General features: G+C 55.6%; 43 protein-coding genes and 1 tRNA gene (2 of these 44 cut by a window edge). 34 read left to right on the top strand and 10 right to left on the bottom strand.

Annotated features, from left to right (window positions below; all coding sequences use genetic code 11):
* The 16 genes from eptB to ACCW76_RS09745 form a co-directional block, all read left to right on the top strand.
* On the top strand, nucleotides 1-34 hold the final stretch of the coding sequence (gene eptB, locus ACCW76_RS09820) for a kdo(2)-lipid A phosphoethanolamine 7''-transferase (protein ID WP_436338433.1). Its footprint begins 1,658 nt before the window's first position; only the last 34 of its 1,692 coding nucleotides appear in the window; the start codon falls outside the window, past its left edge; its stop codon occupies nucleotides 32-34.
* Between the two features lie 125 nt (nucleotides 35-159).
* A tRNA-Pro gene (locus ACCW76_RS09815) sits at nucleotides 160-236 on the top strand.
* Nucleotides 237-1,559: 1,323 nt separating this feature from the next.
* Entirely contained in the window at nucleotides 1,560-3,170 is a 1,611-nt protein-coding gene (gene dppA, locus ACCW76_RS09810) for a dipeptide ABC transporter periplasmic-binding protein DppA (RefSeq protein WP_045815022.1), read from the top strand.
* A 324-nt stretch (nucleotides 3,171-3,494) separates the two neighbouring features.
* The gene (gene dppB / locus ACCW76_RS09805; RefSeq protein WP_045833189.1) at nucleotides 3,495-4,514 is read left to right on the top strand and encodes a dipeptide ABC transporter permease DppB; all 1,020 of its coding nucleotides are present in this window, start codon (nucleotides 3,495-3,497) and stop codon (nucleotides 4,512-4,514) included.
* A gap of 10 nt (nucleotides 4,515-4,524) precedes the next feature.
* The gene (gene dppC, locus ACCW76_RS09800) at nucleotides 4,525-5,427 is read left to right on the top strand and encodes a dipeptide ABC transporter permease DppC (RefSeq protein WP_436338432.1); all 903 of its coding nucleotides are present in this window, start codon (nucleotides 4,525-4,527) and stop codon (nucleotides 5,425-5,427) included.
* Between the two features lie 12 nt (nucleotides 5,428-5,439).
* The gene (gene dppD, locus ACCW76_RS09795) at nucleotides 5,440-6,426 is read left to right on the top strand and encodes a dipeptide ABC transporter ATP-binding protein (protein WP_038643846.1); all 987 of its coding nucleotides are present in this window, start codon (nucleotides 5,440-5,442) and stop codon (nucleotides 6,424-6,426) included.
* On the top strand, nucleotides 6,416-7,423 hold the full coding sequence (gene dppF / locus ACCW76_RS09790; RefSeq protein WP_200538360.1) for a dipeptide ABC transporter ATP-binding subunit DppF: 1,008 nt from the start codon (nucleotides 6,416-6,418) through the stop codon (nucleotides 7,421-7,423). Before dppD ends, dppF begins: the two co-directional genes overlap by 11 nt.
* A 476-nt stretch (nucleotides 7,424-7,899) precedes the next feature.
* Nucleotides 7,900-8,676 carry a cellulose biosynthesis protein BcsO gene (gene bcsO / locus ACCW76_RS09785; RefSeq protein ID WP_436338431.1) on the top strand — a complete coding sequence of 259 codons (777 nt, stop codon included), beginning with the start codon at nucleotides 7,900-7,902 and terminating at the stop codon, nucleotides 8,674-8,676.
* The gene (bcsQ, locus tag ACCW76_RS09780; protein ID WP_034827788.1) at nucleotides 8,667-9,467 is read left to right on the top strand and encodes a cellulose biosynthesis protein BcsQ; all 801 of its coding nucleotides are present in this window, start codon (nucleotides 8,667-8,669) and stop codon (nucleotides 9,465-9,467) included. Before bcsO ends, bcsQ (ACCW76_RS09780) begins: the two co-directional genes overlap by 10 nt.
* 62 nt (nucleotides 9,468-9,529) lie before the next feature.
* Entirely contained in the window at nucleotides 9,530-11,635 is a 2,106-nt protein-coding gene (gene bcsA / locus ACCW76_RS09775) for a UDP-forming cellulose synthase catalytic subunit (protein ID WP_052696614.1), read from the top strand.
* Nucleotides 11,632-14,175, top strand: coding sequence for a cellulose biosynthesis cyclic di-GMP-binding regulatory protein BcsB (gene bcsB / locus ACCW76_RS09770; protein WP_436338430.1), 2,544 nt, complete (start codon nucleotides 11,632-11,634; stop codon nucleotides 14,173-14,175). Before bcsA (ACCW76_RS09775) ends, bcsB (ACCW76_RS09770) begins: the two co-directional genes overlap by 4 nt.
* 11 nt (nucleotides 14,176-14,186) lie before the next feature.
* Entirely contained in the window at nucleotides 14,187-17,990 is a 3,804-nt protein-coding gene (locus ACCW76_RS09765; protein WP_436338429.1) for a cellulose synthase subunit BcsC-related outer membrane protein, read from the top strand.
* The gene (gene bcsD / locus ACCW76_RS09760; RefSeq protein ID WP_034827794.1) at nucleotides 17,991-18,437 is read left to right on the top strand and encodes a cellulose biosynthesis protein BcsD; all 447 of its coding nucleotides are present in this window, start codon (nucleotides 17,991-17,993) and stop codon (nucleotides 18,435-18,437) included. It begins immediately after the preceding gene.
* Between the two features lie 9 nt (nucleotides 18,438-18,446).
* Nucleotides 18,447-19,451: a glycosyl hydrolase family 8 gene (locus ACCW76_RS09755; protein WP_160868682.1), complete on the top strand. Its 1,005-nt coding sequence runs from the start codon at nucleotides 18,447-18,449 to the stop codon at nucleotides 19,449-19,451.
* A gap of 216 nt (nucleotides 19,452-19,667) precedes the next feature.
* Nucleotides 19,668-19,967 carry a BrnT family toxin gene (locus ACCW76_RS09750; protein WP_038643836.1) on the top strand — a complete coding sequence of 100 codons (300 nt, stop codon included), beginning with the start codon at nucleotides 19,668-19,670 and terminating at the stop codon, nucleotides 19,965-19,967.
* Nucleotides 19,948-20,250, top strand: a complete 303-nt coding sequence (locus ACCW76_RS09745) for a BrnA antitoxin family protein (protein ID WP_038643835.1) — start codon at nucleotides 19,948-19,950, stop codon at nucleotides 20,248-20,250. Before ACCW76_RS09750 ends, ACCW76_RS09745 begins: the two co-directional genes overlap by 20 nt.
* Before the next feature lie 100 nt (nucleotides 20,251-20,350).
* Here ACCW76_RS09745 and bcsC read toward each other — a convergent pair whose 3' ends face one another.
* Genes bcsC through bcsR form a run of 5 tightly spaced genes read right to left on the bottom strand, consistent with a single transcriptional unit; the run spans nucleotide 20,351 to nucleotide 29,667 of the window.
* Nucleotides 20,351-23,824, bottom strand: coding sequence for a cellulose synthase complex outer membrane protein BcsC (bcsC, locus tag ACCW76_RS09740; RefSeq protein ID WP_436338428.1), 3,474 nt, complete (start codon nucleotides 23,822-23,824; stop codon nucleotides 20,351-20,353).
* The gene (gene bcsB / locus ACCW76_RS09735) at nucleotides 23,817-26,120 is read right to left on the bottom strand and encodes a cellulose biosynthesis cyclic di-GMP-binding regulatory protein BcsB (protein ID WP_436338427.1); all 2,304 of its coding nucleotides are present in this window, start codon (nucleotides 26,118-26,120) and stop codon (nucleotides 23,817-23,819) included. The genes bcsC and bcsB (ACCW76_RS09735) overlap by 8 nt, the downstream gene beginning before the upstream one ends.
* A 9-nt stretch (nucleotides 26,121-26,129) precedes the next feature.
* Entirely contained in the window at nucleotides 26,130-28,745 is a 2,616-nt protein-coding gene (bcsA, locus tag ACCW76_RS09730; protein WP_436338426.1) for a UDP-forming cellulose synthase catalytic subunit, read from the bottom strand.
* Nucleotides 28,742-29,473: a cellulose biosynthesis protein BcsQ gene (gene bcsQ / locus ACCW76_RS09725; RefSeq protein ID WP_436338425.1), complete on the bottom strand. Its 732-nt coding sequence runs from the start codon at nucleotides 29,471-29,473 to the stop codon at nucleotides 28,742-28,744. The genes bcsA (ACCW76_RS09730) and bcsQ (ACCW76_RS09725) overlap by 4 nt, the downstream gene beginning before the upstream one ends.
* Nucleotides 29,473-29,667, bottom strand: coding sequence for a cellulose biosynthesis protein BcsR (bcsR, locus tag ACCW76_RS09720; protein ID WP_034827811.1), 195 nt, complete (start codon nucleotides 29,665-29,667; stop codon nucleotides 29,473-29,475). Before bcsR ends, bcsQ (ACCW76_RS09725) begins: the two co-directional genes overlap by 1 nt.
* A 193-nt stretch (nucleotides 29,668-29,860) precedes the next feature.
* On the opposite strand from bcsR, the gene bcsE reads away from it, so the two are divergent.
* The 6 genes from bcsE (at nucleotide 29,861) to ACCW76_RS09690 (ending at nucleotide 38,701) form a co-directional block, all read left to right on the top strand.
* A complete protein-coding gene (gene bcsE, locus ACCW76_RS09715; RefSeq protein WP_436338424.1) occupies nucleotides 29,861-31,408 on the top strand; it encodes a cellulose biosynthesis protein BcsE in 1,548 nt (515 codons plus the stop codon).
* On the top strand, nucleotides 31,408-31,596 hold the full coding sequence (gene bcsF, locus ACCW76_RS09710; RefSeq protein WP_436338423.1) for a cellulose biosynthesis protein BcsF: 189 nt from the start codon (nucleotides 31,408-31,410) through the stop codon (nucleotides 31,594-31,596). Before bcsE ends, bcsF begins: the two co-directional genes overlap by 1 nt.
* On the top strand, nucleotides 31,596-33,236 hold the full coding sequence (gene bcsG, locus ACCW76_RS09705) for a cellulose biosynthesis protein BcsG (protein ID WP_436338422.1): 1,641 nt from the start codon (nucleotides 31,596-31,598) through the stop codon (nucleotides 33,234-33,236). The genes bcsF and bcsG overlap by 1 nt, the downstream gene beginning before the upstream one ends.
* 181 nt (nucleotides 33,237-33,417) lie before the next feature.
* Nucleotides 33,418-35,430 carry a biofilm formation regulator HmsP gene (gene hmsP, locus ACCW76_RS09700; protein WP_197080216.1) on the top strand — a complete coding sequence of 671 codons (2,013 nt, stop codon included), beginning with the start codon at nucleotides 33,418-33,420 and terminating at the stop codon, nucleotides 35,428-35,430.
* A 230-nt stretch (nucleotides 35,431-35,660) separates the two neighbouring features.
* Nucleotides 35,661-36,941, top strand: a complete 1,281-nt coding sequence (locus ACCW76_RS09695; protein WP_034827821.1) for a dicarboxylate/amino acid:cation symporter — start codon at nucleotides 35,661-35,663, stop codon at nucleotides 36,939-36,941.
* Nucleotides 36,942-37,186: 245 nt separating this feature from the next.
* Nucleotides 37,187-38,701, top strand: coding sequence for a M16 family metallopeptidase (locus tag ACCW76_RS09690; protein ID WP_038643821.1), 1,515 nt, complete (start codon nucleotides 37,187-37,189; stop codon nucleotides 38,699-38,701).
* Between the two features lie 280 nt (nucleotides 38,702-38,981).
* On the opposite strand, the gene ACCW76_RS09685 is transcribed toward ACCW76_RS09690, so the two are convergent.
* Both ACCW76_RS09685 and ACCW76_RS09680 read right to left on the bottom strand, forming a co-directional pair.
* Entirely contained in the window at nucleotides 38,982-39,854 is an 873-nt protein-coding gene (locus tag ACCW76_RS09685) for an alpha/beta hydrolase (RefSeq protein WP_200539212.1), read from the bottom strand.
* Nucleotides 39,855-40,276: 422 nt separating this feature from the next.
* Nucleotides 40,277-41,209, bottom strand: coding sequence for a sugar kinase (locus tag ACCW76_RS09680; RefSeq protein ID WP_436338421.1), 933 nt, complete (start codon nucleotides 41,207-41,209; stop codon nucleotides 40,277-40,279).
* 284 nt (nucleotides 41,210-41,493) lie between these two features.
* Between ACCW76_RS09680 and pdeH the strand changes: the two genes are divergently transcribed.
* The gene (gene pdeH, locus ACCW76_RS09675; RefSeq protein WP_038643818.1) at nucleotides 41,494-42,267 is read left to right on the top strand and encodes a cyclic-guanylate-specific phosphodiesterase; all 774 of its coding nucleotides are present in this window, start codon (nucleotides 41,494-41,496) and stop codon (nucleotides 42,265-42,267) included.
* Between the two features lie 61 nt (nucleotides 42,268-42,328).
* Nucleotides 42,329-44,389, top strand: coding sequence for an AsmA family protein (locus tag ACCW76_RS09670; protein WP_436338420.1), 2,061 nt, complete (start codon nucleotides 42,329-42,331; stop codon nucleotides 44,387-44,389).
* On the opposite strand, the gene ppiC is transcribed toward ACCW76_RS09670, so the two are convergent.
* Nucleotides 44,390-44,671 carry a peptidylprolyl isomerase PpiC gene (gene ppiC / locus ACCW76_RS09665; RefSeq protein ID WP_436338419.1) on the bottom strand — a complete coding sequence of 94 codons (282 nt, stop codon included), beginning with the start codon at nucleotides 44,669-44,671 and terminating at the stop codon, nucleotides 44,390-44,392.
* Between the two features lie 196 nt (nucleotides 44,672-44,867).
* Between ppiC and rep the strand changes: the two genes are divergently transcribed.
* A complete protein-coding gene (gene rep / locus ACCW76_RS09660; protein ID WP_045815001.1) occupies nucleotides 44,868-46,889 on the top strand; it encodes a DNA helicase Rep in 2,022 nt (673 codons plus the stop codon).
* A 158-nt stretch (nucleotides 46,890-47,047) separates the two neighbouring features.
* Here the strand turns inward: rep and gppA are convergent, their stop codons facing one another.
* A complete protein-coding gene (gene gppA, locus ACCW76_RS09655; RefSeq protein ID WP_038643815.1) occupies nucleotides 47,048-48,532 on the bottom strand; it encodes a guanosine-5'-triphosphate,3'-diphosphate diphosphatase in 1,485 nt (494 codons plus the stop codon).
* Between the two features lie 7 nt (nucleotides 48,533-48,539).
* Complete coding sequence (gene rhlB, locus ACCW76_RS09650; RefSeq protein WP_038643814.1) at nucleotides 48,540-49,835, bottom strand: ATP-dependent RNA helicase RhlB; 1,296 nt, start codon at nucleotides 49,833-49,835, stop codon at nucleotides 48,540-48,542.
* A gap of 116 nt (nucleotides 49,836-49,951) precedes the next feature.
* Between rhlB and trxA the strand changes: the two genes are divergently transcribed.
* The 9 genes from trxA to wzxE all read left to right on the top strand — a co-directional run.
* Nucleotides 49,952-50,284, top strand: a complete 333-nt coding sequence (trxA, locus tag ACCW76_RS09645) for a thioredoxin TrxA (RefSeq protein ID WP_003851963.1) — start codon at nucleotides 49,952-49,954, stop codon at nucleotides 50,282-50,284.
* A 343-nt stretch (nucleotides 50,285-50,627) separates the two neighbouring features.
* Complete coding sequence (rho, locus tag ACCW76_RS09640; RefSeq protein WP_034827837.1) at nucleotides 50,628-51,887, top strand: transcription termination factor Rho; 1,260 nt, start codon at nucleotides 50,628-50,630, stop codon at nucleotides 51,885-51,887.
* Between the two features lie 278 nt (nucleotides 51,888-52,165).
* Nucleotides 52,166-53,242 (top strand): UDP-N-acetylglucosamine--undecaprenyl-phosphate N-acetylglucosaminephosphotransferase, encoded by a 1,077-nt coding sequence (wecA, locus tag ACCW76_RS09635; protein ID WP_436338496.1) that lies wholly within the window; start codon nucleotides 52,166-52,168, stop codon nucleotides 53,240-53,242.
* A gap of 36 nt (nucleotides 53,243-53,278) precedes the next feature.
* Complete coding sequence (gene wzzE, locus ACCW76_RS09630) at nucleotides 53,279-54,328, top strand: ECA polysaccharide chain length modulation protein (RefSeq protein ID WP_436338418.1); 1,050 nt, start codon at nucleotides 53,279-53,281, stop codon at nucleotides 54,326-54,328.
* Nucleotides 54,247-54,555: a UDP-N-acetylglucosamine 2-epimerase gene (locus tag ACCW76_RS09625; protein WP_436338417.1), complete on the top strand. Its 309-nt coding sequence runs from the start codon at nucleotides 54,247-54,249 to the stop codon at nucleotides 54,553-54,555. The genes wzzE and ACCW76_RS09625 overlap by 82 nt, the downstream gene beginning before the upstream one ends.
* 2 nt (nucleotides 54,556-54,557) lie before the next feature.
* On the top strand, nucleotides 54,558-55,817 hold the full coding sequence (gene wecC / locus ACCW76_RS09620; protein ID WP_436338416.1) for a UDP-N-acetyl-D-mannosamine dehydrogenase: 1,260 nt from the start codon (nucleotides 54,558-54,560) through the stop codon (nucleotides 55,815-55,817).
* A 17-nt stretch (nucleotides 55,818-55,834) separates the two neighbouring features.
* Nucleotides 55,835-56,533 (top strand): dTDP-4-amino-4,6-dideoxy-D-galactose acyltransferase, encoded by a 699-nt coding sequence (gene rffC, locus ACCW76_RS09615; RefSeq protein ID WP_436338415.1) that lies wholly within the window; start codon nucleotides 55,835-55,837, stop codon nucleotides 56,531-56,533.
* Nucleotides 56,530-57,660, top strand: coding sequence for a dTDP-4-amino-4,6-dideoxygalactose transaminase (gene rffA, locus ACCW76_RS09610; protein ID WP_436338414.1), 1,131 nt, complete (start codon nucleotides 56,530-56,532; stop codon nucleotides 57,658-57,660). The genes rffC and rffA overlap by 4 nt, the downstream gene beginning before the upstream one ends.
* Nucleotides 57,660-57,671, top strand: the 5' end (the start) of a protein-coding gene (gene wzxE / locus ACCW76_RS09605; RefSeq protein ID WP_436338413.1) for a lipid III flippase WzxE. Its footprint extends 1,242 nt past the window's final position; the window shows 12 of its 1,254 coding nt (coding positions 1-12); its start codon is at nucleotides 57,660-57,662; its stop codon lies beyond the right edge, outside the window. Before rffA ends, wzxE begins: the two co-directional genes overlap by 1 nt.

The raw sequence follows: 57,671 nt of genomic DNA, 5'->3' as shown, positions 1-57,671 counted from the left end.
GGCACCCGCAGCGACGCCGGCTAAAGCGTTGTAAGGGTTTTCTGGAAGGTGTTGAGCGGCAGGGCTTTTTGCGGTGCTGCTTGCTTTCCAGGCGATCGGGCGGATTTTACGGAAAAGGGATTGACGCTCTCCGGGGGGAGCAGTAATATTCGCCCCCATCGGCGAGTAGCGCAGCTTGGTAGCGCAACTGGTTTGGGACCAGTGGGTCGGAGGTTCGAATCCTCTCTCGCCGACCATATTTGAAGAAACCTGCTTGAAAAAGCAGGTTTTTTTTCGTCTGTCGATCGTGGAATCGGTGCTATCAGGATGGAATATGCTCTTGTGCGGGGTTTCAGAAGCGGAACCGGTGCCGTCAGGAGTGAATACGGGGCCGCTGCGTAAAGTCGCTGTCTCGTCCCTGATCGCTCGACACACGCCATCCCTGGCGTGTAACGCTTTACTCCGTGGCCCCGCATTCCCTCCTTCGTTGGATTCTGTGTGTATTTTGGGACGCTGACATTCGGTTTTGTGTTTATTTCTCGTGGCGAAGTTGTTGATTCGGCGCGGGGGTTTAAACGCGGAACCGGTGCCGTCAGGAGTGAATACGGGGCCGCTGCGTAAAGTCGCTGTCTCGTCCCTGATCGCTCGACACACGCCATCCCTGGCGTGTAACGCTTTACTCCGCGGCCCCGTATTCCCTCCTTCATCTGATTCTGTGCGGGCTTTTGGAAGAGAACATTCGGTTCAGTGCGTGCTTTTGAAAGCTAGCATGTGGTTCTGTGCGTGCTGCTAAATGAAAACATGCTGCTGCTTATGAATGTGCTGCTTTTCAAAACAGCGGCACCCTTGCTGATGTGCGATGGGAAGGCGGTTCGGGGAGCAAAGCGTCCGCCGCAGGGACGCGGCGGCCGAGGCTACAGGGATGTATTTACGCCGTCTTTGCGATCGAACCGCCTTCCCTGAGCAACGCACCGTTTAAAAGCGATGATGTTTATACCTAACCTTCTAATTCACCCATCCCATCCAACAAATCATATTTACCCGCCATTATTCCAACTTTACCGACTCGACCCCTCGCGCAATCAACCCTGCACGCTTAATTCGCGACACATTCTTCTTATGACCGATTAATGCTTTTTGCTGATTTCTTATGCCATTACACCAGCATATTTCGCTGCCTGAACGTCATAACGCACGACGAATCGTTCAGTTATTCGACGTTTACCAATAACTTTTGTGTGTTTTTTAGCGGTGATAATCACTGTCATTTGGCTGCATAGCCAGACAATCACGCGGCATTGCGCGCTTTATCACCTTTTTAAATTTTGGCTCAGCGCAATAACCCTGTTTTTTATCGTTGCTTGCACTTACTCACACTCTGTGTAAATAACCCCACCTTGTATTGACGTTCTTTGCAACTGTTGACAAATTGATGCGTCAATAACATGCAGAGTAGGGCGATTCTGAGGAGCCATTGGCTATCGGATGACAAAATAAACCACTCGCATGCTGCCCGAACCGCATAAAAAAATTCAGAGGTCGGGCGACGCACACAACATCACATCACAATGGAGCAAAACATGATCAACTCCCTGGCTAAATCCAGGATGCTGAAGGTCGGTCTTAGCCTGATTGCTATGACTGTTGCCGCGGGTGTCCAGGCGAAAACCCTCGTATATTGTTCAGAAGGTTCGCCGGAGGGCTTCAACCCACAGCTCTTCACATCGGGTACCACTTACGATGCCAGCTCCGTGCCGATCTACAACCGCTTGGTTGAGTTCAAAACCGGTACTACCGAGCTGCAGCCGGGTCTGGCAGAAAAATGGGACGTTAGCGAAGATGGTAAAACCTATACCTTCCATCTGCGTAAAGGCGTGAAATGGCAAACCACCAAAGACTTTAAGCCAACTCGTACCTTCAACGCTGACGACGTCGTGTTCTCCTTCGAGCGCCAGCTCGACAAAAACAACAAGTACCACGGTGTTTCGGGCGGCAGCTACGAATACTTCGAAGGCATGGACATGCCTAAGCTGATCGAGAAAATCGAGAAAGTTGACGACTACACCGTACGCTTCACCCTGAGCCGTCCTGAAGCGCCGTTCATTGCCGACCTCGGCATGGACTTCGCCTCAATCCTGTCAAAAGAGTACGCTGACAACATGCTGAAAGCCGGCACGCCAGAGAAGCTGGATCTGAATCCAGTGGGCACCGGTCCATTCGTGCTGCAGCAATACCAGAAAGACTCGCGCATTCTGTATAAAGCGAACCCAGACTTCTGGGGCACCAAGCCGAAGATTGATCGTCTGGTGTTCTCTATCACCCCTGATGCTTCTGTGCGTTACGCCAAATTGCAGAAAGGTGAGTGCCAGGTGATGCCGTATCCAAACCCGGCTGACATCGCGAGCATGAAAAAAGATGACAAAATCAACCTGATGGAACAGCCTGGTCTGAACGTCGGTTACCTGTCATTCAACACCGAGAAAAAGCCGCTGGATAACGTGAAAGTGCGTCAGGCACTGACCATGGCGGTGAACAAACAAGCCATCATCGACGCTGTGTATCAGGGCGCTGGCCAGGCCGCGAAAAACCTGATCCCACCAACCATGTGGGGCTACAACGATGCGGTGAAAGACTATGCTTACGACCCTGCCAAGGCGAAAGAACTGCTGAAAGAAGCCGGCATGCCGGATGGTTTCTCCATCGACCTGTGGGCGATGCCGGTACAGCGTCCTTACAACCCGAACGCCCGTCGCATGGCGGAAATGGTTCAGGCTGACTGGGCGAAAATTGGCGTGAAAGCCAAGATCGTCACCTTCGAGTGGGGCGAGTACCTGAAACGCGCCAAAGCCGGTGAACACCAGACAGTCATGATGGGCTGGACCGGTGACAATGGGGATCCAGACAACTTCTTCGCCACCCTGTTTAGCTGTGCCGCCGCAAAAGACGGTTCTAACTACTCACGCTGGTGCTACAAGCCGTTTGAAGATCTGATTCAGCCTGCACGTGCTGAAGCCGATCACAACAAACGTATTGAGCTCTACAAACAGGCTCAGGTCGTGATGCATGACCAGGCTCCGGCGCTGATTATTGCTCACTCTACCGTGTATGAGCCGGTGAGCAAGAAAGTGACTGGCTATGTGGTTGATCCATTAGGTAAACATCACTTCGAAAACGTCGATATCCAGGAATAACCTTTCGGATTATCGCGGTCTGGGCCAGCGCTGCTGGCCCTCAGGCGGCACCTTTGCCGCCCGGTCTCCGCACTTTTTTTCCGGTTAATTTCTTATATACCCTCAATAATTCACGCTGGAGCAAGGCGGCAAGTTTGTGAGTCACCTGGAGCTTACTCAAGTAAGTGACTGGGGCGAGCAAATGAAGCCAACGCCGATGCAGCATGAAGTATGACGGGGATTTTGAAGCGCTTCTTGCGTCGCGATCGACTTTGTCGGCTGCGTGCTGTGAGCAATGTAGTCCCTGGCGGCAACGTCACGGGAAAATGACTGAGAATCCGGCTTATGCTGCAATTCATACTCCGACGTCTGGGCCTTGTCATCCCAACGTTTATCGGTATTACCTTACTGACCTTTGCGTTTGTCCATCTGATCCCCGGTGACCCGGTGCTGATCATGGCGGGCGAACGCGGTATCTCTCCTGAACGTCATGCCCAGCTGATGGCCCAATTTGGCCTCGACCAGCCAATGTGGAAACAGTACATCACCTACATCAATGGTGTGCTGCACGGCGATCTCGGCATCTCACTGAAAAGCCGCATTCCAGTCTGGGATGAATTCGTTCCTCGTTTTAAAGCCACGCTGGAACTCGGTATCTGCGCGATGATCTTCGCCATCGCCGTGGGCATTCCGGTGGGCGTGCTGGCGGCAGTTAAACGCGGTTCGGTGTTTGACCACACCGCAGTCGGTATTTCACTGACTGGCTACTCAATGCCGATTTTCTGGTGGGGCATCATGCTGATCATGCTGGTATCGGTGCAGCTCAATCTGACGCCGGTTTCGGGGCGTGTCAGTGACACCATCTTCCTCGACGACAGCCATCCACTCACCGGTTTTATGCTGATTGATACGCTGTTGTGGGGTGAAGAGGGCGATTTCAAAGATGCGGTGATGCACATGATTTTGCCGGCCATCGTGCTGGGGACTATCCCGCTGGCGGTGATCGTGCGTATGACACGCTCTTCAATGCTGGAAGTACTGGGTGAGGATTATATCCGTACCGCGCGCGCTAAAGGCCTGACGCGTATGCGCGTCATCGTGGTGCATGCGCTGCGTAACGCCATGCTGCCAGTGGTTACCGTGATCGGTCTGCAAGTCGGCACTTTGCTGGCGGGCGCGATTCTGACGGAAACCATCTTCTCGTGGCCGGGGCTCGGTCGCTGGCTGATCGAAGCATTGCAGCGTCGTGACTATCCGGTGGTGCAGGGCGGCGTGCTGCTGGTGGCGATTCTGATCATCGTGGTCAACCTGCTGGTTGATCTGTTGTACGGCGTGGTCAATCCGCGCATTCGACATAAGAAATAAGGGGGGCATCATGACAACTGTTGATCCCGCAAGCGTAAGCGCTGCACCTAAGCCGATGACCCCGATTCAGGAATTCTGGCACTACTTCAAACGTAATAAAGGCGCAGTGATTGGCCTGGTTTACATCATTCTGATGCTGCTGATCGCCATCTTCGCCGATGTGCTGGCGCCGCACGCGCCGTCAGAGCAGTTCCGTGATGCGCTGCTGCATCCGCCGGTGTGGCAGGATGGCGGCAGCTGGAAATTTATCTTTGGCACCGATGACGTAGGCCGTGATGTGCTGTCACGCCTGATGTTCGGTGCACGTTTATCGCTGCTGGTCGGCTGTCTGGTGGTGGTGCTGTCGTTGATCCTTGGCGTGGTGTTTGGCCTGATGGCGGGTTACCTCGGCGGCGTCGTCGATGCGGTAATCATGCGTCTGGTCGACATCATGTTGGCGCTGCCGAGTCTGCTGCTGGCATTGGTGCTGGTGGCGATCTTTGGTCCGTCGATTGTCAACGCCTCGCTGGCGATTACTTTCGTCGCGCTGCCGCACTATATCCGTCTGACGCGTGCAGCGGTGCTGGTGGAAGTGAACCGCGACTACGTCACCGCATCAAGCGTGGCGGGTGCCGGCACGCTGCGCCAGATGTTCGTCAATATTCTGCCTAACTGCCTGGCACCGCTGATCGTGCAGGCGTCATTAGGCTTCTCCAATGCCATCCTCGATATGGCGGCGTTGGGCTTTCTCGGAATGGGGGCGCAACCGCCAACGCCGGAGTGGGGCACCATGCTCTCCGACGTGTTGCAGTATGCGCAAAGTGCCTGGTGGGTAGTGACGTTCCCTGGTCTCGTCATCCTGCTCACCGTGCTGGCATTCAACCTCATGGGCGATGGTTTGCGTGATGCACTCGACCCGAAACTCAAGCAGTAAAGAGGCACCGAGATGGCACTATTAAATGTAGAAAAACTGTCGGTGCACTTCGGCGACGAAAAGACACCGTTCCGTGCAGTAGACCGTATCAGCTACCAGGTTGAACAAGGCCAGGTGGTGGGGATTGTGGGTGAATCCGGCTCTGGTAAGTCGGTCAGCTCGCTGGCGATCATGGGACTGATTGATTATCCCGGCCGCGTAATGGCGGAAAAGCTGGAGTTCAACCAGCGCGATTTGCAGAAGATCTCTGAGAAAGAGCGCCGCCAGTTGGTGGGCGCGGAAGTGGCGATGATCTTCCAGGACCCGATGACCAGCCTCAACCCGTGCTACACCGTGGGCTTCCAGATCATGGAAGCGCTGAAGGTGCATCAGGGCGGTAGCAAAAGCACGCGCCGTCAGCGTGCTATCGACTTGCTGGATCAGGTCGGTATTCCCGATCCGGCCTCTCGTCTGGATGTTTATCCGCATCAGCTGTCAGGCGGCATGAGCCAGCGCGTGATGATCGCCATGGCGATTGCCTGCAAACCCAAACTGCTGATTGCCGATGAACCGACGACGGCGCTGGATGTGACCATTCAGGCGCAAATCATCGAACTGCTGCTGGAGTTGCAGAAGCAGGAGAACATGGCGCTGATCCTGATTACCCACGATTTGGCGCTGGTGGCAGAAGCCGCGCAGCACATCATCGTGATGTACGCCGGCCAGGTCGTGGAGAGCGGTAAAGCGGTAGACATCTTTAAAGCGCCGCGTCATCCGTACACTCAGGCGTTGCTGCGTGCGCTGCCGGAGTTTGCCGCAGATAAAGCGCGTCTCGCTTCGCTGCCGGGTGTGGTGCCGGGCAAATATGACCGTCCAACCGGCTGTCTGCTCAATCCGCGCTGTCCGTATGTGACCGAACGCTGCCGTCGTGAAGAACCTGAACTGCGTGACATTCCGGGTCGCCAGTCTAAATGCCATTTCCCACTGGATGATGCCGGGAGACCGACTTATGAGTCTTAATAATACTCAGCAGGATTACCTGCTGCAGGCGATCGACCTGAAAAAACATTACCCGGTGAAGAAAGGGCTGTTTGGTCAGGAACGTCTGGTGAAAGCGCTGGATGGCGTGTCGTTCAACCTCGAACGCGGTAAAACGCTGGCGGTGGTGGGTGAATCGGGCTGTGGGAAATCCACGCTTGGCCGTTTGCTGACCATGATTGAGACGCCAACCGAAGGCCAGCTTTACTGGCACGGTCAGGATTTGCTGAAACACGATCCACAGGCGCAAAAACTGCGTCGTCAGAAAATCCAGATCGTGTTCCAGAACCCGTATGGCTCGCTTAACCCGCGCAAAAAAATCAGCCAGATTCTCGAAGAACCGCTGGTGATTAATACCTCACTGACTAAAGCGGAACGTCGCGAGAAAACACTGGAGATGATGGCGAAGGTGGGCCTGAAAACCGAGCATTACGATCGCTATCCACATATGTTTTCTGGTGGTCAGCGCCAACGTATCGCCATCGCGCGCGGTTTGATGCTCGATCCGGACGTGCTGATCGCCGATGAACCGGTTTCTGCGCTCGACGTTTCCGTGCGTGCGCAGGTGCTCAACCTGATGATGGATTTGCAGCAGGATTTGGGTTTGTCCTATGTGTTCATTTCTCATGATTTGTCGGTGGTGGAGCATATCGCTGACGAAGTGATGGTGATGTATTTAGGTCGCTGCGTTGAACGAGGCAGCAAAGAGGCCATTTTCAGTAATCCGCGTCATCCTTATACGCAGGCATTGCTGTCAGCCACGCCACGTTTGAATCCAGATGAGCGTCGTGAAAGGATTAAATTGACCGGTGAACTGCCCAGTCCACTTAATCCGCCGCCGGGCTGTGCGTTTAACGCGCGCTGCCGCCGCCGTTTTGGTACCTGCGTCCAGTTGCAGCCCAAACTGAAGCAATATGGCGAACAGCAAATTGCCTGTTTCGCGGTGGATCAGGACGAGAATCAGCCAGTGGGCGTGTAATTAACAACGCCAAAAATGAATAAAGGCTCCTGCGGGAGCCTTTATTTTTTCCTGCGTTATACTTCAGGGATGCTAACGCGAAAAATGTTTCTGCCGGAAGCGCCTGAAAATGTATTACTCCAGTGCATCAGTAATCGATTGGTCCTGATTAGGGGTTAAATCGTTAAGGCAAATTCTGAATAGCGTCAGGATTATGTGAGCATAATCACGCACCTGTTAAATCCGCAACTTGAACCACTTCTGCTTCATATCAGTAGCTTAGGTGAATGTTTTTGTCGTTATTATTTCAGTTAATCGATATTAATAAATCTCCGGCCTTAAATATCTGCACGCTTTTTGCATTGCCAGATTTTCAATCATATTGATAAAAGTCTTTTGTTGAATACGCCGTTTTTGTAATCAGAATTCCCTCACTCTCTTTTAATGTGTGTGATATATTCGCGGAAAATTCCCTCCCGCTTTTACAGGCTCTGATCATGAAGAATTACGACGATCTGCAGCGTTTTAAAGAAAAGACCAAAACGCTTGATATCGCTTTTAAGGATATGTCTGGGCAATCGCAGGAAGCGGATCACAGCCAGTGGGCGATCATCCGCCAATTAGCGACCGATAATGAGCCTGAGTTAGGCAGCGGCCAGCGTATTGACCTGCCACAGCCGCAGCCGATTCGCGGTGATGAGTTCAGCGCACCCGCTGCTGCACCGGCGGCAATTTCACCTGCGGCCAGCACTTCACGCGGTTCGATTCTCGACAGCCTGGCGGCCACTGCGCCTGCAGAACCTGCGCCAGCCACGCCGCCTGCGGGAGTCTCGTCTCTCTTCCCGCCTGCACCAGCGGCTAAACCGGCGCCCTCTGTGATCTCACAGGCACCGAAAGCGACCCACGTTGAGCGTCAGGCCACGACGTCGCTGTTTCCACCGCCGCCAGCGAAACCGGCTGCTGCACCTTTATCTGCATCCGCACCTATCGCTGCGGTACCTGCAGCGACGCCGGTTCCCGCACCTGTAGCAAACCCTGCTCCAGCGCCTTTAGCCGCACCGATTGCCGCGACATCGGCTGAAGCGCCGCAGGCTGCAACAACGTTCAGTGCACCCGCGTCTACCTTTGCCGCTCCGGTTGAACCGGCGCGTCCGGCAGCTTCTGCACCCTCTCGTTTTGGTGCCCTGTTCCGCTCGCGTGCGACGGAACCTGCTAATCTATCGAAAGAAACACCCTTAAAACCGCTATTGGAGAAGATTGCGCTATGCCGTTAGTTTGTGTGTGCTCGCCAAAAGGGGGAGTAGGGAAAACCACCATGGCGGCCAACCTTGCATGGAGCCTGGCTCGCGCTGGCAGCAAGGTGTTGGCAATCGATTTCGATGTCCAGAACGCATTGCGCCTGCATTTTGGTGTGCCGCTGCACGATGGTCGCGGCTTTGTTGCGCGCTCTGAAGAGCAGGCCGACTGGAGCCAATCCATCCTCACCACCGGCGGTAATATTTTCGTCATGCCTTATGGCGATGTGACCGAAGATCAGCGTGAGCGTTTTGAAGAGAACCTGATTAAAGATCCGCATTTCCTGCGTCGCGGTTTGGACACGGTTTTAAATTATCCGGGACTGGTCATTATTGCCGATTTCCCGCCAGGCCCAGGTCCGGCACTTAAAGCCATGGCCGCTTTGGCCGATATGCATTTAGTGGTGATGCTGGCAGATACCGCCTCGGTCTCTTTACTACCGCAAATTGAAAATGACCGCATGATAGGTCAGCCACTCAATAATAAGCGTGGTCATTATTTCGTACTTAACCAAAGTGACAATCGCCGCAATATTAGCCGTGAAGTCACAGGATTTATGCAGCAGCGTTTGGGCGAGAATTTATTAGGCGTGGTGCATCGTGATGAAAGCGTCGCGGAAGCCAATGCTTCACAACAATCAGTTTATGATTTCAGCCCGGCATCAGCCGCAGCCTTTGATATCGAACTGGTGGCGAAGCGCGTAGCCAATATCCTGAATATTACCGTGGGTAACGGTGAAGTTCAGGCACCTATCCGCAGCCATTATTAATCGCCAGGCATTTGCCTGGCGGTATTAGCAATAATAACAACACAGCTTCTTTAGGGTGAATCATGAGTAAACTCGGGTTTTACCTGCTGCTGCTGGTGCTTGCACCTGTGGCTGCGGTAATCGTCATCACGCCTATGGACAGCCAAAAACAATATATTTTTGGCTTAATCAGCATCGGGATGATGTTTTTACTGGGCTTCAGCAAAAGCCGCAAAATAACCGTCATCATGGTTATCCTTTCTGCGCTGATGTCGACCCGATATATCTGGTGGCGCACCACGGAGACGCTACAGTTTAATTCCGAGATTGAAGCGATTCTCGGTATCGGCTTATATCTGGCCGAACTGTATGTCTGGCTGATTCTGATTCTCGGCTTCCTGCAGACTACCTGGCCATTAAAACGCACCATTGAACCGTTGCCGGACGATACCAGCCTGTGGCCCACTGTCGACGTCTATGTCCCGACTTATAACGAAAGCCTCGACGTTGTCCGTGATACCGTTTTGGCGGCCCAGTGTATTGATTATCCGCGTGACAAACTCAAGGTCTATTTGCTGGATGATGGCAAGCGCAGTGAGTTTGCGGTTTTTGCCGCCGATGTGGGCGTGGGCTATATCACCCGTGACGACAACAGCCATGCGAAAGCCGGTAACCTCAACCATGCGATGAAAATCACCAAGGGTGAGCTGATCTGCATCTTTGACTGTGACCACGTGGCCACGCGTACTTTCCTGCAGGCGACCGTCGGTCCGTTCCTGAACGATCCCAAGCTGGCGCTGTTGCAGACGCCACACTATTTCTATTCACCGGACCCGTTTGAACGTAACTTGCGTGCGGCGCGGACGATCCCGAACGAAGGGGCTTTGTTCTACGGCCCGGTTCAGCAGGGTAACGACAACTGGAACGCGACCTTCTTCTGCGGTTCCTGTGCGGTGATTCGTCGCAGCGCGCTGGAAGAGATTGGTGGATTTGCGGTGGAAACCGTGACCGAAGATGCGCACACCGCATTGAAAATGCAGCGTCTGGGCTGGGGGTCTGCCTTCCTGGCGATTCCGCTGGCTGCGGGTCTGGCAACTGAGCGTCTCGGTCTGCACGTGGTTCAGCGTAACCGCTGGGCACGTGGCATGACGCAGATCTTCCGAGTGGATAATCCGCTGTTTGGCCGTGGTCTGAAATGGCAGCAGCGCCTCTGCTACCTCAACGCCATGCTGCACTTCCAGTTCGGTCTGCCGCGCGTAGCATTCCTGACCGCGCCGCTGGCCTACCTGCTGTTCAACCTGAACATCATTCACTCGTCGGCGTCGCTGATCTTCGCCTACGTATTGCCGCATTTGGTGATGTCGCTGTACGTCAACTCCCGCATGAACGGCAAGTTCCGTTACACCTTCTGGGGTGAAATCTACGAAACCGTAATGTGCTTCCACCTCGTGATCCCGACGTTGCTGACCATGCTGGCACCTAAGCGCGGTAAATTTAACGTAACGGATAAAGGGGGCTTGCTGGATCAGGGCTTCTTCGATTTCCATATCGTCCGCCCCCATGTGATTGTCGCGGTACTGCTGACCATTGGTATCGTCGCGGGTGTGGTACGTGCAACGGCACATGATTACTTCGGTGTTGACCCTTATGTTATCGCCCTCAACGTCGGCTGGGCGGTGTTCAGCCTGATCATCCTGATGGCGGCGATTGCCGTGGCGCGCGAAACCAAGCAGGTACGTAAAACCATTCGTATCGAAGTGCAGATTCCGGCGGTGATTCACTACGCCAGCGGTATCTCATCACGCACCCAAACCAGCGACCTGTCGATGGGCGGCGCGCAACTGGATGCGCCGGACAATCGTCATGAGCATGATGAAATTGAAGAGATTGACCTGCTGCTGAAATCCGGTGCCATCACTATTCCGGTGAGCAAAATCTCCGGCGATGAAGAGACCATTCGTCTGCGCTTTGGGGATATGCCGCTATCGCGTCGTCGTGAGCTGGTGCGTGTGGTACTGGCGCGCGCCGATGCGTGGATCCAGCCCGAGTATAAGCAGGACAACCCGCTGGTATCGCTGGGCACCATTATTCGTACCGTATTTGAGCTGTTCTGGCTGACCTGGAAAGATCGCCGTGAGAAGCGTAAGCGTGACAACCAGTCGGCAGTGAAAGAGGACAGCGCAGTATGAAGAATTTGACGCAAACGTTGCTGGCAAGCTCGCTGGCGACGGCGCTGATGCTCGCCCCGGCCTGGGCAGAAACCCCTTCGGTAACGCAGGATAGTTCGGCCTTGTCCAATGTGCCGCCACCGCAAGGCATCCAGAGTGAAGCGGATGCCCAGTTGCAGCAGGCGGCGGGTGCGACACCGTATGTGCCCACTGAAAATGCACCAGCGACTGAAAATAGTGCCCCGGCTGCGACGGATATGCCAGCAGCCAACGCCACAAACCCGGCTGCACCAGAGGCGGAGCTGCCTGCTACCACGCCAGCGCCAGAGATGGTGCTGCCTGAGGTGGCACCTGCGGCATCAGTCGCCGCACCCGTGGTTTCCGCTTCTGCGATGCTCAATCAACCTATCAGCAGCACCATTTCCGTGGCGCAGATGGGCCAGCCGCAGGGCATCACCTTAACGGGCGGTCAGCTGCAATCGGGTATCTTGTTTACTCTGCCGAGCGATGAAGTGATCACCAACGCGCGCCTGAATTTGTCACTGCGCGTTTCAGCAGCACTGGCAGCGCGTAATACCTCGTTGCAGCTGATGCTGAACGGTCAGCCGCTGGGCACCTTGCCACTGGGATCGAGCGACAGTGATGTCAGCGACTATCAGCTGGATATTCCGGCGGCGATGGTGGTTTCAAGCAACAACCTCAGCTTCAAAATTAACGATGCCGACAAGCTGCTGTGCGAAAAAGAGAGTGCGCAGCAGTATCAGGTCTCCATCCTGCCGAAAACCACGCTGAGCCTCGAAGGCCAGCAGTTGAATATCGGCACCAGCCTGCGCAACTTCCCGCGTCCGTTTATGGATGCGCAGCGTATGACGCCAGCCAGCGTGACCTTTGGCTTTGCCGCCAATGCCACGCCGGACAGCATCAGCGCGGCGGCGTTAGTGGCATCATGGATGGGTATTCAATCGGACTATCGCGGCATTCGTTTCCCGGTGGTGCGTGGCGATCTGCCTGAGCACAACGGCATTTTGATTGGCCATCCCGGTGAGAAGATCGGTTCTGTGACTTTGCCTGCCGCCAACGGGCCGCTGTTGCAGGTGATTGATAACCCGAACAACCCGGTTTACAAACTGCTGTTAGTGGTCGGCGCGGATGATGCTCAGCTGCGTCAGGCGGCCAACCGTTTGACCACGCAACCGCTGGCGACCGATGCCAGCAGTCTGAATGTGCAGCCGCAGCCGATTGGCCTGCGTAAGCCGTATGACGCGCCGCGCTGGATCAACACCAGCCGCCCGGTGCGCTTGAGCGAGCTGCTGCGTAAAGATCAGAGTCTGACCACCACCGGCATCTGGCACGATGCGCTGAGCGTGAACTTCCGCGCGGCACCCGATTTGTTCATGTGGGATGGCGACACCATTCCGGTCGAGCTGCACTACCGCTTCCCGTCGGAAAGCTGGATTGATGAGAACAAATCGTTCCTCAACGTGATGCTTAACGGCACCTTCCTGCGCAACCTGACCGTAAACAAAGTCGGCTTGCTGGAGAGCGCCTGGCATCGTCTGGGCGGCGACGCCCGTCAGGAGCACTACACCCTGAAGCTGGAGCCGTATCTGATTTACGGTGATAACCAGCTGGCGCTGTACTTCAACATCAAACCGAAAGCGGACGCGCCCTGTGGTGTGTTGCTCAATAACAACATCAAGAGCCGCATCGAAGATGATTCGTGGATCGATCTGAGCCACACGCGTCACTTCACCATGCTGCCGAACCTGTCGTACTTCGTTGGCGCATCGTTCCCGTTCTCGCGTCTGGCGGACTTCTCGCAGACCACCTTGCTGCTGCCAGAAAAACCGACCGATGCGGAGATCTCCACGCTGCTGGATATGTCTTCACGTGCGGGTAACGCGACCGGTGTACCGCTGGTGCAGAACCAGGTGCTGTTTGGCTTGCCAAATGGTGGCACTAACCTGACACGCCTGCAGGACAGCGATCTGCTGGCGGTGAGCACCACACAGAACAGTGAATTCAATCAGCAGATGCTGGCTAACACGCCTTATCAGACCAGCGGTAATACGTTGGGCGTGAAAGATCCGACGACCTGGGACAAGCTGCGTGGCTGGCTGACCGGCGACTGGAATCTTCAGCAGTTGGATGCCGATCGTTACTTCTCCTCCAACGAAGCGTGGCGTGGCTTTGTCAGCTACCGCTCGCCGTGGAATGCCGATCGTCTGGTGGTGATGACGGTGGCAACCAGCGATCAACAGCTGCTGCGTTTGCATGAAGATCTCAACTCGGCGCGCATTAACGCGGGCATTCGTGGCGATACCGCCATCATCACCGATGAAAACGGTATCCGCAGTTTCCGCGTCGGCCCACAGTTCCCGAGTGGCGAAATGCCGTGGTACATGATGGTGGTGTGGTATGCCAACCAGCACTCGGTGCTGATGGCGCTGGCGGCTCTGTTGCTGGCAACGCTGGTCGGCGGTAGCGCATGGGCGATGCTGAAGCGTCATGCATGGCGACGCCTCAACCCGAAAGCTGATAGCAAGTCCGGCAAGAAGTAAGGATAAAAACAATGAAAAAAAATCTGTTGAGTGCCGGTATTCGTCATGCCCTGATTCTGGGTGGGGCACTGGCGTTCTCTCAGCCGCTGCTGGCGGTGGAGAGCACCAATCCTGCGTTACAAGCGTTGTTTGATCAGGCGGCTTACTGGCATCAGAAAGCGCATGACGATTTGGCCAAATCTTCGCTGCAAAAAGTGTTGATGGTGGAACCCAATAACACTCAGGCGCTTTATTTGCTGGCGCTCTATTCCCAGCAAAGCGGCAGCAGCGCGGAAGCGGCGCAGTGGCGCGCGCGCCTGAGTGCCGCATCGCCGAACGATCCGCACCTCACCGAACTGGATAATGCGCGTCAGCTGCAAACTATTCCTCAGGCGCAGCTGTCGTTAGCGCGCCAGCAGGCTCGCAGCGGCAATATTGCGGCTTCGCTGCAGACCTGGCGCAATACCTTTAATGGTAATGAGCCACCACCGAGCGTGGCGGCGGAATATTACCTGACCATGGCCGGAGACCGCTCGCTGCTGCCGCAGGCGGTCGAAGCGCTGCGCCAATTCGCGGCCGATCATCCACAAGATACCGGCGCGAAGCTGGCACTCGGCAAAGCACTGACCTATCAGGAATCAACCCGTCGTCAGGGTATTGATCTGCTGGGCACGCTGGCGGATGGCAATAAAGACGCTGACCGTTCACTGCGCCAGGCGCTGCTGTGGCTCGGGCCGCAGGCGTCCGATGCTTCCCTGTACCAGACCTGGCAGCAGCGTCATCCGCAGGACAATGCGGTGATGGATTACTACCGTAAAAATGTCGGTGGTGCTGAGAAAGGGGCGGGCTTTACCGCACTGAACAGCGGTGACGTCAGCAACGCACAGAACAACTTTGAGAAAGTGCTGCAGGCAAACCCTCAGGATGCCGATGCACTGGCAGGGATGGGCTATGTGGCCCAGCGTGCCGGACGCTATGCAGAAGCGGCGGATTATCTGACGCGCGCCGCGCAGATGGGCGGCGATCAAAGCGAGACGCGCCAGAAGCAGGCAGCCGATGCGCGCTTCTATGCCCAGTTGGCCACCGCGCAGCAGGCGCTGAAAAACGGTGACAGCGCGCAGGCATTAGCCTTGAGTGAACCCCTGGCGCAGGCCGATGGCGAGAAAGGCGTTTCAGCTAAGCTGTTCCGCGCGGACGTGCAGCGTCGCAGCAATCAACTCGACCAGGCGGAACAAACCTATCGTTCTATCCTGCAAGGCGACCCGAATAACCGTAACGCCAAAGAAGGCCTGTTCTACGTGCTGCGTCAGCAGAACCGCAGCGCCGAAGCGAACACGCTGCTGGCATCACTGCCGGACAGCGTACGCCAGAGCGTGGCACCGCGCGGCAGCAGCACCGATCCAATCCGTGCACAGGCCAAGCGTGAGCTGGCGGCAGGCAACAACAGCGCGGCGATTGCCACGTTGAACAGCGGGATTCAGCGTTATCCCAACGATGGCTGGCTGCGACTCGACCTGGCGCGTATTTATCGTGCTCAGGGCGATAGCATGATGGCCGCCAATATCATGCAGCCGTCAATGCGCAGCGGCGCCAGCACGGCAGAGCTGTATGCCGGCGCATTAAACGCCAGCGAAAGCGGCGCCTGGCAGCAGGCGAGTTTGCTGTTGTCACGCATACCGAACGGCAGCAAGAGCAGCGATATGCGCGAACTGGCGCAGCGTGTGAACTTCAACCTGCAGATGACCACCGCCGATCAGTATCTGGCGCAGGGTTCCAATGCTGCAGCGGCGAATACCCTGCGTGCGCTGGCCTCGTCACCTCCGTCCAACCCGGTGGATGCCGGTAATCTGGCACAGAAGCTGGCGAAAGCGGGCGATCTCACCACCGCTGTCTCTGTGGTACGCAGCAATATGCAGCGCGGTATTCAGGGGAACGCCGGTGATTACGCTGCACAGGTCGCGGTGCTCAACCAGGCGGGTCTGAATACCGAAGCGCAGAGCTTCCTCAGCAGCCCGGAGTTGCAGGCGCGCAGTACGCCCACGCAGCTGGCGGGTATTCGCAACGGTTACGTGATCAACGAAGTGGATCGTCTGCGTGAGCAGAAGCAGTACGCCGCGGCTTACGACAAGCTGGTGGGTGCACTGCAGCACGATCCACAGAACCGCGATCTGATGTTCGCCATGGCGCGACTGTATCAGTCCGGCAAGATGAACAAAGAAGCGGGTGTGGTGTATGACTACCTGATGACCCAGGATACGCCAACGCAAGATGCGCGTACCGGTGCCATCAACGTGGCACTGGCCAACAATGACGTCAATAAAGCCAATACCCTGACACGCGGCCTGAACAATGAGCAGTCACCGGATCGCCAGCTGTTACTGGCGCGCGTGGCTGAAGCCAACGGCAATCACAGCCAGGCCATGAGCTATCTGCGCAGCGCACGCGGCCAGTTGATTGGTCTGCAGGGCGCCACCAATGGTGATACGCCAAGCGTGGGTGGACTGGCATTGGCGGATAACCCGTTCATCAACCGTGGTACTTCGCCGGTGGGACGTTCTCCGTCTGCCTATGGCGCGGTGATGCCATGGCAATCGTCACCGGATGTCACCAGCAGCGCAACGGGGACCACGCTGGCCAGCAACACGCCAGCAATCCAGCAGAGCCAGACGCTGCGCCAGATCGACAGTATGATGGACGATCTTCAAGAGAAAACCGGCACCTGGATTCAGGGCGGCATGCAGGTACGTGGTCGTGACGGCGAATCGGGTCTGAGCAAACTGACCGAAGCTAAAGCGCCACTGACGTTCTCCACCGTCCCGTTTGGCGAATCGCGTTTTGACTTTACTATGACACCTGTCTCGCTCACGGCGGGCAGTGCGGCGGGCGATGCGTGGCGTCGCTTCGGCACCAATGCCCTGGTGCAGGGTAATGTGGTGGCGTCAGGCGATGCCAAAATTGACGATGTCCCGTCTTCATCCACTGATTCGCAGAAAGCCACGGGTGTTGAGCTGAACCTGGCATTGAAAGGCGACAGCTACAAGATTGACCTCGGCAGTACGCCACTGGGGCAGGATTTGAGTACCCTGGTGGGAGGCGTGCAGTGGTCACCGAAACTCACTGACTTCCTGACGCTGATCCTCACCGGTGAACGTCGCGCGATGACCGACAGCCTGCTCTCCTATGTGGGCGTGGAAGATAAAACCAGCGGTAAGCGCTGGGGTCGCGTGACCAAAAACGGCGGTAATGCCTTGCTGAGCTACGATAACGGCGATGCTGGTTTCTATGTCGGCGGCGGCGCGTACAGCTACATCGGCGAAAACGTGGCGAGTAACAACAGCGTGCAGGCGACTGCCGGTGCGTATGTGCGTCCGTTCCACTACGACGACCGCGAGCTGAAAGTGGGCATGAGCCTGTCGTGGATGGATTACTCGAAAAACCTGAGTTACTTCAGCTACGGTCAGGGCGGTTACTTCAGCCCGCAGAACTATGCATCGGTCTCGTTCCCGATCGAGTTCTCCCGCAAGTTCGACGATCTGAAAGTGAACGTGGGTGGTTCGGTGGGTTATCAATCCTACAGCCAGGATAAGAGCGCTTACTTCCCGAACGATCCGACTTACCAGGCACAAATGCAGAGCCTGGCCAATCAGGGTTACGTGAAGAGCGCGTTTTACAGCGGCGAGAGCAAGAATGGCATTGGCTATAACTTGCACGCCGGTGCGGATTATAAGATCAACAAAGATGTCACTGTGGGTGGGCAATTAGGCTACGACACCTTTGGCGATTACAACGAAAGCACAGCGAATCTGTACTTCCGTTATCTGTTCGGAGACAACTAAATGAGTGAGCAGGCAACCGCGCGCGTCAGCCATCCGCATCAGCCGGGTTGGTTTGATCTGGTCAGCGTGATGATTGAAGGGATGCTGGACAACGCGGGCGAGGAAGCCGAAGGCTTTCTCAACAATGTGGGCGCATCGCTGGCAGCGCGCTATCCTTTAGCGGAAGCGCGCACCGTGCAGGATCTGGAACGCGAGATGAATCTGCAACTGGCGCGCTTTAGCTGGGGTTTCACCCAGCTTCAGCCGCTGGAAAATGCCATTCTGATTCAGCATCATGCGCTGCCGCAGGGCGACAGCAAGGTGGGGGCAGAGCGCTGGCAGCTGGCGATGAGCGCCGTGCTGGCCGGTGTTTATTCACAGTGGCTGCAGGCACAGGGCGGCAGCGCTGCGGTGCCGGTCACCTTCGAGAAGAATGACGGCAACACGCTGCATTACCGATATCAATAGGATTGTTTGATGAGAGTCATGCGCTTCTGGCGTCAATGGATGCTGTGTTTCATGGTGATGTTTTTCAGCGCCCAGGCTGCTGCAGATGGCTGGAGCACCTTCAAAGGCCGCTTTATGAGCGGCGATGGACGTATCAGTGATACGGCCAACAACAATGTCAGTCATACCGAAGGTCAGGGTTATGGCATGCTGTTGGCGGTCGCGAACGACGACCGCACCACGTTTGATCTGCTGTGGAAGTGGACGCGCACCCATCTTCGTAATCCGCAAAACGATCTGTTCTACTGGCGTTACACGCCGGGTGCTTCAGACCCGATTGCCGACAAGAACAATGCCTCTGATGGCGATGTGCTGATTGCGTGGGCACTGCAGCGCGCAGGCCAAAAGTGGGGCGGTGATTATCAGTCAACTTCTGACCGTATTCAGCGCGCCATCGTCAAACAAAACGTCATCACGTTTGGCGGCCACACGGTGATGCTGCCTGGGGCACAGGGCTTCAATAAAAACAGCTATGTGGTGCTGAATCCCTCTTATTTCCTGTTTGCCGCCTGGCAGGAGTTTGCCGAGCGTAGCCATCTGCGCGTATGGAATAACCTGATCGATGACGGCATGGAACTGCTCGGTGATATGCACTTCGGCAAAACCGGCCTGCCGCTCGATTGGGTGGCGTTGAATGCCGATGGTTCGGTGGCACCGGCGGTGGGTTATTCCAATCGCTTTAGCTACGATGCGATTCGTATTCCGCTTAATATCTGGTGGTATGACCCGCAAAGCCTGCGTCTGGTGCCATTCCAGCGCGTCTGGCAGGGCTATGGTCGCCAGACGACACCGGCCTGGTTTGATGTACTCGCTAACACCCCTGCGCCATACAATATGGATGGCGGCTTGCTGGCGATTCGCGATCTGACCCTGAATCAAACCGGTTATCTCAGCGATCGACTAGCGCCGGATCAGAACTACTTCTCCGCCAGCTTGCAGTTACTGACCTGGCTGGCGTATCAGGAAAAGCGTTAGTCAATTTCGGGTTGCGTCGCGACGACGCACATTTTAAAAGCTGTACTTCATCGATGGAGTGCGGCTTTTTTTATGTCTAAATTTCACGTAGCAGCTCACATTGTTTATCTTTTTCACGACAATAACCTGAAGCGCGTTGATCTTGATCAATGCTGAGCCATAAACAAACATGTGAATTTGTCATGCTAAAATGTATAGACAAAAGTGTATGCTAAAATGCAAACGGAATTGGAGTTTGAATGGGATACCATCAAAGCGGAAACCAACATCCGCAAGCATGGCATCAGCTTTGAAATTGCAGCCAGAGTCTTTGATGACCCGTATCACATCGCTAGTCAGGATCGCGTTGAAAACGGCGAATATCGCTGGCAGACGTTGGGTAGTGTGTCGGGTTACCTCATCGTATTGGTTGCCCATACGGTCAGATTTGAACAGGGTACCGAGATTGTCAGGATCATCAGTGCTCGTTCTGCAACGCGAAATGAGAGGAGGCGATATGAGCAAAATCAGAGTTAAACGCAGTGAACTGCCGCCGCTTACAGATAAACAGCAGTTGGAACTGGAAGCGTTGAGTCAAAAAGCGGATGGAGACATTGATTTTGAGGACATTGCGCCGTTAGACGACGCCTTCTGGAGCACAGCTACGCGCGGCCGCTTCTATCGTCCGGTAAAAACGCAAGCCTCGGTGAGGATTGATGCCGATGTTCTGGAATGGCTGAAAGCGCCAGGGAAAGGTTACCAGACGCGCTTGAATGCGATTTTGCGCGCCGCCATGATGCGAGAGCTTCAAAGCAAATAGCCACGCGATGGATTCGGCACATCATGGTGGTGAACTTTAGTCACCCCCATGATGGCTACCGAACCGGGTGCATCATTCAGTCAACATTGAGTCGGGTCAACTATTTAAAATCCGCATACGGCTCAAGCGGTTGTGGTGGCATATCCATATCGCCATTCCAGCCTCCCATTGAATAACGCATATAGATCAAGCCGTGGCTTGGGGTGTAATCCTTGGCTTGCTGAATATCCATGGCGAGACCGACTGACCAGTGCGGCGTGATGCGGCGTTCTACCACGGCTTGCAGGGTGTAACCGAAACCGTTGCCGGAGCTGCTGTCGGAGGTCGGGTTGGAAGCCGGCGTAAAGCCAGGATTGGCCGGATAACGCTGTTGCCCGTCGGTTTGCGATTGTGACCAGGAGACCGAGCCGCCCAGATCAAACGACCAGTTCTCGGTGCGCTGGCGATAAGTGACCGGCACCGCCAGCGAGAAATACTGCTGCGGACTGTAATAGCCACCCTGGCCGAAGGTGTAGTCGCTAAGATCTTTTTGGTAATGCCACAGCATGCTGTTCAGGCCGACGGTAGCGCGGCGATTATCTTCGTTGATCAGTTTGTAGTAATAGCCGGCCATCAGGCGTTCACGGCTGTTGTCTGCGACATTTTCCCCGGTAATTTGGTGGGCGCTGATATCGGCCCATACGCCATTCGCGCCGCCCTGATCGTAACTCAGCCCCACCGAACCACCGGTTGCCACTACGCCGCCCCAGGTTTTGCCGCCTCCTGCAGAAGGGTCGCGAGCGCCAGCGTAGGCCAGTAACGAACTGGAAATTGGTCGGCGGGAAGCGGTAAATGTTACGCCAAGATCTTTGACATCGGTATTCCAGCTAATGCCTCCCACCCAGTTGGTGACTTCAAAGCCCAGTGGTGTGGTGCCAATATCACCTGACCAACGTTCATTGTGCCAGCCCACCCCAATGGCAGTGCCTTCGTCTCGTTGTTTAAGATCCTGGCTACAGCCATTGGTGAGGTTATCAGCACAGCTACCAAATAATTCTTTATGAACGTTATTACTGGTGGAGAAGGTGCCCGCTGATACCAGCACATGATCGACGCGCACAAAGCTGCGCCCGTCGGCCAGCGGTGTCTCCGCCTGCATCATGGTGGTATGCGCGGTGAAATCGGAGATACCTCCGGTGCCTTTATCGCGCGAATAATCCTGTTCGAGCGTGAAGGTGGTGTCCTGCTGGCGATAGAGATCGGCGGCATCGCTGCGAATACCGCGCTTCAGCCAGTCATCGCTGGCGTCGTTACGCGTCAAACGGGTGTAGCTGTCATTATCCTGCGGCGCGTCGGCGCTGATACCGCTGGCCGTCATTGCCAGACGATAGTCCTGCTGCGCCGCATCAGGCTGTTGCTGCTGAGTTTCCAGACGTGCCGCATCGCGATAGACCAACGCTTTGCTTTGCGAGGGGGCTTCTTTGGCGGCGCGCGTTTTTAAATCATTGAAAAGCTGCTGCGCATGCGCCGTGTCGCCGCTGTTTTGCCATGCCAGCGCCACGCGGCGTCCGCTGTTGATATTTTGCTGCGCCACACTGGAGGGTAAAGCCTGCAGCGCCTGACGAGCTTCGTCTGGGCGTTTCAGGGCGATCAGTGCTTCGATACGGCCCAGTGCTGCATCATTGTTGGTCGCATCCTGCTGCAGTACACGTTGGTAACTCGCCAGCGCCGCTTTCGCGTCGCCGCGTTCCAGTGCCCAATCCGCCAGGGTGATATCACGTCGCGTCGAGGCCGGTTGCTGTTGCAACAGTACCAGCGCGGCAGATTCATTGCCGTTGGCGCGCAGCTCGCTGGCACGGGCGTACACTTTGTCCTGCGTTAAGCGGTCCGCCAGCTCATGCATATTGCTGTCCCAACGCGTTTCCGGCAGGCGATGCAGTGCCGCCAGCGCAGCATCATCCTGATCGCCGGACGAGAGCCACAGCGCCCAGGCATAGAGCGCGGCGGGTTCCTGCGCGTGCTGACGCACCATAGCATCCATCACCTGAGCGCCTTGTGCTTCTTCGCCGCTGCTGCGTAGCGCGCCGGCTAAACGGTAAGAGAGCCAGATATCGTTGGGGTTGTCCTGAGTGGCCTGGCGGTATTTCACCACCGCCTGATGCCATTGACCTTGCTGCGCCAGCGCATCTGCTTCAGCACGCAGGCTGTCGCTGCGCAGCGATCGCAACGTCTCGGCCAGTGACCGCTGTTGCGCGGCGGGCAGGGCATTGATAAACGCCATGGCGCGGGCAGGGGACTGCTGCTGATACAGCGCAGCCAGTCGGCGCACGGCGGTGGTATTGCTGCGATCAAGGCGCAGTGCCTGTTGCCAGTACTGTTCTGCCTGCGCATCATTTTTTCGCGCCTGAGCGACGTCACCGAGGCCAATCAACGCCCAACTGTCCCGATTATCAATGGCCTGCGCGCTACGATACTGGCGTTCCGCGCTCGCCAAATCGCCCTTTTTCAGCGCATCGTCGCCGTTATTGATCGCCAGCCAGTAACGATTGGTTTGCAACAGCGACTGCCATTTACCCACTTGTGTACTGGCCTGCCCGGCCTGAATCGCTTTCTGCAGCCAGCTGATCGCCGCTGCGCGGTTATTCGCTCGCGCCTGCGCCTGACCCATCGCGCCCATCAGCTCGGCATCATTCGGGTTGGCTTTTAGCGCGGCGTTGAGTGACGCAATGGCACCCGCGCCACCGCCGGCATCCACCAGCGCTAGCCCGCGCATGCGCTGACGATAGGCGGGATCGGCCAGCAGCTTCTGCTGTCTTGCCAGCTCTTCCTCGCCGCGCTGTTGCGCATCACCGGAAGTAAACACCTGCAAATACTGCTTCAGACTGGCCACCGTGCCCTCTGACACCGGCTGATTTTGAATCTGCTGCAGCCAGAGTTCGGAGGCGGCATCACGTCCGCCGTCACGATTGGCCAGACGGCGCAGCTGCACCAGCGCCTCGCCGGGCTGATTGTTATCAAACGCCATGCGCGCCAGCTGCAGTTCTACACCGATGTTGCCGGGATAACGTGCTTCCAGCGCCTGCAGCTGGCGATAAGCGGTGGGCTGCTGACCGGGTAAACGCGCCACCAGCCGCCAGTATTCCAGTTCGGTATTCACGTCCGGGAACACGCCGTGGAAGAGGTCATCCCAGGCCGTTTTGGCTTCTTCTACGCGGCCTGCCGTGGCCAGTAAACGCGCCTGCTGCAGCTGCTGGCGCCCTTCAGCGCTCATCAGCCGCAGGCCGGTTTCCGATTCACGCGTCGCCACGTCATTGGGCGCCACTTTCTTCAGTTCATCGAGCAGCGTCTGCGCTTTAGCCTGATCGCCCTGACGCAGCGCCATGCGGATTTGCGCGGCCAGCACCTGCGGGTTATCAGGGTCGATTTTTTCCAGACGATAAAGCGACTGCTGCACCAAATCATACTTGTTGGTGGATTCACCGGTGCGAATCTGCATCAGCAGCCATGCCACCGGTGACACCTGCGGACCCTCGGCAGCCATGCCGGAGCCCGCCAGGATACTGGCAATCAGCAGCCCGAGTGGCAGTTTATTCATCGTCTTCCAGCTCGGCCAGGCGGCGACGGCTCACCATGCGCATCAGGCGCCATGCCATCAGAGCAAACAGAATCACCACCACGACGGCACAAATCGCCAGCCATACCGGGTGGGTCGCCAGCAGGTTCCACAAACGTTCCCACCATGGCAGATGGCCGACGAAGTAGGTATCGCCGACGCGCACGCTGGTGACGCCCGATTCACGCACGATGGTGGCAGACCCGAACACAGCGGCGCGCTTGCCACTGTCGAGCAGGGCATTGTTCAGCAAATCCCAGCCGCGCGGGCTGTCGGCTAACAGTGCGACCACGCTGCGCTGATCGTTAAACGGCGACTGGAAGCCAACTATCGCCCCCATCGGCCCGCGTGAGCTGATGCCGGTCTGGCTTTCAACTGCGCGATCGCTGGCGGACACCGGCACGTTCTGCGCGGTAATCGGGCGCGATGGCATGTTGATCCAACTGCGCGCCGCATTCACCAGCAGATTGATCTTCTTATCGTCCTGCAGATCCTGCGGAATGCTGCCGATCATCAGCAGGTCAGCGTCTTTGTCTTTTGCCTGTTTCCAGTCATCGCTCATCTGCACGCGCAGCGCCGGATAGCCGGTCTGGGCACCGATGGCGCCCAGCGCATTCAGCATGGTGCTGACTTCACCGTTCGCAGGTTTCGGCTGCACTAACACCAGCGTCTGCGCCAGATCGGCGTAGCGGCTGTAAGGGAAACCGGCGTTGGCGTAAGCACCCAGCGAAGGCATTTCGATGTAGTGGCGATAGCCGGAGAAGTCGATGCTGGAGTGGTCATCGATCACCACATGATGGCCTACGGCGGTGACGGTTTCGCAGCGGCCGTCGGAGGTGCCACCGATAAAGGTGTTAGCGTAATCAAAGCTGAAGCGCAGTTGGTTGACCACGCCGAGACGCAGCGCCGGGATGGTCAGCTGGCGGTTGCTGTCCTGCAGACCTTGCATCAGGGGAATGCGCATGATCTGCTGACCTGCCGTGTCTTTCGGCGTCAGCGGGTAATCCTGCATGAACTGATTGTTCAGATGCACCGCCAGGCGCGATCCATCTTGCTGGATCGGTGAGGTGTAGCGGTAAATCAGATCCATGTCGATGCCGCGCGCGCGCACCAGGAACAGGTCGGGCGGCAGGTTCAGCGTCAGGCTGATGGGATTCGGTTGTAAACCATCGGCCTGCAGCTGGTTCTGATACTGCGTCAGCTCGGCAAATGTGGTGCGGCGATCGGTGCGCACCCAGTTAGGCGCATCATAGGCCTGACGCGGTGCCAGCATTTTCACGCTGTCGATGGTCGAGGTATCACCACGCAGCAGCAGTTCGCCCTGGGCAATGCCTTCGACGGCGGTCAGCAGATCGTTGTCATCCCGGCCGAGGATCAGCAGCATTTTTTCGTAGGGATTGTCCGGCTGGCTCACCATTTCCACCGTGGGTTTCTCCACCGGTGGCAGATCTTTCAGGAAGTCAGGGCGATGATCGTTGGTGGCAAACACCACCGCATGTTGCTCTTTCGGCAGCTGGTTATACAGTACCGGGAAGGATTGACCACGCCACTGCGCTTTGCTGCCGAACCACGAAGCCAAAATCCCTGCGGCACGCTGCTGCACCAGGTCAGGCTGATTGCTGAACACCATCGGTAACTGCAACGGGCGGCTGTCACGCGCATCAAAGAACGGTTCCGGGAAGTGCGACAGGTCGTTCTTCAGCGGCAGTTTTTGCAGCGTCAGATCGAGCTTGCTCTCTTTACCGATATCCATCCAGATGGTGCTGTTGGCCGGGTTCTCACACACGTTGGCGTAGTGGCCCACCAGTTCGAGGCGCACGCGGTTAAAATCGCCAATAAAACGCGGATCGATCGGCAACTGGGTTTGATTCTCTTTGCCCAGCTGATCGGCGGTGACGGTGACCAGTCCCACCAGTTCATCGTTGAGATAGACCTTGAGCTGCGACAGCATCGGGATCAGCGCGGGTGAAGGGCGATAGCTGAGCGTCAGCAAGGCGCGAGTCACCACTTCATCACTGCGCACGCCGAACTCAATCTGGCTGGTGGGCTCCGTGCCGCGCAGTGTCATGCTGCCTGGCGGAGGCGCGACCTGATTAAACAGCAGTTGGCTGTCGCGCAGCGGGGCGTTGGCATCCAGCGGCTGGCTGACTTTTGGCAGCGGTATCTGTGCACTGGTGCGCGGCGCTTCAGGAGCGGAAGGCTGCAGCGCGGCCTGCGCCAGCGTTGCGGTGCCCAGCAGCAGGGCAGTAAACCAGCTCAGTTTTCTCGTCATGGTCATATCATCAACTTATGAAAAATCGGTTTTGATTGCCGCAGGTGCGCGGCTAATGCCCTGTGGCAGCAGTGTCGCCAGCCAGCTCACCAGGGAAGTCAGTGCCCGGAAAAGACGGCGCAATGGAACAGGGCCATACTCCGCCAGACGCAGGTAACCTTTGAAACCCAGCACCATAATATCGGCCAGGCTTTGCACCGGTTTATCTTCCGGGAAGCCGTCCTGCCACAGCGCCCAGGTATCGGCGCGGGCGAAGGTACACTGGATAAATTCAATATGCTGGCGAGTGGAGAGCTGATGCAGGCGAATACCGGCGCGACGGCCAAATACACGCTGTACCTGGCACGGGAAGCTGAATTCCTGCTGGCCACGGCGCAGCAGCAGCCACACGGGCTCATCCTCTTTCAGCGCATCCGCTTCACGCAGTTCGACACCCACACCGCCATCTGAATAGTCGCGCAGGGTGCACGGCACCATGTGGCCATCTTCACGTGCAATGGCGGCGGGCATGGCGATCTCGACGCGATGGGCTTCGCGAATCTGGCGCGCTTCCACTGAAACCGCCACGGCGCCGCCGAGAATAATCATGTTGTACACCACCCACACCAGGCTCACCCAGATGGTGAGCATCTCGTTGGCCGGGCCATACGCCATGCGCCAGAACGCCATGCCGATACCCGCAATATTCAACAGCACCAGCATCATGTAAGGCTTGGTGATCACCCAATCGAGATGACGCTCTTCGACCAGGCCGCCTTTCGCCGTGACGTTGAACTTGCCTTTGTGCGGGTTAAACAGCGCGACGGTGGTGGGACGCGCGATATACCACGCCAGCACCGTTTCATACACTTCACTCCAGAATGAGTGACGCCAGCGTCCCTGAATGCGTGAGTTAGTCAGGCTGGTGTGCACCATGTGCGGCAGCACATAGATCGCAATCGCCAGCGCGGGCGCGTAGATGATGTAGGCGTGGCACAGCAGAAACGCCAGCGGCGCCAGCAGAAAGATCAGGCGCGGAATCCCGGCAAGGAAGTGCAGCATGGCGTTGGCGTAGCACAGGCGCTGCACCAGCTTTAAGCCTTTGCCCATCAACGGGTTATCGAGGCGGAAAATCTGCACCATGCCGCGTGCCCAGCGAATACGCTGGCCGATGTGCGCGGACAAACTCTCGGTGGCAAGGCCCGCCGCCTGTGGAATACGGATATAGGCGGAGGTGTAACCCTGACGATGCAGACGCAGCGAGGTGTGCGCATCTTCGGTCACGGTTTCAACCGCAATGCCGCCAATCTCATCCAGCGCGGTGCGGCGCAATACGGCACAGGAACCACAGAAGAACGCCGCATCCCAGGTGTCATTACCGTCCTGCACCAGGCCGTAGAACAGCGAGCCTTCATTCGGCGTCTGGCGGAAGCGACCGAGGTTACGCTCAAACGGATCGGGCGAGAAGAAGTGGTGCGGCGTTTGCAGCATCGCCAGGCGGTGGTCTTTCAGGAACCAGCCCATGGTCATCTGCAGGAATGAGCGTGTCGGTACGTGGTCACAGTCAAAAATCGCCACGTAATCGCTGCGGCAGGCCACTTTCAATGCGTGATTGATGTTGCCCGCTTTGGCATGCTCATGGGTAGGGCGCACCACATAATTGATGCCCACGCTGGCGGCAAATTCGCGAAACTCCTCGCGGCTGCCGTCATCCAGAAGGTAGATGTTGAGCTTGTCCTGCGGCCAGTCGATGCCCATCGCGGCATAAATGGTCGGTTTCACCACGCTCAGCGGTTCGTTGTAGGTGGGCACCAGGATATCGACGCTGGGCCAGGAAGTGATCTCGGGTGGCATGGAGACTGGCTGGCGATTGAGTGGCCACAGCGTCTGGAAATAGCCCAGCACCAGCACCGTCCACGAATAGGTTTCAGCGCCAATCAGCAGCAGACCGAATGTCAGACTCAGCGGATCGTCCCAGTTCAGGGTCTCAGTGTAGCGCCACCACAAATAGCGGCAGGATATGGTGAGTGACAGCACAATCAGCATGATGGTGGAGAGGCGGCCCGGCACGCGGCGCACCATCATCGCCAGGCCCCACAGCAGCAGCACGAAGACAAATTGCGTGGTGATGCCAAACGGCTGTGAAATACACAACAGCGCCAGCAGGCTGGCGACAATCGCCGCGACAATAAACAGCAGCTGGCGTACACGCGGTGGCAGTTTCTGCAACTGCTGTTCGGTTCGCAGATGAATGCCCGTTTTCGCCATGCGCGCGGGAAGCGCTCCCAGCCATTGATAACACTGCTGACGCCAGCGGAACAGTGGGCCAAACGCGTTAAACCGTTTGCGCTCGCTGCGTGCGCTATTGTCGAGCGGTAACACCAGCATCAGCCACAGGCTCTGCATGGCGTAACGCAGAACGTCTAACGGGCGAGGACGCAGCGGTGAGATTTGTGGATAGTATCGCTGACGCTGTTGCAGCAAGCGCTGCCAGCCGGGCGTTTCCAGCCTCAGCAGCGACCAGGCGAGCACGCACCAGAGCAGATGCAACATCACGGTTAAGCGGCCCGCGCCGTGCTGGCGAGCCACGCGGGCACGGCTTTGCAGCGCCTGCCAGGCCTGAGGAACCAGCAGCCAGCGCAACGGATTCACGCCGCACCGCCCGCAACGTTCAGTATTAGCCAGTTCGCCAGCGTATTGATTTCTTCGCTCGCCAGCGCATGAGGACGATATTCGCCCACCGGTTGTTTCATCATCAGGGCTTCTGCCAGTGCTTCATCGCGGTGAATCACCTGCGGAATCAGATTCTTCAGCGTGCGCAGCCACAGTTGATGCAGATCCTGTTGCAGCTGACTGTTGGCGTTGAATTGATTAATCAAAAACAGCGTATGCGGCAAAAAACGCGGATGGTGCAATCGCAACTGGCAGTTGGCATCCAGCGATAGTACTTGCAACAGACGATCGGCGTGAATGGCGAAGGATCGTTGCCACGGCAGCAGATCCGCTGGAAGGTCGAAGATCACCCAGCGATAGTGTGATTTCAGGGCCGGCAGTGCCTTCAGCAACGGCGCAGCAAGCTGTTCGTCGGCGTTTTGCAGATTTAAGTACTGCTGAGGGGTTAGCGCGCCGAACGGCAGGAAATCGAGACCGGTTTGATAGCGCTGCGCGCACTGCTGCCACGGCTGCTGTTCCAGCAGTGCGGGAACCCAGCCCTGGGTGTGATTGAGCGCTAGATTAAAATGGGCGGCCAGTTGATTCGAGGCGGAAAAATCAATGACCAGCACCGACTCCTGTAAGGCATTGAGCGCCCAGCCAAGCGCCGCACTGAGTGATGTTGCGCCGCAACCGCCGCGCAAACCTTGTAAGGCAATAACCGGCATTAGCGTTCCGGCTCCTGATCGGCAGATAATTCACGCAGCAGCGGCCAGCGTGTCAGCAGACTATTCAGTCGCTCTTCGCGGGCAATATCAATGTAACGAAATGCCTTAAGGGAAAAGGCTTCGCTCAGGGTATTAATGTCATCCTGATCTTCAGTAGTTGACGCGATCAGCGAAAAGGCATTCTCTGTTTTCATTACTTTTTGCCACCAAAAAACAGCAATGGATGAATTGTGGTTCTATTTTTTGTAAAGTTTAAACCCGGAAAAATGCGCAGACTATGCAAAAATCGATATCATTTGAGATAGCGCAGGTTTTAATTATTTCAGCAGTTCCAATCGTTGCCGTCTATATTAAACTAGCCTGGATTGTTCTGATCGCGAAACAAATATGAAAAATCGCTATGCGCTTGGCCTACAACAGGTTCAGCAGGAATTAGTTACCCTGCAAAATCCGGGGTTTTATTGGATTACCAGTCAGCGTCAGGAAGACGCGCGGGTACTGCTGCGTCAGGTGGTGAGCCATCAACAGGCGGCAACCCTGGTCAGTTCAGATGAGAAGCCTCAGTCACTACTTACGCCGGACCCACTGACAGGCCCGGCGCGCATTCCCTTATTTTCGCTGCCGGCCAATAAAGCCAGCTTGCAGCATCTGGAGAATGATTTCGCGCGTGTACTGAATGGCCGCAGTGGTTTAGTGCTGTTTTACAGCAACGCTGCGCAGTGGAGTAAATTATCCGAGGATGAGCTGACGCTCTGGGTGAAACGCATGCGGCGGTTGTTGATCAAAAAACAAATCACGCTGTTACTGATCACCTCGGGGGCGTCAATTATTCATCTGCGTAACCATCTACAGCGTTATTTTCGCCAACTTGATGGTGTCGCACATTTAGAATTTCAACAGGATAGTTGGCAATATCGAATTAACTGGTGGTACTCCGCAGACAAATTACTGGCTGACCGTGCGATTCGCTTGAGTTGTAATGAGAATCAATTCATTGCCATTAATGACGTTGAACAAACCACTCCGCTTAGCCTTAATGATGAAAATCAGTTTCTGGCACAAGAAGGGGTGCTGGAAGGCGCACCGCCGCTCTCCAGCCAGTGGCAACTGTTTAGCGATAATGAAAGCGTATTCTCGCGTGCACAACAGGCCAACGCCGCCACGGTCATTTTTAGTCTGGCCCATAACCAGGACATTAATGCCCTGGCAAAAATGGTCCACAGTTTGCGCCGTTCGCGCGGCAACGCATTAAAGATCGTGGTGCGCGAAATCAGTACCAGTCTTAGGTATAGCGATGAGCGATTGTTGCTGGCGTGTGGCGTGAATGCCATCGTGCCCGGCGCTCAAACGCTGTCACGCTTTCTCACCACGCTGGAAGGGATTCAGGGCCAGCAGTTTACGCGTCATGTTCCGGCCAACTTGCCCGCGCTGATGCAGGCACTCCAGCCGCTGCAGCAAAAAGGGTATCTGCAGTTGGAGTCTTTCTGCGCGGCGGTGCAGCAGCTGATGAGCAATACGCTGTTGCCGGAAAACGACAAAGGGCTGATGGTGGCATTGCGTCCGGTGCCACAGCTGAAACCCGAGCAAATTTTGACGCTGTGCAAACCGCGTCGTTTCGGTGATTTGGTGACGCTGATTAACGATCGCATCTATCTGTTCCTGTCATCTTGTCGCTTCAACGATTTGGATATTGCGCTGAAATCGATTTTCTCGCTGCCGCACGATGAGCTGTTCAGTAATCGCGTGGTGTGGTTTGAGGACAACCAGATTTTGTCGGAAGTGCACAAGATTCGTCAGCTGACGCCCGTGGCGCAGCGTGAAGTGCCGATGGCGCCCATTGAAACCCCTCAGGCGAATAAGGTGTCCGCTGCTGACCTGCGTGGGGCGCAAACCCCGCAGCCCATTATTCTCAACCTCGATGGAGATCGCCGCTAATGACACTGATGGATTGGGTGCAGGTGGCGATCCTGCTGTTATTAATTTTACTGTTCCTGAAATCGTTGTTCGTGCGCTGGTTACCGCGCAGTAGCACCAGCCTGCTGATGCGTCTGCTGCCACCGCGTGCGCTGAAGTCGGAAGGGCAGTGGCAACGCAAATCTGCGAAAACGGATATCAAACCGTAATGAGTGATAACAAACCTTCGACGCTGCACGCTTCGTGGTGGCGCGGTCTCGGCGGCTGGAATTTCTACTTCCTGATCAAATTTGGTCTGTTGTGGTACGGCTACCTGAATTTTCATGCGCTGAGCAATCTGGTGTTCCTGGCCTGGCTGCTGTTCCCGCTGCCGTCACGTCGTTTGCACCGTGTGCGCCATTGGATTTCGCTGCCGATTGGCTTCGCGCTGTTCTGGCATGACACCTGGCTGCCGGGGCTGGAATCGATCATGAGCCAGGGCAGCCAGGTTGCGGGCTTCTCCTCTGCTTATCTGCTCGATCTACTGGAGCGCTTTATCAACTGGCAGATGATCGGTGCAGGCTTTGTCTTGCTGGTGCTGTACCTGTTTGTCGCCCAGTGGATTCGCATCACAGTGCTGGTGTCACTGATGTTGATCTGGCTTAACGTGCTGACCATTGCCGGACCGGCGATGAATCTGCTGCCAACCAAAGCGGCGACACCGGAAGTGGCACTGAGCAACCCACCTGCGGCAACCAAAGCACCGGATGGCCTGGACCAGTCAGCACCGCCGACCAGCGCCAATCTGACGTCCTGGCTCAATCGCTTCTACGACAGTGAGCGCCAGCGCGCGACCCATTTCCCGGATGCGCTGCCCGCGGACTCTCAGCCGTTTGATATTTTAGTGATCAACATCTGTTCGCTGTCCTGGTCGGATATGGATGTGGCCCAGCTGCGTGATCATCCCTTGTGGAAACACTTCGATATTCTGCTGAACAACTACAACTCTGCCACCGGCTACAGCGGTCCGGCGGGGATCCGTTTATTGCGTGCCAGCTGTGGCCAGACTTCACACTCCAATCTGTATAAGGCCACCGACCAGCGCTGCTATCTGTTTGATAATCTGGCGAAGCTGGGCTTTAAGCAGGAACTGATGATGGATCATACCGGCGTGTTTGGTAACTATCTCAAAGAGTTACGTGAAGAGGGCAATTTGCAGGCACCGCTGATGTCACAAGCGGGAATAGCACCAGAATTGACTTCGTTTGATGGTTCGCCGGTGTTTAATGACGGTCAATTGATGCAGCGCTGGCTCGACGATCGCACCAAAAGCAGCGATGCGCGCAGTGCCACCTTCTACAACCTGATTCCGTTGCATGACGGCACGCGCGAGCTCGGCAGCACGCGTACCGCTGACTGGCAGCCGCGCGCTAAAGTACTGTTTGATCAGCTGGATACGTTCCTGACCAATCTGGAGAAATCGGGTCGCCGCGTGATGGTGTTGGTGGTACCGGAACACGGTGCTGCACTGCAGGGCGATAAAATGCAGATGTCCGGTCTGCGTGATATTCCCAGCCCAAGTATTACGCATGTACCGGTGGGCATTAAATTTGTCGGGATGAAAGCGCCGCATCAGGGGCAGCCGTTGAGCATTGATACGCCAACCAGCCTGCTGGCGATTTCCGAAATCATTTCCCGTGTGGTGGATGGTCAGGTGTTTAACGCCCCGAACGTCAATATGTCGGTGTTAGCGGATAATTTGCCGCAATCACCGGTGGTGTCCGAGAATGATAATGCGGTGGTGATGATGTATCAGGGTAGACCCTGGATTCGTCTGAACGGCGGCGATTGGGTGCCTTATCCGCAATAGCTGGGGTCGCGGCGCAAACTTTGCGCCGCGACTTTAACGTGCACAATTCCTAATCACCACTTTATCTCGCCCTTACTGCCTTTTTTCGACTTTATCCCGGCGCATAAAAATGCTCACCTGCGATATACTCGCTGCGCATTTCATCTAAATACACGGCTTTAGCCGCCGGGAGAGGGTTTTGTTGCGCGTTAGTCGCTCGTTAACGATAAAACAGATGGCAACGGTGTCCGCCGTGGCAATGGTGACCATCAGCATTTTTATCGTCATCCAGTTATTCCACTTTGTGCAGCAGCGCAGGATTGACTACGCCCAGCAGATGGAAAATATCGCGCACACGGTGCGCCAACCGCTGTCAGAAGCCGTTCTGAAAGGCGATATTCCGCAAGCCGAACGTATCCTTAATACCCTGAAACCGGCGGGCATTCTGTCTCGTGCCGATGTGGTATTGCCGAATGCGTTTCAGGCGCTGCACGCCGATTTTGTGCCGGAAAAACCGGTGCCGCGTTTTGTGGCGCGTCTGTTTGAGCTGCCGGTGCAAATTACCCTACCGCTCTATTCAGTTGAACGCACCGGGCTGCCCAAACCGATTGCCTATCTGGTGCTGCAGGCTGACTCGTCGCGCGTTTATCAGTTTCTGCTGAGCACGTTATCGACGATGATCACCACCTATTTGCTGCTGGCGCTGATCCTCTCGGTGTCGATTAGCTGGTGTATCAATCGCTTGATTGTTCATCCGTTACGTAATCTGTCGCGTGATTTGCAGGAGTTGCCGCCGCAGGCCATCCTCACGCACAAGCTCGATTTGCCGAATAATCATCGCGACGATGAAATCGGTATGCTGATTCGCAGTTACAATCGCAATCAGCAGGTGCTGGAGTCGATTCATGATGAAATGAGTCGCATGACCACCCATTTTGCTGTGACCGACCTGCCCAACCGTGCCCTGTTCCTGGCGTTACTGGATCAGCACGCCAGCCATCGCCATAGTCGTCAGCCGTGGGGATTGATGGTGATTCGTATCGAAACGCTGCAGGAAGCCAACGGTGTACTGAGTGATGAACAGCGCGATACCCTGATGCTGACGCTGGTGGAGAAGATTCGCAGCACCGTTGACGATCACACTCTGCTGGCGCAAACCGGACCCAGTGATTTCGCGCTGCTGATGAAGCGTGCGCACAACCCGTTCCGCGCCATGCGCCTGGCGCGTAACCTGATGATTCGAATCAACCAGCCGGTGAATTTACATCAGTTACAACTGCGCCCAAACGCCAGTATTGGTCTGGCGCTGCATGATGACAGTGTTGTCAGCGCCAGCGAGCAACTCGACCGCGCGACCTCGGCAATGATGTCGGCGCGTCATCAGGGCAAAAACCAGATTCTGTTCTTTGATCCGGCGCTGACTGAGCGGGCGCAAAAACGCCTGACGCAGGAGCACGATATCCTGCAGGGGTTGCAGGATGGTCAATTTGCACTTTACCTGCAACCGCAAATCAATATGCAAACCGGTGAGCTGGCGGGTGCGGAAGCGCTATTGCGTATGCGTATGCCGGATGGCAGCTATGGTTTGTCAGAAGAGTTTATCGCCAGCGCGGAAGAGATTGGGGTGATTTCCGCGATTGGGCGCTGGGTGTTTGAAGAAGCCTGCCGCATCCTTGCCGCGTGGCAGAAGCTGGGTATCAATATTCCGCTGAGCGTCAATATATCGGCAGTGCAGTTGCGTGACCCCAGCATGGTGAGCCATTTGCAGGGCTTGCTGGAGCGCCATCGTATTGCACCCGGCAATTTCGTGCTGGAAATTACCGAAACCGCGCAGATTGGCGATGCCGAGCAAGCGATTTCGCTGCTGCGTTCACTGCAGCAAACCGGCGTGGCCGTGGCGCTGGATGATTTTGGCATGGGTTACTCCAATCTCAATTACCTGCATCAGTTTAAAGCGCTGCCGGTGAACAAGCTGAAGATGGACCGCAGTTTTGTTGCGGCGCTACCGGATGATGACACCATGGTGCGTATTGTCGCGGCGATTGCGGACATCATTCATCTTGATGTTATTGCTGAAGGCGTGGAAACCGATGAGCAGCGAGACTGGCTGCTGGCACGCGGAATTACGATAGGGCAAGGCTACTTATACGCTGAAGCGCTCCCTCTCAACGTCTTCAACCAACGCTGGCTTGACAGCTCGTCACATCCTGAATAATCACATTGTTTATTGATTTTACTCACGAAATTGCAATGAAGCGGTTTGCTGAAGCGTTTCAGTTCATAGTTAGAGTTTTGTAACTTTTGTAAGGAATGTAAGGGTATATTAATCCTGTTAATGGAGTGTTATTTTCCCGCAATCGGTAAGGTTTTTCGCTTCCAGGCGGCTTGCCGCATGCGTTCTCCATAATAACGGCGGTGAATTCCGTCTATACCTGGACACCTGTTATGAAACTGTTCAAAAGCCTCTACTTTCAGGTGCTGGTTGCCATCGGCATCGGCGTTCTGTTGGGCCATTACTATCCTGAGTTAGGCGCGCAAATGAAGCCGCTTGGCGATGGTTTCGTTAAGCTGATCAAGATGATCATCGCCCCCGTGATTTTCTGTACGGTGGTGACCGGTATTGCCGGCATGGAGAGCATGAAAGCAGTTGGACGGACTGGCGCAGTCGCGCTGCTCTACTTTGAAATTGTCAGCACCATCGCGCTGATTATTGGCCTGGTCGTGGTTAATGTGGTGCAGCCGGGCGCGGGGATGAACGTTGATCCCGCGACGTTGGATGCCAAAGCCGTGGCGGTTTACGCCCAACAGGCGCAAGAACAGGGTGTTGTTGCCTTCCTGCTTGATATTATCCCGGGTAGCGTGATTGGCGCCTTTGCCAGCGGCAATATCCTGCAAGTGCTGCTGTTCGCGATTCTGTTTGGTTTTGCTCTGCATCGCTTGGGTAACGCCGGTACCGTGATGTTCAACGTCATTGAGAGCTTCTCGAAAGTGATCTTCGGCGTTATCAATATGATTATGCGCCTTGCGCCCATCGGTGCTTTCGGTGCCATGGCGTTTACCATCGGTAAATACGGCGTGGGCTCACTGGTGCAGCTCGGTCAGCTGATCATCTGCTTCTACATCACCTGCGTGCTGTTTGTGGTGGTGGTGTTAGGTTTGATTGCACGCTGGGCCGGCTTCAACATCTTCAAATTTGTTGCCTACATCAAAGAAGAGCTGCTGATCGTGCTGGGTACCTCTTCATCTGAATCTGCGCTGCCGCGTATGCTCGACAAGATGGAGAAGCTGGGTTGTAAGAAGTCGGTGGTGGGTCTCGTTATACCAACGGGATATTCATTTAACCTTGATGGCACCTCGATTTACCTGACCATGGCGGCGGTATTTATTGCCCAGGCCACCAATGCGCACATGGATATCTTCCACCAGATCACGTTGTTAGTGGTGCTGCTGCTCTCCTCAAAAGGTGCAGCGGGCGTGACCGGCAGTGGCTTTATCGTGCTGGCGGCCACCTTGTCTGCAGTCGGACATTTGCCGGTAGCAGGTCTGGCGCTGATTCTGGGTATCGACCGCTTTATGTCTGAAGCGCGTGCATTGACCAACCTGGTGGGTAACGGTGTGGCGACGGTTGTCGTGGCGAAGTGGGTCGGTCAGCTGGATGAGAAGCAGATGAAAGCGACGCTTTCTTCAGCGAAAAAGGTCAATAACGCCTCACAAACCAGCGTCTGATCGCCTATTTGCGTTAATTTCCCGAGAAATGCCCGCTGTCGCTTGCCCTGACAGCGGGCATTTGCATAATAAACCCCATTGATTTTTTTCCCGATTTTTTACCTCGTTGCGCGACATCCTGACCTTCCTGTGGTCAAAGAGTCTGTTCTTCATTAAACGTGGCGGCTAATGGCCGCGCCGGTCACCAAAGATGTGACCGCACATGTCGCGATAACGAGCGTTGATCTGTTTATGTAGGGGTTCACATGCAGGGCACCAGAATTCGACTTTTGGTTGGCGGATTAATCCTTGCGGCATCCGGCTTTGGCGCGCACGCCGAGACACTCCAGCCCGATCCCGCGTGGCAGGAAGGCAAACTGGACAATGGTTTTAGCTGGCAGTTACTCACCACGCCACAACGTCCAAGCGATCGTATTGAATTACGTCTGATTGTTAACACCGGTTCACTGGTGGAGAGCGCTCAGCAAACCGGTTTCAGCCATCTGATACCGCGTCTGGCAATGGTGCACAACACCGCGCTGGATACCAATCAGCAGCGTGCACTGTGGCAGCAAGCCATGGATCCGCAACGCCCGTTGCCGCCAGCGATCTCGTCGTACGATTACACCCAATACAACCTGAGCTTGCCCAACAACCGCCCGGAGCTGCTGAAAGAAGCGCTGAACTGGCTGGCGGCAACCGCAGGGAAAATGACCATCAATGAGCAGGTGGTATCAACCGCGCTGACCGCGACCGATCCTATCGCCACCTGGCCGCCAAATACCCAGGATGTCTGGTGGCGTTACCGTCTCAAGGGTTCCGCGATGCTGGCACACGATCCGGGCGAACAGCCGCGCGCGCCAGTCGATATTGCACAGCTCAATAGCTTCTATCAGCAGTGGTACACGCCGGATGGCATGACCCTGTATGTGGTGGGCAACGTTGACAGTCGCAGCATGGCAGAACAAATCAACAAAACCTTCTCCGTGCTGAAGGGGAAACGGGTGGCGCCCGCAGCGCTGCCTACGCTGTCTCCTTTGCCACATCAGCCCGTCAACCTGGTCAATGGCGGGATGAGTCAGGATCGCCTGTCGCTGGTGTGGGATACGCCGTGGCAACCGATTCGTGACTCGCAAAACTTACAGCACTATTGGCAGAGTGATTTGGCGCGTGAAGCGCTGTTCTGGCATGTGCAACGCGCACTGGCGGACAGCAAAGCACAGAGCGTGCAGGTGGGCTTTGATTGCCGCGTGCTTTACCAGCGTGCGCAGTGTTCCATCAACATGGACAGCCCGAACGCATCGCTGGCGCAGAACATGAACCAGGTGGCGAAAGAACTGGCGGCAGTGCGAGATAAAGGCTTACCGCAGGATGAGTTCGATGCGCTGATGGCGCAGAAGCTGCTGGAACTGAATAAGCTGTTCGCCACCTATGCGCGCACGGATACCGATATCTTGATGGGGCAGCGTCTGCGCTCGCAGCAGAACGCGGTGGTGGATATCGCGCCGGAGCAGTATCAAAAGCTGCGTCAGGCGTTTCTCAGTGGGTTGACACGTGACCAGCTGAATCAGGAATTGCGCCAGCAGCTGACGCAGGAACTGACGATGGTGCTGATTCAACCACAAGGTGAAGCTGAGACCAACGTGAAGATGCTGCAGGACGGCTGGGATAAAGTGATGAAGGTACCGGATGCTCCTGCAGCACCGGCGGCTTCTGATGAAGCTAAACCGGAAAGTAACGGCAGCGCGAGCGCGACCGACCCGGCGCAACCATCGTCATGACACAGGTTTTATCATTCATGGCCGAGTTATCGAGTCTTATGATTCATGGCACATGAGATCGCCAAAATAATTTGAGTAGCAGCACAAAAGCGTCCTGGGGCGCTTTTGAACGGCGCATCCATGCAGCTAACGCCGCTGCGGTTCAGGGCGTGAAATATCCCCGAAATAATTTGAGCTGCAGCAGGGCGGCAAGTGTGTTCATCCCCAGGCGCTGACTTAAGCCAGTGACTGGGGTGAACGCGTGCAGCCAACGCCGCTGCAGTGCAAAGTATGAAGTGGATTAGGTCTTAGCGCGTAGCCATTCGGTGACCAGCATCGGCCAACTGGCGAGGGGCAGATCGGCGACGCCACGAATGCCAAATCCATGGCCGCCTTTCTGATAAAAGTGAATTTCCACCGGCACCTTGTGTTCACGCAGGGCGCTGAAAAACACCATGCTGTTGTTCACCGAGACCGCTTCATCATCGGTAGCGTGAATCAGCAGCGTTGGCGGTGTCTGCGCATGTACGCGCGTTTCCATTGAATACGCATCAATCAACCTCTGGTCCGGCCATGCGCCGAGCAGGCGAGTGCGCGAACTTTCGTGTGCCAAACCCTCGCGCATGCTGATCACCGGGTAGAGTAGCACCATGGCATCCGGGCGCGGCGAGAAGCTGTCGGCCTGATCTTGCACCGGATAAATTTTCTCACCAAAGCGCGTCCCCAGGCTGGCAGCCACATGCCCACCCGCTGAGAAGCCCATCATCACAATATATTTACCGTTCATGCCGCGCTGCGCACGATCGCGCAACACGCGCACCGCACGTTGTGCATCGGCCAGCGGGGCATCGGGACCTTCGTGATGGCCATCGTAGGGCAGGCGGTAAGTCATCACTGCCAGCGTATAACCCATCGATGTGAAGAACGTGGCGAGGGCACTGCCTTCACGGTCAATCAGCACTCGCTGATAGCCGCCGCCGGGCGCGACCAGCAGCGTAATGCCGTTGGAGGTTTCCGGGTGCCAGATCGCCATTTCAGGGCAACGCACGCCGGTCGCGGCGCGGTCATAGGGTTCGTACTCTTTGGCGAGATCGACGATTTGCGGCTGAGCGCGCGAATCACTCGCGCCTGGCGCATCACCGTGTGGCCAGATATTAATGATTTCTGTGTGCATAAATCAGTCCTGAGCGAGTCGTGTTGTCATTATTTTGTTCGCGGCCGGATTAACAGCGTCCTGCTGTTATTGATTAAAACATGGTCTGTTTTCGCGCTGGCGTCCAGCCGAAAACCCACCATTTCTGCAGTTTCGGACTATGCCTGGCGGCCCGATTTCTGTCCGTAATCTATTGAATTTAAATTGATATGGTAAGGGTTGCTAAACTGGCGTGGGCGGATATGAGCCAAAGATGGATCGCTGGCGAGGTTAGTTAAAATTCGCAGTGTAATGTCGGGGTTTAAGGCAAATTATCCTGTGCTTTGTGTAAGTCGTGATTATCAAATCAACAGCGGCAAAGTGAACGCCTGGCGCCAACAGATATCCAGCGGCGCCAGGCGTCGTGCCTGAAATAGCGCCGCAGGAAAATGCTGACAGGAGGGTTACTGCGGCATAGCGCTTAAAGGGATAATGGCTCCACGATGTTGGATCACCGTGCTGGCGGTGAGATGACCGCGCGCGGCCGCATCTTCTGCACTCCCTCCGGCTAAACGCAAGGCCAGATAACCGGCGCTGAAAGAGTCGCCTGCGGCCGTGGTGTCGATCACCTTCTCTTTAGCCAGCTTGATGGCGGGCACTTCACGCAGCGGCTCATCGCCTATCGCCACTAAACAGGAATCGGCACCGCGTTTGATGGCAATCTCCTGCACACCGGCTTCGCGCGTGCGTGCAATCACTGCATCCAGCGGCTGCTCACCCCACAGCAGGTGCTCATCATCCAGCGTCAGGAAGGCGATATCGGTATGATGCAGCATCTCGGCATAAGCCTGTTGCGCGCTAGATTTGTCTGCCCACAGACGTGGACGGTAATTGTTATCGAAAATGACCTTGCCACCGTTCTGGCGACAGGTGCTGAGCAGTGCCATCAGCTTCTCTCGGCTGGCAGCTGGCAGAATCGCCAGGCTTATACCGCTGAGATAGAGGTAATCGTAGTGGGCCAGCTGGGCGCAAATCGCGTCAGACTCTGGGCCATCCAGCCAGAAGCGTGCCGCGGCATCATTGCGCCAATACCAGAAGGTGCGCTCGCCGTGTTCGTCGGTTTCAATGAAGTAGAGGCCCGGCATTTTATTGTCGAGGCGCTGAATGAGCTGGGTGTGAACCTGCTCCTGCTGCCAGGCAGCGATCATCTGGTCACTGAAATTGTCGGTGCCCAGCGCGGTGACATAGTCCACCCGCAGCTGCTGGCTATCTGACTGGCGTGCCAGATAAACCGCTGTGTTTAGCGTGTCACCGCCAAAGCCACGTTTAATGTTCTCACCTTTTTCGGATAGCTCAATCATGCATTCGCCAATGATGGCAATGTTCTTCTGCGTCATGGTCTTCGGCCTGTAGTGAATTCTGCCCTCGAGTCTCGCGTCTGGTATGGCAGCTGTCAATGGTTTTTAAAACGATGTTTTAATTTAACTTAAGGTGCCTGAACCCTCTCTCCACGGCGATTTAACGGACAAAGCGCCGCTTGTTTTGCCGATTAAGCCTGAAACGCGCTGATACACTCAACTGCTCGTGAGGTGGCTGAGACCAATAAAGTTATCGTGTTACTCGCCGATACTTGCCGCTGAGAAGCAATTTGCAGGCACCCACCACCTACCAGGAAAAAACCATGGTGATGAACAATTTAAGTCATCGGCTGCCTATTTCAATTGAACTGGAGCAACAACAGGAAACGCGTTTCTTCTGGCAGCAGTGCCAACGATTCTATACTTTCCAGCCGATTTACCAGGTCTCCGGCCGTTTACTGGCTATTGAATTACTGACTGCGGTGACACACCCCTCCGCACCAGAGAAAAGGTTGTCGCCCGAAACCTATTTTGATGCGCTGACTATCGCGCAGCGCCTTGATGTCGTCGAGGAACAGCTTGAGCTGTTATTACAGTGGTCACACTTTTTCAGCCAGCGTCAGCTGGTGGCCTCGGTGAATATTGATGGTCCGACGCTATTAGCCATTGAGCAGCATGACGATATCCGCCAGTTGATTACGCAGCTCCCTTGGGTGCGTTTTGAACTCACGGAGCACCATGCATTGCCGCAGGAAGAGATGGTGGCGAAGATGCCTGAGCTGGGGCCGCTGTGGCTCGATGACTTTGGATCAGGCATGGCAAACTTCTCTGCGCTGACTGAGCTGCGCTATGACTACATTAAACTGTCGCGCGAACTGTTCATGCTGCTGCGCTCTACCGATGAAGGTCGCTCTCTGTTCTCCATGCTGCTGGCGTTGATCAATCGCTATTGCAACGGCGTTATTGTTGAAGGCGTGGAGACCGAAGAGGAGTGGCAGCAGGTGCGTAATTCGCCTGCGATGGCGGCACAAGGCTATTTCTTCTCGCGCCCTGTTCCTTTCAGCACGCTGGAATCCCTGGCGCTCGAGCTTCCCTGATCCCGATCCGCAACGTCTCGACTACAGTTATGTGAGACGTTGAGGGCAAGGAGGAAGCAGAATGTCACGTACGGGAAAAGTCCTGAGTTGGGTGTTCGGGATTTTATTGTTGTTGGTTGTGGTGGTGGTGGTGATTATCGCCACGTTTGACTGGAACCGCCTGAAGCCAACCATCAACCAAAAAGTCTCCACTGAGTTAAACCGGCCTTTCGCCATTCGTGGCGATCTGGGTGTTGCCTGGGTGCGCAATCGAGAAGAACCCGGTTGGCGCAGTTGGGTGCCCTGGCCGCAGGTGCATGCCGACGACATTATGCTGGGCAATCCGCCGAATATTCCCGATGTCACCATGGTGCATTTGCAGCGCGTTGAAGCCACGCTTGCGCCGCTGGCGCTCCTGCATAAACAGGTTTATCTGCCATGGATTAAAATGCAGCTGCCCGATGCGCGGCTGGTGCAGACGGCGGATAAAAAGAATAACTGGACCTTCAACTTAGCCAGCAGCGAGAACAGCGATGCCAATGCGCCGCCTTCTGCCTGGTCTTTCCGCCTCGATAATATCCTGTTCGATAAAGGCCAGATTCGTTATCGCGATGCCATCAATAAAGCCGATGTGACCGTCACCATTAATCCACTGGGCAAACCGGTGCCTTACGCGCAGGTAGCGGGCGGTAATGACCAGCAGAAAGGCGCAGGCGATTTTGTCTTTGGCTGGCAGGCGGATGGAACCTACAACAATCAGAAACTGACTGGCGACGGTAAGATCGGCGGCATGCTCTCGTTGCGCAGCAAAACCACACCGTTCCCACTGCAGGTGGATGTGCGCAACGGCACCACGCGCGTGCGCGTTGACGGGACGTTGCAGGATCCTTTAAATCTCGGCGGGCTGGATGTGCGTCTGCGCTTTGCTGGCGATACGCTGGCGAATCTGTACGGTTTAACTGGCGTGCTGCTGCCTGATACGCCGCCGTACGAAACTGACGGCCATTTGATCGCGCGCTTCAATGAAGAGAAAGGGCCGCTGTTCCGCTACGAAAACTTCAATGGTCATATTGGCGATAGCGATATTCATGGTTCGCTGGCTTATCACCAGGTGAAACCGCGCCCAACGTTGACCGGAGAATTAACCTCGAACCAGTTGCGCATGGCGGATTTAGGCCCGTTGATTGGTGTGAATTCAGGCAAGGGCAGTGAGAAAACCCAGCAGGCTAAAGCCCAGCGTGGTGACGCTTCGACTCAACCGGCCGATCGCGTGCTGCCCCATGACAAGTTTGATACCAAAAGCTGGGACGTGATGGATGCGGATGTGAAATTCAGCGGAAAACGCATCGAACACAGCAGCAAGCTGCCGCTTAGCGACCTTTATACCCATCTGCAGTTGAAAAACGGTGACTTGCTGCTCGATCCGCTGCGCTTCGGCATGGCGGGCGGCAGTATCAACTCCACCATTCATCTGGAAGGGGATAAAAGCCCGATGCGCGGTCGCGCGGATTTGCATGCGCGTAAGCTGCAACTGCGTCAACTGTTCCCGAATGTCACGGCGATGCAGCGCAGCCTGGGTCAGTTAAACGGCGATGCCAGCCTGAGCGGTACCGGCAACTCGGTAGCGGATATTCTGGGGACCAGCAACGGTGAACTGAAACTGCTGATGAATGATGGATTGATCAGCCGTAGTCTGATGGAAATTGCCGGCCTGAATGTCGGTAACTATGTGGTCGGCAAACTGTTTGGTGATGATGAGGTGCGCATCAACTGTGCCGCCACCGACCTCAATATCCGTCAGGGTCTCGCCACGCCGAAAGTGTTTGTGCTGGATACGGAGAATGCGGTGATTAATGTCACCGGCAACGTTAACTTTGCCAATGAAGGGCTGGATTTATCTATTAATCCAGAGAGCAAAGGCATTCGTATCATCACCTTGCGTTCGCCGCTGTATGTGCGTGGCACATTCAAAAATCCGGATGCCGGAGTGAAAGCCGGGCCGCTGATCGCACGTGGCGCCGCCGCAGTAGCGCTGGGCGCGGTGGTGGCACCGGCCGCAGCACTGCTGGCACTGATTTCACCCAGTGATACTGATGCCAATCAGTGCAGTAATGTGCTGCAGCAGATGAAAAGTAAAAAGTGATCAGTTACGCCACAGCACTTTGATGATGTGATACCCAAAGGCGGTTTTCACCGGCCCGTAAGGCTGCAGCAGCGGGCAGGAGAACACCGCCTTATCAAAGGCGGGCACCATCTGGCCTTTGCGGAATTCGCCCAGATCGCCACCGTTACGCCCTGATGGGCAGGTGGAGTGCTTTTTTGCCAGCTGCTGGAAGTTTGCGCCCTTTTCCAGCTGGGCCAGCAGGGATTTGGCCTGCGTTTCATCCTTGACGAGGATGTGCAAAGCTGCCGCGGTTTTCGCCATGTTGGTGTCTCTGTATGTATGTATAATGTTCGGCGCATTATATCCCCGTCCTACTTCAAATTGCAGGTGCGTTGGCTGCGTATGCTTGATACGGTGACTGATTGAGTCAGTTTCCGGGAGTCGCTCACCTGTCCATATTCCTGCCATGCGAAATCGTCAGGGGATCTCCTTTTCATTAGTTGAGTGATATTCCGTTATGCGTTTAAACCCCGGCCAACAACGTGCTGTCGAATTTGTCACCGGTCCCTGCCTGGTGCTGGCCGGTGCAGGCTCGGGTAAGACCCGCGTCATCACCAATAAAATCGCCCACCTGATCCGCGAGTGTGGCTATCAGGCGCGCCATATCGCTGCAGTCACCTTCACCAATAAAGCCTCGCGCGAGATGAAAGAGCGTGTCGCGCAAACGCTCGGACGCAAAGAGGCGCGAGGCCTGATGATCTCCACCTTCCACACATTGGGACTGGAGATCATTAAACGTGAATACAAAGCGTTAGGGATGAAAGCGAGCTTCTCATTGTTCGACGATCAGGATCAGCTGGCGCTGTTGAAAGACCTCACGAAACAGTGGCTGGAGGAAGACAAGACGCTGTTGCAGCAGCTGATTTCCACCATTTCCAACTGGAAGAATGATCTGGTCGATCCGCAGGGTGCGGCTGGCCTGGCCAAATCCCAGCGCGACCAGATTTTTGCCCACTGCTATCAGCTGTATGACCAGCATCTGAAATCCTGCAACGTACTGGACTTCGACGATTTGATTGCGCTGCCGACGCTGTTGCTGCAACGCAATCAGGAAGTGCGCGAGCGTTGGCAGCAGCGTATTCGCTATTTATTGGTGGATGAGTATCAGGATACCAACACCAGCCAGTATGAGCTGGTGAAACTGCTGGTGGGCGCGCGGGCGCGTTTCACCGTGGTAGGCGACGATGACCAGTCAATTTACTCCTGGCGTGGCGCGCGGCCGCAAAACCTGGTGTTGCTGAAAGAGGACTTTCCGGCGCTGGAAGTGGTGAAACTGGAGCAGAACTATCGCTCAACCCAGCGCATTTTGAAGTCAGCTAACATCCTGATTGCCAATAATCCGCATGTGTTTGAGAAGCGCCTGTTCTCCGAGCTGGGCGAGGGCAGCGAGCTGAAGGTGCTGAGTGCCAACAATGAAGATCATGAGGCCGAGAGGGTGGCCGGTGAGTTAATTGCCCACCACTTCGTCAACAAAACCGCCTACAAAGATTATGCGATTCTCTATCGCGGCAACCACCAGTCGCGCGTCTTTGAAAAGCAGTTGATGCAAAACCGTATCCCCTATCGTATTTCTGGCGGCACCTCGTTTTTCTCGCGCCCGGAAATCAAAGATTTGCTGGCCTATCTGCGCGTGCTGACCAATCAGGAAGACGACAGTGCCTTCCTGCGTATCGTCAATACCCCGCGCCGTGAGATTGGCCCCGCCACGCTGCAGAAGCTGGGTGAATGGGCCAACCTGCGCAATAAAAGTCTGTTCAATGCCAGCTTCGATATGGGACTGGAACAGACGCTGAGCGGACGTGGACTGGAGCATCTGCAGCGTTTTACTCAATGGCTGAATGAGATTATTCAGCTGACAGAACGCGAACCGGTGAATGCGGTACGCGATCTGATTCGCGGTGTCGATTATGAAAGCTGGTTGTTTGAGACCTCGCCAAGCCCCAAAGCCGCCGAGATGCGCATGAAAAACGTCAACACGCTGTTCCAGTGGATGACGGAGATGCTGGAGGGCGATGAGCTGAATGAGCCGATGACGTTGGCGCAGGTGGTGACGCGCTTCACGCTGCGCGACATGATGGAACGCGGTGAGAGCGATGAGGAGAGCGATCAGGTACAGCTGATGACCTTGCACGCCTCCAAAGGGTTGGAGTTTCCGTATGTTTATCTGGTCGGTATGGAAGAGGGGTTGTTACCGCATCAGAGCAGCATTGATGAGAACAACATCGAAGAGGAACGCCGTCTGGCCTATGTAGGCATTACCCGCGCGCAAAAAGAGCTGACCTTTACCTTGTGCCGTGAACGTCGTCAGTATGGCGAACTGGTCCGCCCGGAACCGAGCCGCTTCCTGATGGAGCTACCTCAGGATGATGTGGTGTGGGAGCGCGAGAAAAAAGTGATCAGCGCCGAGGAGCGGGTGAAAACCGGGCAGACGCGCGTCGCGGGTTTACGTGCGATGCTGGAGAATGCGAAGAAGGGGTAAATCCCCCGCCGTTCGTTCAGGCCAGGCCTCTGGCGAGAACCGTGGCGAGCGAAGCGGAGGCAAGGCGAAAAGTTCCCGGCAAAGCGGAGTTTACATGCCGTCAATGAGCATTTGACGGGAGCTTTTCAACGCAGCATCAGCAAGCGCAGCAGGTTTGATTAAGAGATAGTCAGCAACCAGTGCACATAAGACTGGTAATGACTCTCTTGCTCCAGCAACTCGGCACGCAGCGGATGCGCGTCCAGCCAGCCTGCGGGGAGTGTCAGGTGCAACGCATCATCATCCGCCTGTAAACGTACCGCAGGCAGCGTGTCATCACGACGTCGGCTAGAGAAGATTAGCGCCAGGCGCAGTAAACGGCTTAAGCGTTCCGCCATACGCGGTGGCACAGCGTTCTGTTGCGTCAGTAAAGCGAGATCGATACTGCCACTCTGATTCTGCAGCAGGCAGGCGAGCATTTTTTTCTGTGCAGGTGTAAAGCCGGGAAGATCGAGATGGCGAATCAGGTAAGCGGCGTGCTGCGGTGCCTGGCGGAAATCAACGCTCAGGCCAATTTCGTGAATCGAACAGGCGCTCAGTAGCAGATCGCGACATCGGTTATCCAGCTTCCAGGCAGTGCTCACCTGGCGGAAAAAGCTTTCAGCCAGCTGACGCACGCGGCTTGCCTGCTCCACATCGATAGAGAAGCGGCGCTGGACGTTTTGCAACGTGCGGCTACGAATGTCGCGGTCAATTGGCAGATGCAGCATGCCGTACACCAACCCCTCACGCAGTGCGCCACCGGCCAGCGTCATGCTGTCGATGCTAAGTTCATGGAAGATAGCGATCAGAATCGACAGGCCGCTGGGAAACACCAGCGCGCGCTCGAGTGTCAATCCTTCGATTTCCAGCTCTTCCAGCTTGCCGCACTGAATCGCCCGCTGTTTTAGCTGCTGCAGCTTGCTCAGGGTGATGCGTTCATCCATGCCCTGTGCAACCATAATTTCCTGCAATGCCTGCACGGTGCCTGAAGCGCCGACGCAGATCTGCCAGCCTTTTTCGCGCAGTGCAGCCGCGACCGGACGAATCATGTCGCGGGCCGCTAATTCAGCCTGCTCGAAATTTTCTTTCGCCAGGTGACGATCGCCAAAGTAGCGTTCCAGCCAGGTGACGCAACCCATCGACAAACTAAACAACGTGGTCGCGTGCGAACCCTCGCCGGTGACCAGCTCGGTACTGCCGCCGCCGATATCCACCACCAGGCGTTGATCGGACCCCCCAGTGGTATGAGCAACACCTTGATAAATCAGGCGTGCTTCTTCCTCGCCGCTGATGACATTCACCGGGCAGCCAAGGATTTCTTCGGCGTGAGTCAGGAAGTCCTGGGCATTTTCAGCAATACGCAGCGTAGCCGTGGCGACCACGCGGATTTGCTCGGGGGGAATATCTTGCAGCTGTTCAGAGAAGAGCTTCAGACATTGCCAGCCACGCTGCATCGCCTCGGCGGAGAGGTGATTGGCTTTGTCCAGACCGGCAGCCAGACGTACCTTGCGCTTTATACGCGCAATGGTCTGAATACTGCCGGACACTTCGCGCACCACCAACATATGAAAGCTGTTAGAGCCTAAATCAATCGCAGCATAAAGTGACGATGCGCTCAGCATGGTGTGCTTAACTCGAACGTTTACGGTTGTTATTGCGCGGCGCACCGCTACGACGGTTGCTGTTGTTCCCGCCACGGCGTGGGCCGTTTCCAGAACGGCTGCGCTGCAGACGTTTCGGCGGAGGCAGCTCACTCATCAGTGCTTCGCTGCTGTACTTACTTACCGGAATACCGTGACCAATGTACTCTTCAATCGCTGGCAGGTTGAGTGCGTACTCTTCGCACGCCAGGCTGATGGAGTGTCCGCTGGCACCCGCGCGGCCGGTACGACCGATGCGATGCACGTAGTCTTCACGGTCGTCAGGCAGATCGTAGTTGAACACGTGGGTCACGGCAGGAATGTGCAGACCTCGCGCCGCAACGTCGGTCGCGACCAGAATATCCACATCACCTTTGGTGAAGTCATCCAGAATACGCAGACGTTTTTTCTGTGCCACATCGCCCGTCAGCAGACCTACACGGTGACCGTCCGCGGCCAGATGGCCCCAGATATCTTCACAGCGGTGTTTGGTGTTGGCGAAGATGATGGCGCGGTCGGGCCACTCTTCTTCGATCAAGGTTTGCAGCAGACGCATCTTCTCTTCATTCGAAGGGTAGAAAAGTTCTTCTTTGATGCGATGGCCGGTTTTCTGCTCCGGTTCCACTTCCACGTATTCAGCGTTGTTCATATGTTCAAACGCCAGTTCACGTACGCGGTAAGAGAGGGTAGCCGAGAACAACATGCTCAGACGCTGGGTGGCCGGCGGCATGCGGCGGAACAACCAACGGATATCTTTAATAAAGCCAAGATCGAACATGCGATCGGCTTCATCCAGAACCACGACCTGAATGGCGCCGAGGTTGATGTGATTTTGTTTCGCATAGTCGATGAGGCGACCGGTGGTGCCCACCAGGATATCGACGCCATCGGCCAACACTTTCAGCTGTTTGTCGTAGCCGTCACCGCCATAAGCCAGACCCAGTTTCAGACCCGTGACTTTCGACAGCGGCTCTGCATCGGCATGGATCTGCACAGCAAGTTCACGCGTCGGTGCCATGATCAGCGCACGTGGCTGATTAATCTGGCGGCCTTCAGCGGCTGGATGAGAAAGAAGATGATGAAACGTTGACGTCAGGAACGCCATCGTTTTGCCGGTACCGGTTTGCGCCTGACCCGCAACATCACGCCCTGAAAGCGCAAAAGGCAGTGCCAACGCCTGAATAGGCGTGCAGTTAGAAAAGCCTTTGGTATCAAGGGCTTCAACCACCTGTGGGTGCAGGGCGAAGTCGGAAAACTTCTGTTCAGTTAAGTGTGTTTTGCTCATAGTGTGGTAGAATATCAGCTTACTAGCGCTTTACGAAAGCGTATCCGATGAAATAAAGTCAACCTACGTTGGTATATTTTACGCCAATTCGCCAGGCACAATCTTTGGAGTTAAACATGAGCAGCGATAAAATCGTTCACTTGACCGATGACAGTTTCGACACTGACGTGCTGAAAGCCGACGGTGTCACTCTGGTAGATTTCTGGGCTGAATGGTGTGGTCCTTGCAAAATGATCGCCCCAATTCTCGACGAAGTCGCAGAAGAGTACGACGGTAAGCTTACCATCGCCAAGTTGAACATTGATGACAACCCGGGCACTGCGCCTAAATATGGCATTCGTGGTATCCCGACACTGCTGCTGTTCAAGAACGGTGAAGTGGCTGCGACCAAAGTAGGCGCCTTGTCTAAAGGTCAGCTGAAAGAGTTCCTGAACGCTAACCTGGCCTAAGCCCGGCGCGGTGTTGTTCCGCAGTGGTGAATTTTTTCGCCACTGCTGGACGTCTCCATTCAGGCGTGTTAAGTTGACCTCACTGCATTACGCACTTACCTTGTAGTTTGCATCTAAAGTTTTCCCTTGTCAGACCCTGCTCGCATTGAACGTTATCGTGGTTTGGCAATCTGATGACTAGCACATTCGGCATCACCTTTCGACCATCTCTTCGTTTCCTATCGCCACATCAGACGATAATCGTCGAGCAGAGTTGAAAAAGAGCCATTAACGGCATGGAATTTTTGCCATACCACCCACGACAATCATTTCGAGAATTACCCCGAGTTTAAGAACCCTCACTATGAATCTTACCGAATTAAAGAACACGCCGGTTTCTGAGCTGATTACCCTCGGCGAAAATATGGGTCTGGAAAACCAGGCACGTATGCGTAAACAGGATATTATTTTCTCTATCCTTAAACAGCATGCGAAAAGTGGCGAAGACATCTTTGGTGATGGTGTGCTGGAGATATTGCAGGACGGATTTGGTTTCCTCCGCTCTGGAGACAGCTCCTACCTCGCCGGTCCCGATGATATCTACGTTTCTCCCAGCCAAATCCGCCGCTTCAACCTCCGCACTGGTGACACCATTTCTGGTAAAATTCGCCCGCCAAAAGAGGGTGAACGTTACTTTGCGCTGTTGAAAGTTAACGAAGTTAACTACGACAAGCCGGAAAACGCGCGTAATAAGATTCTGTTCGAAAACCTCACGCCACTGCACGCAAACAATCGTCTGCGTATGGAGCGCGGTAATGGCTCAACCGAAGATTTGACCGCTCGCGTACTGGATCTGGCATCGCCGATTGGTCGCGGTCAGCGTGGTCTGATCGTGGCACCACCGAAAGCCGGTAAAACCATGCTGCTGCAGAACATCGCACAGAGCATTGCGTACAACTATCCGGATTGCGTGCTGATGGTGCTGCTGATTGACGAGCGCCCGGAAGAAGTGACCGAGATGCAGCGTCTGGTGAAAGGCGAAGTCATCGCCTCCACCTTCGACGAACCGGCTTCACGCCACGTTCAGGTCGCTGAGATGGTGATCGAGAAGGCTAAGCGCCTGGTCGAGCACAAGAAAGACGTTATTATCCTGCTTGACTCCATCACCCGTCTGGCGCGTGCTTACAACACCGTGGTACCGGCTTCCGGTAAAGTATTGACCGGTGGTGTGGACGCCAACGCCCTGCATCGTCCGAAGCGTTTCTTCGGTGCAGCACGTAATGTGGAAGAGGGCGGCAGCCTGACCATCATCGCGACTGCGCTGGTTGATACCGGTTCGAAGATGGACGAAGTGATTTACGAAGAATTTAAAGGTACAGGTAACATGGAACTGCACCTGTCGCGTAAAATTGCTGAAAAACGCGTATTCCCAGCGATCGATTACAACCGCTCCGGTACCCGTAAAGAAGAACTCCTCACCACGCAGGAAGAGCTGCAGAAAATGTGGATCCTGCGCAAAATCATCCATCCAATGGGTGAAATTGATGCGATGGAGTTCCTCATCAATAAGCTGGCGATGACCAAAACCAACGACGAATTCTTCGATATGATGAAGCGTTCGTAAGTTGGCGAAATTGAATCGCTAAGCGAAGCGATTCTTTCGCACAATTTGCCAGGATTTATTGCTAACGCCACGTCTTAACGTGGCGTTTTTTTTTTATGGGCATTAGGATTAGCCCAGTCAGGAAGAAATATAATGATTGTGCCAGAAATGTGCTGATTTTTTCAGCAATAAGATTTTTCCCAGGCAGAATTCGGACAAGGGATATACGGCAATGGCAAGAATCTTGCTTATTGTTGTCGATGATTTTAGCTGAGAGCGTTAACGTGAATTTACTCACTATGAGTACCGAGCTTGGTTTTGTTTTTCTTTTTACTTTAGTGTTCCTATTTTTTGCCCGTAAAGCCGCTAAAAAAATTGGGCTGGTGGACACACCTAATTCAAGAAAACGACACCATGGCGCCATTCCGTTAGTGGGTGGAATCTCCGTATATGCGGGGATCTGCTTTGCTTTCGCTATTTCAGATTATTATTTGCCTCATGCGGCACTTTTCCTCAGCTGCGCAGGGGTGCTGGTGCTGGTGGGAGCATTAGATGACCGCTTTGACATCAGCGTTAAAATCCGTGCATCAGTACAGGCAGTCGTGGCCATTGTGATGATGGTCGGAGCGAAACTGTATCTGTTGAGCCTCGGATTTATTATTGGCCCTGTGGAGTTAGTGGTCGGGCCATTTGGTTACGTGCTCACACTTTTCGCCGTTTGGGCGGCCATTAACGCCTTTAACATGGTCGATGGTATTGATGGCCTGTTGGGTGGATTGGCCAGTGTGACCTTCGCCGCCATGGGCATCATCCTCTATTTCGACGGTCAGACCAGCCTCGCCATGTGGTGTTTTGCCATGATTGCCGCCACCATCCCCTACATTTTGCTTAACCTGGGTCTGATTGGTCGCCGCTACAAGGTCTTTATGGGCGATGCCGGCAGCACCATGATTGGCTTCACCATTATCTGGATCCTGCTGGAAACCACCCAGGGTTTGAGCCATCCGATTACGCCGGTCACGGCACTCTGGCTGATCGCCATTCCGCTGATGGACATGGTGGCGATTATGTATCGCCGCCTGCGTAAGGGGATGAGTCCGTTTTCAGCTGATCGCCAGCATATTCACCATTTGATCATGCGTGCCGGTTTCACCTCCCGTCAGGCCTTTGTACTGATCACCGTGGCTGCTGCGCTTTTAGCCGGTATCGGCGTGCTGGGCGAGTACCTTGCTTTCATCCCCGAGTGGGTGATGCTGGTGTTATTCCTGATGGCGTTTTTCCTTTACGGCTACTGCCTGAAACACGCGTGGCGTGTGGCGCGCAAAATCCGTCGCATTAAACGCCGCTGGCAAAGCAGTGGCGAAGATAAAAAATAAGTTACCCCGATCAGTACCCTGATAAGGACTTTTGTTATGACCTCTGTCGTTGTGGAGAACGAACTGGATGTGCGCGGCCTGGGCTGCACGCTGTGGCGCGGCAAGCGTTGGATTATCGGCTTTGCGCTGCTGTTTGCCTTACTGGCATGGCTCGCCTCGATGCTGATGAAACAGGCATGGAGCACCACCGCCGTTACCGATCGTCCCACGGTGAATATGCTGGGTGACTTCTTTGTACAGCAGCAATTCCTTAATAACCTTGATGTGCGTAACAACACGCTCAATCTCAACACGCCCGCACCCACCGTGATGGATGAGGTCTATCAGGAGTTCACCATGCAACTGGCCTCCTGGGACACGCGCCGTGATTTCTGGCAGCAGACCGATTACTTCAAAAGCCGCAAAAGTGGCAATACACACAACGATGCGGCTTTGCTGGACGATTTAATTACCAATATTCAGTTCACACCCGCGGATGCGGCGCATAACACGCTGGATAACATTAAGCTGATTGCCGAAACCGCTGGCGACGCGAATAACCTGCTGCGCCAATATATCGCCTATGCCAGCGAGCGTGCCGCACGCCATCTGAATGCGGAACTAAAAGGCGCATGGCAGGCGCGCAGTGCGCAGCTGCAGGCTCAGGTTCATCGCCAGCAGGAAGTGGCACAGGCGGTGTTTGATCGCCAGCGCCAACGTATTGAACAAGCTTTAAAGGTGGCGAGCCAGCAGGGCATCCAGGAAAACCGTGCACCGGCCATCGGCGAAGCGCTGCCTGACAGCGATCGCTTCCTGCTTGGGCAGCAAATGTTGCAGGCTCAGCTCGATACCTTGCAGGCCAGCGGGCCCGCTTACGATTTGAGCTATGATCAGAACAGAGCGATGCTGGGCACGTTGCAGGCAGGCGCGCAATTGGATAAGCCATTCCAGACATACCGCTATCTGCGTACGCCTGAAGAGCCGGTGTCGCGCGACAGTCCGCGCCGAGTGTTTATGATGATCATGTGGGGCGTCATTGGCGCGCTGGTGGGTGCAGGTGTGGCGCTGGTGCGCCGTCCTCGTCCAACGTCATCAACAAGCCATTAAAGAGAAGCCACGTGAAAGTTCTGACCGTATTTGGCACGCGTCCTGAGGCGATCAAAATGGCCCCGCTGGTGCAGGTCGGTACCGATATCAACCGGATTGTCAAAGAAGTCAGCCTGCTGCTGCAGGACGAGGATGTCTGGCAGAGGATGAGTCGCGCGCACAATCCGTATGGCGATGGACAAGCCTGCTCGCGCATCCTGCAGGCACTGAAACAACACAGAGTATAATTATGCGTTTTGAAACCATTTCCGTTATCGGACTGGGCTACATCGGGCTGCCAACGGCGGCCGTTTTTGCCTCAAAGGGAAAAAAAGTGATCGGCGTGGATATCAATGTCCGCGCAGTCGAGACCATTAATCGCGGCGACATTCACATTGTTGAGCCGGAGTTGGGTGACGTGGTGCGCGACGCTGTACAGGCAGGATATTTGCGCGCCACCACGCAAGCCGAAGCCGCAGATGCCTTCATAATCGCCGTACCTACGCCGTTTATCGGCGATCATCAGCCGGATTTGAGCTACGTACAGGCGGCCGCGTTGTCCATTGCACCGGTGCTGAAAACCGGCGATTTGGTGATCTTTGAATCGACCTCTCCGGTTGGCTCTACTGAACAAGTGTCCGCCTGGCTGGCGGAGGCGCGTCCTGACCTGCGTTTCCCGCAGCACGGTGATGACTGTGACGTGTTTATCGCTTACTGCCCGGAGCGCGTGCTGCCCGGCAAAGTGATGGTAGAACTGCTGGAAAATGACCGTGTGATTGGCGGCATGACGCCGGCGTGCTCAGCACGGGCCAGCGAACTGTATCGCATCTTCCTGCGCGGCGAATGTGTGGAAACCAACGCGCGTACTGCCGAGATGTGCAAGCTTACGGAGAACAGCTTCCGCGATGTGAATATTGCGTTTGCCAATGAGCTATCGCTGATCTGTGCGGAGCAGAAGATCAACGTGTGGGAGTTGATTGCGCTGGCGAACCGCCATCCGCGCGTCAACATTCTGCAGCCCGGGCCGGGCGTCGGTGGGCACTGTATCGCTGTCGATCCCTGGTTTATCGTGGCGCAAAATCCGGAGTTGGCGCGTCTGATTCGCACCGCGCGGGAAGTGAATGATGCGAAACCGACGTGGGTGTTAGATCAGGTCAAACAGCAGTTGGCTGATTGCCTGACTGTCAGCGGCAAACGCGCTTCTGAGGTGACGATTGCCTGCTTCGGCCTGGCGTTTAAACCGAACATCGATGATTTACGTGAAAGCCCGGCGATGGCGGTGGCACACCTGATTGCCGAGTGGCACAGCGGCAGCACGCTGGTGGTTGAACCGCATGTGGCAGAAATTCCTGCGCGACTGGCAAATGAAGCAACACTGGTTTCCACTGAGGATGCGTTGCAGCAGGCGGATATCATCGTGATGCTGGTGGATCACACGCCGTTCCGCGCGATCGATGCCAGCCAGATTACGCAGCAGTGGATTATCGATACTAAAGGTGTCTGGCGTTAAATCGAAGGAGCATCTCCATGCCCGTCCGCGTCAGTATTAACCCCCTTGCGTGGGAAAGTGATTTCTTTGGCGTTAACAGTGCGCGTATCGATCTGGATGGCGACTTCACCCTTGCCGACGCGCTGAAGCAGCCAGATACGTTGTGGCAGGCCAAAGTGCCCGCCGAGCGCACTGACGCCATTGATGCCTTGAGCCAGCACGGTTTTCAGCTGGTGGAGGGTGAGGCCGATCTGGTCATTAATATCAAACGCACCGAGCGCCAGGTTGGCGTGCGCATCGCGCGTGAAGCACAGATCCCGGCATTGCGTGAGGCGGCATCGCATGCCTTTCGCCAAAGCCGTTTTCGTGCGCCCTGGTTTAACTCCGATGACAGCGGTCGTTTCTATGCGCAGTGGATTGAAAACGCGGTTCGCGGCACCTTCGATCACCAATGCCTGGTGGCCAGCGACGAATCCGGTCAATTACAAGGCTTTGTATCGATGCGTGAAGTGAACGGTGATGCGCGTATCGGCCTGCTCGCCGTGCTGCCCGCAGCGCAAGGGCAGGGCATTGGTCAACGCTTGCTGTTGGCGGCAGCGGATTGGGGCCGCGTGCGGCAACTTGAACGACTGCGCGTCGCGACCCAGCTTAGCAATCTTACGGCGATGCGCCTCTATTTACGCAGCGGTGCTCGCCTTGAAAGCACCGCCTACTGGTTTTACAGGACAGCCTCATGATCCCATTTAATGCGCCGCCGGTTGTCGGCAGCGAAGTTGAATATATGCAATCGGCGATGGCCAGCGGCAAACTCTGCGGTGACGGTGGATTTACCCGCCGCTGTCAGCAGTGGATGGAGCAGCACTTTGGCAGTAAAAAAGTGCTGCTGACACCCTCCTGCACTGCCTCACTGGAAATGGCCGCACTGTTAATCGATATCCAGCCCGGTGATGAAGTGATCATGCCGAGCTACACCTTTGTTTCCACTGCCAATGCCTTCGTGCTGCGCGGTGCTGTGATCGTGTTCGTCGATGTGCGCCCCGATACGCTGAATATCGATGAAACGCTGATTGAAGCCGCGATCACTGATAAAACCCGTGCGATTGTGCCGGTGCACTACGCGGGCGTCGCTTGCGAGATGGATAGCATCATGGCGCTGGCGGCGAAGCATCAATTATTTGTGATTGAAGATGCGGCGCAGGGCGTGATGTCGCAGTACAAAGGGCGTGCGTTGGGCACCATTGGCCATATTGGCTGCTTTAGCTTCCATGAAACCAAAAATTACACCGCCGGCGGTGAAGGTGGAGCGACGCTGATTAATGACGCGAAGCTGGTGGAGCGTGCGGAGATTATCCGCGAAAAGGGCACCAACCGGAGCCAGTTCTTCCGTGGTCAGGTGGATAAATACACCTGGCGTGATATCGGTTCGAGCTATTTGATGGCGGATCTGCAGGCTGCCTACCTGTGGGCGCAACTCGAAGCGGCTGAGCGCATTAACCAGCAGCGTTTGCGCCTGTGGCAGCGCTATTATGATGCGCTGAAACCACTGGCAGCCGCTGGACGTATCGCATTGCCGATGGTGCCGGAAAACTGCCGTCACAACGCGCACATGTTTTACATCAAACTGCGCGACAGCGACGACCGCCAGGCGCTGATCAACTGGATGAAAGAGGCAGAAATCCTCACGGTGTTCCACTACATTCCCTTGCACTCTTCGCCAGCCGGTGAACGTTTTGGTCGCTTCCACGGCGATGACCGCTTCACCACCAAAGAGAGTGAGCGCCTGCTGCGCCTGCCGCTGTTCTATAACCTGTCGGATAACAACCAGCGTACCGTGATCAGCTCGCTGTTGAGTTTCTTTGCCTGATGTCGTTAGCC

The sequence above is a fragment of the Pantoea sp. C8B4 genome, assembly GCF_051336905.1.
Lineage (GTDB): Bacteria > Pseudomonadota > Gammaproteobacteria > Enterobacterales > Enterobacteriaceae > Pantoea > Pantoea rwandensis_B.
Note: the sequence above shows the minus strand (reverse complement) of the source record. Positions and strands in the feature narration are given on the sequence as shown.

Bases quoted from the DNA above. Each gene is read 5' to 3' on its own strand.
- ACCW76_RS09690 (WP_038643821.1), top strand. From the start codon at position 37,187: ATGCAGGGCACCAGAATTCGACTTTTGGTTGGCGGATTAATCCTTGCG.
- rho (WP_034827837.1), top strand. From the start codon at position 50,628: ATGAATCTTACCGAATTAAAGAACACGCCGGTTTCTGAGCTGATTACC.
- bcsF (WP_436338423.1), top strand. From the start codon at position 31,408: ATGACACTGATGGATTGGGTGCAGGTGGCGATCCTGCTGTTATTAATT.
- pdeH (WP_038643818.1), top strand. From the start codon at position 41,494: ATGGTGATGAACAATTTAAGTCATCGGCTGCCTATTTCAATTGAACTG.
- bcsD (WP_034827794.1), top strand. From the start codon at position 17,991: ATGAGTGAGCAGGCAACCGCGCGCGTCAGCCATCCGCATCAGCCGGGT.
- bcsQ (WP_034827788.1), top strand. From the start codon at position 8,667: ATGCCGTTAGTTTGTGTGTGCTCGCCAAAAGGGGGAGTAGGGAAAACC.
- gppA (WP_038643815.1), bottom strand. From the start codon at position 48,532: ATGCTGAGCGCATCGTCACTTTATGCTGCGATTGATTTAGGCTCTAAC.
- bcsE (WP_436338424.1), top strand. From the start codon at position 29,861: ATGAAAAATCGCTATGCGCTTGGCCTACAACAGGTTCAGCAGGAATTA.
- bcsB (WP_436338427.1), bottom strand. From the start codon at position 26,120: ATGACCATGACGAGAAAACTGAGCTGGTTTACTGCCCTGCTGCTGGGC.
- rep (WP_045815001.1), top strand. From the start codon at position 44,868: ATGCGTTTAAACCCCGGCCAACAACGTGCTGTCGAATTTGTCACCGGT.
- dppB (WP_045833189.1), top strand. From the start codon at position 3,495: ATGCTGCAATTCATACTCCGACGTCTGGGCCTTGTCATCCCAACGTTT.
- ACCW76_RS09750 (WP_038643836.1), top strand. From the start codon at position 19,668: ATGCAAACGGAATTGGAGTTTGAATGGGATACCATCAAAGCGGAAACC.
- trxA (WP_003851963.1), top strand. From the start codon at position 49,952: ATGAGCAGCGATAAAATCGTTCACTTGACCGATGACAGTTTCGACACT.
- wecA (WP_436338496.1), top strand. From the start codon at position 52,166: ATGAGTACCGAGCTTGGTTTTGTTTTTCTTTTTACTTTAGTGTTCCTA.
- ACCW76_RS09680 (WP_436338421.1), bottom strand. From the start codon at position 41,209: ATGACGCAGAAGAACATTGCCATCATTGGCGAATGCATGATTGAGCTA.
- ACCW76_RS09755 (WP_160868682.1), top strand. From the start codon at position 18,447: ATGAGAGTCATGCGCTTCTGGCGTCAATGGATGCTGTGTTTCATGGTG.
- bcsA (WP_052696614.1), top strand. From the start codon at position 9,530: ATGAGTAAACTCGGGTTTTACCTGCTGCTGCTGGTGCTTGCACCTGTG.
- bcsB (WP_436338430.1), top strand. From the start codon at position 11,632: ATGAAGAATTTGACGCAAACGTTGCTGGCAAGCTCGCTGGCGACGGCG.
- bcsG (WP_436338422.1), top strand. From the start codon at position 31,596: ATGAGTGATAACAAACCTTCGACGCTGCACGCTTCGTGGTGGCGCGGT.
- dppD (WP_038643846.1), top strand. From the start codon at position 5,440: ATGGCACTATTAAATGTAGAAAAACTGTCGGTGCACTTCGGCGACGAA.
- rhlB (WP_038643814.1), bottom strand. From the start codon at position 49,835: ATGAGCAAAACACACTTAACTGAACAGAAGTTTTCCGACTTCGCCCTG.
- ppiC (WP_436338419.1), bottom strand. From the start codon at position 44,671: ATGGCGAAAACCGCGGCAGCTTTGCACATCCTCGTCAAGGATGAAACG.
- ACCW76_RS09670 (WP_436338420.1), top strand. From the start codon at position 42,329: ATGTCACGTACGGGAAAAGTCCTGAGTTGGGTGTTCGGGATTTTATTG.
- wzzE (WP_436338418.1), top strand. From the start codon at position 53,279: ATGACCTCTGTCGTTGTGGAGAACGAACTGGATGTGCGCGGCCTGGGC.
- wecC (WP_436338416.1), top strand. From the start codon at position 54,558: ATGCGTTTTGAAACCATTTCCGTTATCGGACTGGGCTACATCGGGCTG.
- bcsO (WP_436338431.1), top strand. From the start codon at position 7,900: ATGAAGAATTACGACGATCTGCAGCGTTTTAAAGAAAAGACCAAAACG.
- ACCW76_RS09765 (WP_436338429.1), top strand. From the start codon at position 14,187: ATGAAAAAAAATCTGTTGAGTGCCGGTATTCGTCATGCCCTGATTCTG.
- rffC (WP_436338415.1), top strand. From the start codon at position 55,835: ATGCCCGTCCGCGTCAGTATTAACCCCCTTGCGTGGGAAAGTGATTTC.
- ACCW76_RS09745 (WP_038643835.1), top strand. From the start codon at position 19,948: ATGAGCAAAATCAGAGTTAAACGCAGTGAACTGCCGCCGCTTACAGAT.
- bcsQ (WP_436338425.1), bottom strand. From the start codon at position 29,473: ATGCCGGTTATTGCCTTACAAGGTTTGCGCGGCGGTTGCGGCGCAACA.
- rffA (WP_436338414.1), top strand. From the start codon at position 56,530: ATGATCCCATTTAATGCGCCGCCGGTTGTCGGCAGCGAAGTTGAATAT.
- dppA (WP_045815022.1), top strand. From the start codon at position 1,560: ATGATCAACTCCCTGGCTAAATCCAGGATGCTGAAGGTCGGTCTTAGC.
- ACCW76_RS09695 (WP_034827821.1), top strand. From the start codon at position 35,661: ATGAAACTGTTCAAAAGCCTCTACTTTCAGGTGCTGGTTGCCATCGGC.
- dppF (WP_200538360.1), top strand. From the start codon at position 6,416: ATGAGTCTTAATAATACTCAGCAGGATTACCTGCTGCAGGCGATCGAC.
- ACCW76_RS09685 (WP_200539212.1), bottom strand. From the start codon at position 39,854: ATGCACACAGAAATCATTAATATCTGGCCACACGGTGATGCGCCAGGC.
- bcsC (WP_436338428.1), bottom strand. From the start codon at position 23,824: ATGAATAAACTGCCACTCGGGCTGCTGATTGCCAGTATCCTGGCGGGC.
- bcsR (WP_034827811.1), bottom strand. From the start codon at position 29,667: ATGAAAACAGAGAATGCCTTTTCGCTGATCGCGTCAACTACTGAAGAT.
- dppC (WP_436338432.1), top strand. From the start codon at position 4,525: ATGACAACTGTTGATCCCGCAAGCGTAAGCGCTGCACCTAAGCCGATG.